Genomic DNA, 57,671 nt, shown 5'->3' on the forward strand with positions numbered 1-57,671 from the left:
TGTCCTCCTTCGTCGGAATAGCAAAAAGGGTAATTAAGATATGCAAGATTACGTAAGTTTGTCATTCCTGACGAAGGAGGAATCTCATCAAGTAGCTCGACAATCTTAATAAAACGATCCTTTAAAAAAACTATTAATTTTCAAGCTGTGAAATCGAAGATTCATCGAACACCAATGACAATAAAAGTCAAGTGAGCTAAAAAAGTAAAAATTAATTTAACCCCCTGCTGTTTCTTTGCAATACCCCCTTTACTTTCACAAATTAATTTGCGCTAATTTGCGCTAATTTGTGTAATTTGTGGTAAAAAAGCACAATAACTTTTTGCTTCACCATTTACACCAGATAATTTTAAGTAGTACTTGCTACACCCTGTTCTTTTTAACTGAAATCTTCGCAGTTGGCTATCGCTTGTGTCCTCCTTCGTCGGAATAGCAAAAAGGGTAATTAAGATATGCAACATTACGTAAGTTTGTCATTCCGACGAAGGAGGAATCTCATCAAGTAGCTCGACAATCTTAATAAAACAATCCTTTAAAAAAAACTATTAATTTTCAAGCTGTGAAATCAAAGATTTATCGAACACCACTAACAATAAAAGCCAAGTGAGCTAAAAAAGTAAAAATTAATTTAACCCCTCTGCTGTTTCTTTACAATACCACCTTTATTTTCACAAATTAATTTGCGCTAATTTGTGTAATTTGTGGTAAAAAAGCATAATAACTTTTTGCTTCACCATTTACACCAGATAATTTTAAGTAGTACTTGCTACGCCCTGTCCTTTTTAACTGAAATCTTCGCAGTTGGCTATCGCTTGTGTCCTCCTTCGTCGGAATAGCAAAAAGGGTAATTAAGATATGCAACATTACGTAAGTTTGTCATTCCGACGAAGGAGGAATCTCATCAAGTAGCTCGACAATCTTAATAAAACAATCCTTTAAAAAAAACTATTAATTTTCAAGCTGTGAAATCGAAGATTCATCGAACACCAATAACAATAAAAGTATAAGTGAGATAAAATTTGTACGATGATTTTTTGATTAAAAATCGTGAGGTAGTGAAATCAAAGATTCATGAATACCAAAAAAACAATATAAACCCATGAATATTTTTTTGTTACTTTTTTTATCAAGACAAATCGAAGATTCAGCGAACACCAATTAAAATAAAAGTCAGTGAGCTAAAAAAGTAAAAGGTCAAATATAAACCCAGAAATGAATTTTGTTACTTTTTTTATCAAGGAAAATCGAAGATTCAGCTAACATCAATTAAAATTAAAGTCAAGTGAGCTAAAAAACTAAAAGCAGATTCAATTATTTCAGGACGGGACATGGTGTATATCAAAGCCTACTCAAAGGCATGGATAGTGCATGAAGAGTGCATGAAAAGCATATGGATGAATTATATAAAAAAAGACCCCAAAAAAGGTATATTAAACGAGTTACTAAGTAGAATACTTTTGTTGGTAATTCATTTTTATTTTGAAACGGAAAATAGCGGCATAAAAAAAACTCCTTAATTTCTTAAGGAGTTTTTTTGTGGAATCGCCGGGAATCGAACCCGGGTCCAAACAAGCAATTAAAGAGCTTTCTACACGTTTATTTTCTGAATAGATTTTCGACTTGGAGTTAGGTCAGAAACAACCGCTCTTTGCTTAGCTTCTTTAGTTTCGAAATCCACCCGAAGCTTGTGGAAATCTAGGTTTAAATTTACGATTTACCTTAATCGACCGCTATAAACCAAAGCTTTCGAGGTAAATCCTGCTTTCCTACCTGGTAGGACGAGGCTAATCTTACTATAATTCAGATTATGCAGCAAGAGCGTAGTTTCCTTCGCCGTGTAAATGTTTTGAAACCTTTTATTTACGAGAATTGTCCCAGTTCTCGACGTGCTTACTTTCCAATTCGACTTGCTGTCAAAACCAGTCGACCCCATTTTTATTCTTGATTTAAGATTGCAGAATTTAGATTTTACAAATCAAATATTCATTTGTCTTAAAAGTAAATATTTTGCAAAGATACGATATCAAGTATCAATTTCAATGGCAAATTTCAAAAATCAATTTTAAATACTACCCATTCAATCTAAATTCTAAAATCTGCAATCTAAAATTGTTATTCATCCGCCACTTTAAAAGGATAATCACCAAATATAACAGACAGTTTTCGAACCGCATAAGTATTTCTACTGAACTTATTTGATAAAGCAATTATAGTGACATTTTCATCTTTCAACGGAATGTAGGAAGAAGTAAAACCATGCCACCAGCCATTATGGAAATAAAAGTTTTTACCATTATCCCAATTAATCATTCGGATACCTAGTCCATAATTTTTTGTTCCTTTTCTTTCGTTGCTGTAACCAGTATAGACTTGAGCTAACAAGGCTGGTTCCAAAAAGGCAGGAGAATTTCTAGCTCTGTCAAATTTCAGTAAATCTCTAGGAGTAGAATAAATGTTCTTATCCCCATATATTTTATCAAGGTAGTCAATACCTATTTCTACTCTGTTGGCTTTATAGGATGGTGCTACATTGTGTTTATCTTTATCAAAATCCAGGACAAAAGTATGAGTCATTCCTAGTGGTTTGAAGATAATTTGTGCCATTGCATCTCTATAGGATAGCTTGGTTACTTTTTCAATAACCAGAGCCAACATGGCATAATTGGTATTGCAATAAGCAAATCGAGTACCTGTTTTTTGCTCTAACGCAATGTTTTTGGTCCCCATGATAGTCAAAATATCTTGATTTGTCAAGGTATTGTGTCGATCCCAAACACTTTTATCTCGGTCTGTAAAATAGGCATAACTGCGCATACCGCTTCTATGGGAAAGTAACATTCTAATCGTAACTTCAGGATAAGGGAATTCAGGTAAAAAGTCAGTTACTTTTTGGTCTAAGTCAATTCTTTTGGCATTAACCAATTTTAAAACAGCCGTTGCAGTAAGGACTTTACTAACCGATGCAATATGTATAGAAGTAGTGTCTGTTATTGGAGTTTTATCTCTTAAATTCGCATAGCCTTCGTATTTTTCATAAATAATCTGACCGTTTTTTGCCACTAGAAAACCACCGTTCATACAGTTGTTTGGCCAGTTTTTTTTATAAAAAGTTTCTATTTGACGTTTTTTTTCTGCAACATAATCAGCAGTAAGAGGTGTTTCTTTACCCATTGGTTTCATTTTTGGTAAAACGTTTTTGGGTAAATCTGCATCTTTTATTTCTATTTCATCTTTTTCCTTAGTAGTAGATTCATTTTTGCATGAAGTCAATCCTGCTATTGCAAGCAGTAAATAGAGTATATTTGCCTTTTTTATAAAATTCATTTTCGTGGTACTAGAAAAGCAAATATATATAATCCTCTGGTTTTGTTATTGTTTTTTTTTATTTATGAAGATTAATTAATTTAGAATTCTTTATGATGGTTTTTTATATTTAATTAATCATCATGGGATTAAGTTTTTCTAGATGAGAAAATGTTTTATAAAAAAATTGTAAATTAAATAATGTTGTTATATTTGTAACAAATAACACTTGTAAAGTTATATTTTTGCAAGATAAAAAAATCAAGCATGAAGTTCGGAATTATTAAAGAAAGAAAAAATCCACCAGATCGTAGAGTTGTTTTTTCTCCCAATGAATTAACCAAAATAAAGCAATTGTATCCAAGTTGTACTGTAAAAGTAGAAAGCTCAGATATTCGAATTTTTACTGATTTGGACTACCAAAGCATGGGGATTGAAGTAAATAATGATATCAGTGATTGTGACGTTCTTTTTGGAGTAAAAGAAGTTCCTGTTGATCATTTGATTCCTAATAAATCCTATTTCTTTTTTTCGCATACCATCAAAAAACAGCCTTATAACAGAAAGTTGTTACAGGCTATTTTAGAAAAAAATATTGATTTGTACGATCATGAAACCATCGTAGACGCCCACAATCGTAGATTAATTGGTTTTGGACGTTACGCAGGAATGGTTGGAGTTTACAATGCTTTTCGTGCATTTGGAATAAAATTTGAATTATTTAAATTGCCTAAAGCCGAAACACTTTCAGGTAGAGAAGCCTTAATAACACATTTGAAAAGACAGATTTTACCTCCTTTAAAAATTGTTGTAACAGGAACTGGAAAAGTAGGGAATGGCGCCAAAGAGATTTTGGACGCGATGAAAATAAAAGAGGTTACTGTCGAGAATTATTTGACTAAAAAATTCACTCAAGCTGTTTATACTCAGATTGATGTTTTAGATTATAACAAAAGAAAAGACGGTCAAGTACTTGATTTTACAGATTTCCATAATAATCCATCTGAATATATTTCAGATTTCGAAAAATTCACAAAGGTTTCTGATATCTATGTCTCAGGTCATTTTTACGCCAATGAAGCTCCTTTTATTTTATCTCGTGAGATGTTGCAAGCCAACGATTGTAATATAAAAATCGTTGCCGATGTTTCTTGTGATGTCAATGGTCCTATCGCTTGTACTTTGCGTTCCTCGACTATTGCCGAACCTTTGTATGGTTATTTACCTAGCGAGAATAAAGAAGTAGATGTTTTTCATCCAGCTGCTATTGTGGTTATGGCAGTAGATAATTTACCATGCGAATTACCAAAAGATGCCAGTGAAGGTTTTGGTGAAATGTTCTCAGAACATGTTATTCCTGCTTTTTTCAACGGAGACAAAGACGGAATTCTTAAAAGAGCAAAAATGACCGAAAACGGAAAACTCACCGAGCGTTTCAGTTATTTACAAGATTACGTTGACGGAAAATAAACAGTCCTAAAAACATATTAAAACCGATTCATAAAAGAGTCGGTTTTTTTATTACAGCTATTTTAAAGAGTATATGGGCGTGCCACCATAAAGAAAAGGAGCCAACTCAGCATTGCGGTGAGTCGGCTCCTTTTCTTTATGCTGTCGGGCTATCCGCACTACTTCGGTAGTTTGCTTCTATCCCTCACGCGGGCGGGAAGAACTTTAAAAACAATTTAGATTATCATGGGATCTCTTGTCGAAATTATAGGTTAGCCTACCAATACCAAAGGAGATACTTTTAAATTCTTAGCCTCAAGTATCAAAATCATAAGCATCACCTTCAAGATGAATAGGTTCGCCTACCAAAACTATAGGCATGCCTATCAAAAGCAAAGTATTCTTAAAAAAAAGTAATCCTGTTTTTTAACATGGTTTCAATTATTTGAAGAAAATCTTGAATACCGAAATCTACTATCTCGTAATTCATAATTCATAATTCATAATTCGTAATTCATAACTCATAATTCATAACTCATAATTCATAACTCATAATTCATAACTCATAATTCATAATTCATAATTCGTAATTCATAATTCATTAATTGTTTAAACCATATCTTCGGGTTTTACCCACTCATCAAATTCTTCGGGAGTTACATATCCCAAACGAACAGCTTCCTCTTTGAGAGTAGTTCCGTTTTTATGAGCAGTTTGTGCTATCTCTGCCGATTTATAATAACCAATTTTGGTGTTTAAAGCTGTAACCAGCATCAGAGAGTTGTTAACCAACTCTTCAATTCGTTTGTAATTAGGTTCAATTCCTTGGGCGCAATGAATATCGAAAGAGTGACAAGCATCACCAAGCAATTCCGCTGATTGGAGAAAATTAGCAGCCATCATAGGTTTAAAAACATTTAACTCATATTGACCTTGCATACCACCAACAGTAATTGCCATATCATTTCCTATAACTTGAGCGCAAACCATCGTTAATGCTTCGCATTGTGTAGGGTTTACTTTTCCTGGCATGATTGAAGAACCAGGCTCATTTTCGGGAATCAAAATCTCACCAATACCAGATCTTGGTCCCGACGCAAGCATTCGAATATCATTGGCAATTTTATTCAAAGAAACTGCTAATTGCTTTAAAGCACCATGTGTTTCAACAATTGCATCATGAGCTGCAAGGGCTTCAAATTTATTAGAGGCAGTCACAAAAGGGTGTCCAGTAAATTGCGAAATATATTCAGCTACTTTTTCATCATATCCTTTTGGCGTATTTAAACCTGTTCCTACCGCAGTTCCACCCAAAGCGATTTGTGATAAGTGTGGTAATGTATTTTTCACAGCTTTCAAACCAAAATCCAATTGCGCTGCATAGCCTGAAATTTCCTGACCTAAGGTTAGAGGAGTGGCATCCATCAAGTGAGTACGGCCAATTTTGACGACCGATTTAAATTCGGAAGCCTTTTTTCGAAGTGTATCTCTTAATTTTTCAACATTCGGAATTGTGTTCTCTACGACCATTTTATAGGCAGCAATGTGCATAGCAGTTGGAAAAGTATCATTAGAAGATTGTGATTTGTTCACATCATCATTGGCCTTGATGAAAGGTTCATCTTCAGTGATACTTAGTTTTTTTAAAACTTGAGCACGATTGGCAACTACTTCATTGACATTCATATTGCTTTGCGTACCCGAACCAGTTTGCCAAATCACCAATGGAAATTCATCAGAGAGTTTTCCATCCAAAATTTCATCGCATACCAAAGCGATGTAATCTCTTTTTTCAGCGGATAAAACACCCAATTCGCAATTAGTATAAGCTGCAGCTTTTTTTAGATAAGCAAAACCTTCAATAATAGTTTTTGGCATAGAAGCTGATGGACCAATTTTAAAATTGTTTAAAGAACGTTCCGTCTGTGCTCCCCAATATCTATTGTAAGGAACTTGAACTTCTCCCATAGTATCTTTTTCGATTCTATATTTCATGGTATTAATTTTGAATGTTTGCGGTTTAATTTATCTAATAAAATTACTCCTTTTTTTAGTTTTAAATTATTTGATTCGAATAAAAAAAAGTATTGATCGCTCAATACTTTTAATGGTGGAATTTTAGTTGGATTTACTTTTTGATGTAATCTCCGGCATTTACAATTATGAATTTTTTAGGATCAAAATATTTAACTAATGTTGTATTAATTTTTTGTACATCTAAGCTTTTAACTTTGTTTTCAAACTCTTCATAATCTTTAAAAGTTTTTCCTGAATCCATATTTTCTCTTAGTCTGTAAACTAAAAATTCATCAACTCCTAGCATCGTTTGTCTGTTTTGTAGCCAAGATTTCAATGAGCTGTCAAACTCTTCTTTGGTGAAACCTTTGCTAATTGCTTTTTGAATTTCTTCATTCAAAGCAGTCGTTAATTTGTCCTTCATCGTAGGGTTATAAAAAGCATATATTCCCCAACTGGTAGTTGGATCTACAGCATTTGCTTGCAAATAAGAGCCAGCTCCATAACTTAAACCTTCTGTTTCGCGCAAGCGTTGTGGTATTCTGGAAGATAAGAAAGATCCGCCTCCAAGTAACTCATTGGCCATTTCTAATGCAGGATAATCTGGACTTTTTTCTCCAATATTCAAATTGATTTTCCCAAACAAAGCTGCATTTGTTTTATCATTGATCTGAATAGTTTTATCATTTGATTTTACATCAAAATATTGAGTTGGAATTCTTTTGTATGCGACCTTTGGATTCCAATTATCAAGAGTAGTGCTCAGGAAATTTTTTATAATCGGTTTATCTATTCCTCCAACAAAGGATGATATACTATTCGCTCCTCCATAAAAAGTAGCATAAAAGTTTTTAATATCCTCAATTGTAATTTTGTTTAATGTTGCCAGGCTTTCATCTGTTGTTTCAGAGTAAAACGGATGTGTTTTTGAATATAATGCCGTTAGTTTTGTTAGCTCTTCACTTGCAACAGCTTGTGGTTCATTACGGTTAGCTTCTAATCCGTTTTTGGTTTCCAGTTTTAGTTTTTCAAATTCGGTAACATCAAACGAAGGATTTTTTAAAATGTCCTGTACCAAGTTTAAAGCATTACTTAAGTTGGTTTTGTCAGTACTAATCCTTACATATAAACCATCTATAGCACCTGATAAGCTCAGGTTGATTTTGTATTGATCGATTTGGTCGTTGATTTCTTTTTTAGTTCTGTTTTTAGTTCCAAGTTTTAACATACTTGCAGTTAAACCAGCAATCATCGATTTTTGACTTAATGATTTTTCATCTCCCATTCTTAATAAAATGCGACCTTCAATTTTATTTCCTTTGGCTGGTTTTTCTAATAAAGCATATTTTCCTCCAGAGGCTAATTTTCCTTCCTCAGTAGATTTTATAATATTTGCTATTGATGTTTCAAAGGTAGCGGTGTTAGCTTCCATTGCTTTTCCTTTGTAATCTTTAACCACGGCTGCAATATCTGTGATTTCGTTTACTTTTGTTCTTTGGCTAGTCACTTCTGGAATGAAGCGTCCCCAAGTTCTGTTGCTTTGTAAATAGTATTTTTTAGCTGCATTTTGGATATCAGCAACAGTCAAGGCTTCAATATTGTCTCTGTCTATAAAAAACAAACGCCAATCACCAGCTCCAATATATTCAGTCATTGCTACTGATAAATTGATGGTTTTGTTATAAGTGTTTTCAAATTGCTTTAACAATTCATTTTTAGCACGTTTAAGGTCGTCTTCTGTAAAAGCCATTGTAGGAACTGAATTCATAGTTTCTAAAAAAGCTTTTTGAACTGCATTAATATCCTTATCTTTTGCAATCTCACAAGCAAAATAGCTAAAAGCTGGATCTTTTAATGTCAAAGTATAACCATATACATTAGTTGATAATTTTGTTTCTACCAATGCTTTGTATAAAGCTCCAGAAGGATTGTTGGTAAGTATTGAAATTAAAGCATTATTGGCTGCAAATTCTTTGTCTGCATAACTTGGACTATGATAGGCCATTCCAATATACTGAAGATCACCATTTCTTTTGAGTTCAACAAAACGTTCTCCGTCCTGAGCAGGCTCTAAAGTATAGGTTTTCTCAATTTCATTTTTTGATTTTGGAATAGGAGAAAAGTAGTCTTTAATCCAAGAAAGAGTTTTTTTCTCATCAAATTTTCCTCCAATAATAAGTGTGGTATTATTTGGTTGGTAATATTTTTGATAAAATACTTTTAATCTGCTTGCTTTTACTCGCTCAATATCTTCTTTACTTCCAATGGTTGATTTTCCATAATTATGCCATAAATAAGCTGTGGAAAGAATACGTTCGTTTAAAACACTTGATGGATCATTTTCGCCTATTTCGAATTCATTTCGAACCACACTAAATTCACTATCTAAATCCGATTGGAGTATAGCCGACGTGACCATTCTATCCGATTCCATATCTAGAGCCCATTTTAAATTTTCATCTGTAGCTGGCAATATTTCATAATAATTAGTACGATCATAATAAGTGGTACCATTGGCTTGAGCACCTTTATCGGCAATCGTTTTTTTGATATCAGTAAATTTAGAAGAACGTTTGAATAACATGTGTTCTAATAAATGCGCCATACCCGATTCTCCATAGCCCTCATGACGAGAACCTACACCATATACAATATTGACAATCACATTTGATTGTGCGGCATCTGGAATTAATAAAATTTTCATTCCGTTAGGTAAGCTATATTCTTTAATACCTTCTACTGAAGTGACAAGAGTTGGTTCTTGTGAATAGGCTTTTGTGATTAATAAGGACACAAAAGAGAGAACAAGGAGTAGTTTTTTCATGCTTTTATGATTGATTGTAAGTTTATATTGTAAAAATATTATTTTTTTTGAAAGAATAATCAATTAAATTCGAAAAATTATGATGGTTTTAACACGATTAATTCGTTTGCTTTATTTTTTTTTTAAATTTATAAAATGTTTCTCATTAAAATAAATATTTTGTTTTAATAATTTGATTTTCAGTATTGTTTTAAAACTATGGATGATAAAAAAGAGCTAATTACATGGGCCAAAAATTATTTGAGAGGTGAAGATATTTCTAATGACATTTCTTTCGAAGATTTATATCAAAACCTAATTCAATATGAGCAATATGGCTATGCTACTGAAATATTGTTAAAAAAGATTGCTGACAATGAAGATCAAGGCACTGAAATAAAACTTTTTAAATATCAGGATTTAGCTGATAATGTATACAAAGACAGTACGTTGTCTTCTTATTTTAAATTTGATAAAGCAATTAATATACTCAAGTCCTATTGTGACTTAGAACATACAAAAAACTCAAGAACAGTAGGCATTGCAGGTGCAATTTATAAAAACAAGTGGAAGTTTAATCATCAATTTCATAATTTATTGCAATCGCGATCCTATTATAAAAAAGGATATTTGATTTGGCAAAACAAAATGCATAAATCGATTCAAACCGAAACCGAGTGTGTTAATACAGCTGTGAATTATGCTAATATTAATGAGTTAATTGTAATTGAAAATTTAGAACAACTCTCTGAAACTTGTGAAATTACTAGCGAAACAATTGCAAGATTTGAAATAGCACAAAATATAAGAAAAGAAATTATCGATGCTTATTTGGTAGATGTCGATGAAGTCGTTTTTAAAGATGGAATTGAATCCAAGGAGAAATTATATACAGCTTTGGCTGAAGCTTTTTTTGGTTTACGAATGTATAAAAAATCATTGTATTTTATTGAATTATATACCCAGGACAAAACAGAGAATTGGCAAATTAAATCATTTAGTAAACAAATCTATAATTTGACTAATTATCAAAATAAGGAGAAAGGTCAAAAATCTATAAATAAAGATCCTTTTCATAAAAATGAAATTATAAAGGAAGAACAAAATAAATGTTTAATTGCTTTAAATCTCAAGGCTAATGAAAGTGAGAATGAAAGTAATGTAAAACAAAAACAGCAAAACAAGCTGGGAATCGGGCTTTCTGGAGGTGGTTTTAGAGCATCTTTGTTTCATATTGGAGTTTTGGCGGCTTTGGCCGAGAAAGATAAATTAAAAGACATTGAGGTTATTTCATGCGTTTCTGGAGGTTCTATCATTGGTGCTTTTTATTATTTAAAAATCAAGCAGTTATTTGAAAGTAAAACTGATGAAAGCATTGTGCAAGAAGATTATATTCAAATTGTAAAAGAAATTGAAACAGAATTTTTAAGTGCTGTTCAAAAGAATATTAGAATGAGACTCTTAACCAGTTTTTCTAAGAATTTGAAGATGTGGAATGGAGATTCATATTCTCGTTCTAATAGATTAGGTGAATTGTATGAAGAATATTTTTATAAATCATTACTCCCCAAAAATGATTCATCACCAATTTTTATGAGCGATTTATTTATTGTTCCTTTTGGTCATGAATCATTCAAATTGAATAATGATAATTGGAAAAGAAGTAATAAGGTGCCACAATTAATTCTAAATGCTACAGCAGTAAATACGGGACACAATTGGCAATTTACAGCTTCTTGGATGGGTGAACCACCAACATATATTTCAGATGAATTCGATGTAAAACCACGTTTGAGAAGAATGTATTATGAAAATGCACCAGAGCAGTACCAAAAATTTAGATTGGGTTATGCTGTTGCGGCTTCATCATGTGTTCCAGTTTTGTTTCAGCCTCTAGTATTGAAAGATTTGTATAAAAATTTCAATTTAGAATTGATTGATGGAGGTGTGCATGATAATCAAGGGATAGCATCAATATTAGAGCAGGAGTGTGATGAAATTATTATAAGCGATGCCAGTGCACAAATGCCAAATCATGCAGTGCATACTGAAAATGCATTGTCCTTGTTTTTTAGAGTTGATACTATTTTGCAGGAACGTTTGCGTGAGATTCAATTATTGGATTTAAAATCTCGAAAATATTCGTCAATTGTTAGTAAACTTTCAATTGTCCATCTAAAAAATGGATTGACACAACTTCCTGTGAGTTGGATTGATTGTACCGATGTAAATAGGAGTATTTTGTATGATAAAGAAATAGAAGATGAAAATGCACTTTTGAAATATGGTTTGATGAAGAAAATTCAGAAAGGACTTAGTGAAGTACGAACCGATTTGGATTCCTTTAATGATCTTGAAGCGTATGCTTTAATGTATAGTGGATACAAACAAATGATGCATGAAAATAGTTCTGAAGCTGTGAAAAAATGGAATTGGAATTTTCTGAAAGTAGCAGAGAATTGCACTCTTCCTGCTAAAGAAAAACAATTGGTAAAACAATTGAAAATTAGCAGTACTATTCCTTTTAAGATTATTAAGATGTCAAAAAGTCTAAGTTTTGCAGTTTTAGGAATTGGTAGTATTGTGTTGATTGTAATGCTATTTGGTTTAATTTGTAATTGGAGTAATCCAAAACCTTTTTATCAAATTGATATCTCTTATGATTTTATAGGAATTACAGTAATTGTTTTTTTAGTTGGTTTTCTATCCAAATTTTTAGCCAAAGCAATTAATATAGAAAATACAATAAAAAAGAAAGCCATATTATTTTTGCTAATAACATTCGGCTGGGTCTTTTCTATAATTTATATTCGTATTTTTAACCCTTGGTATAATAGATTAGGAAAAGTAAAATAAATGAAAAAATTAGGATTGATAGGTGGGATTAGTTGGGTATCAACTGCCGATTATTATAGATTTATAAATGAAGGAATTAATGAAAAATTAGGAGGTGTTAATTTTGCTGAATGCATGATTTATTCTTTTAATTATAATGATATCAAAAATAATAATGATAATAACGATTGGGAATCAACATTTAATATGTTGTCTAAAGCATCTCAAAGTCTTAAAAACAGTGGCGCTGAAGCAATTATTCTTTGTGCCAATACAATGCATGTAATTGCGGATCGTATTCAGGAAAGTATCGGTTTACCTTTGATACATATTGCCACCGAAACCGCAAAAGAAATTCAAAAAACGAATATTAAACGGGTAGGGCTCTTAGGAACAAAATTCACAATGGAATTGGATTTCTTTAAAGACAAATTATCTGCTCTTGATATTGAAACAATAATACCAGAGACAGATGACAGGGAATTTATTCATGAAACTATCTTTAATGAATTAGGAAAAGGACTAATACTGGAAAGTACCAAGAAAAGATATCTTTCAATCATAGAAAAATTAATCGATAATGGAGCAGAAGGGATAATTCTCGGATGTACAGAAATTCCTTTACTGGTAAAACAAGATGAGGTAAAAGTTCCGGTTTTCGATACTGCTTTAATACATTCAAATGCTGCAGTAGCATTTGCTTTAAGTTAAATTTTTAATTAGATGTTACATTCAGTATTTGCTTAACAATTTTTAAGACCTTCTATCAATATATCAATATCTTCGGTAGTATTAAAATGGCTAAATGAAATACGAATGTTTGGCTTTTTTAAATCATTTGGTGAAAGCATTTCCGCTAATACATGCGAAGGTCTGATGCTACCTGATTGACAGGCGCTACCTCGAGAAACAGCTATTCCTTTCATGTCCAAATGGAACAAAATCATGGCTGTTTTACTTTCGTCTAGTGGTAAAGTTATATTGAGTAAATTATAAAAGGTATTTTCTCCATTGATTTTAAAATCTGGAAAATTTACTTTTAGTTTTTCAATAGTATATTCTTTCAATGAGGCAATATATTGACTTTCGGTTTCAAGATTTTGATAGGAAAGTTCGAGTGCTTTTGCCATTCCTGCAATTTGATGTATCGCTTCAGTTCCTGGGCGAAGTCCTTTTTCCTGTTCTCCTCCAAAAAACAAAGGTTGTAAACCTGCATTTTTTCGAACAAAAGCAAATCCCGCTCCTTTTGGACCATGAAACTTATGTGCACTGGCTACTACGAAATCAATTGGAGTGTGTTGTAAATCAATTTTAGTTTTTCCGATAGATTGTACGGTATCTGAATGAAATAAAGCATTATGTTCTTGACAAATTTGGCTAACTCTGTCAAGATCCAAAATGGTGCCAGTTTCATTATTAATATGCATTAATGAAACTAAGGTTTTTTTTTCGTTTGATAATAATTCGACTAAATGTGTCAAATCAATTTCGCCATTAGATTTCACATTTACAAAATCCAACTGAATTTTATATTCATTTTGAAGCGCCATTGCTGTATGAAGTACAGCATGATGTTCTATTTTGCTAGTGATAATACGTTCTACTTTTAAATCTTTTACAGCCGAACGCATAATCCAATTGTTGGCTTCGGTGCCACAAGAAGTAAAAATGATTTCAGATGCAGAAGCATTTATTTGTTTCGCTATCGATTTTCGAGAAAGCTCAAGTATACTTTTGGCATTACGTCCTAAACTATGAGTAGACGAAGGATTGCCATAATCTTCGGTTAGTATTTTGGTCATTTCCAGGATCACTTCGGGATGCAGTGCAGTAGTAGAGGCGTTATCGAGATATACTTTTTTCATGCTTATATAGATTTTGAATCTTGAGCAATTGCTTTGGATTTATTTTTTTTGCCAAATAATATTTTCTTATTAAAAATAATAATGGAGAACAAAATAAGAGAATAGGATACCATTTGAAGCAAACTAACTTCCTCTTTAAAGTAAAAAACAGCCAGAGTAAAATTGATTATCGGATTGATATACATTAGGATTCCAACAGTAGATGAGTCCAGACCTTTTAATGCGTACAGGTTTAAAAAAAGCGGAATAATTGTAAAGAATACAACGATGCAAAATAAACACGTATAAAATAAAGGATCAACAGGAATTGCTCCACTGTAATTTGGATAAAAAGGTAAAATAAGTAAAGCAATAAAAAGTAACTGAATGTTCAAAATTACAAATTTATCAATTTCACTATTCTTGCGCTGACTAACCAAATACAAGGCATAGGTTGAGGCAACAACAAGGCTGTAAAAAATATCTTGAAAATGATTAAGGGATAATAAAATACAACTTATTGTACTGATGCACACTGCTATCCATTTCCATTTGTTTAATTTTTCTTTTAACAAAAAGAAAGCAAAAACAGTGGTTAAAATTGGGCAAATTAAATAAGCGAGTGAACCTGCTTTGACATTTATATGATTAATTACATATATAAAAATCAACCAATTGGAAGCTAAAATCAAACTTCCTACCAAGGTTAATATGATGATTTTTCGTTTTGTTTGTTTTGACATTATACTAAAATCATCCCAGTTTTTTTTAAGCTTTTTTCTTCTGAAAATTAGATTTATGGAAGTCAATGTAAATACACTAAAAAACACGCGATAGAATAGTATATCGAGAGAGGGATAACTGGAAATTGGTTTTAAAGCCAGACTGAAAAATCCCCAGAGAAAAAAAGCTGAAAAAGCTGCAAAGTAATAGTTGTATTTTTTCATTGAAAAGTAAAATTCTGCACAAAGGTAAGAATTTCTAAAACCAATAAAATGAATTTGGTTTAGATGTTAAGGAATGAATTGGTATAATTGAGATTTCATAAAATTGAGTTCTTTGTTGTTTTGCTTGTTATAGTATTAATAATATAAAAATAGGGTAGCGTAAAAGATTAAATTGACTGTAATGGATATGTTTTTGATCTCTAAAGTTTACGGAACAAATTAAATATTATATTTTTGTTCAAAATAAAAGAAGAATGAAACGATTTTTGGGAATTTTATGTTGTGTATTTGCTTTTTCAGGTTGTGATGATGGAGATTTAGTAGTAGATACTATTGATTTTACTGAAGTAGCTACAAGTACTTGTGGAGAAGCTAATAATTTGATATTTAAATTAAAAGATGGTGAATCTTTGATAATAAATGTTCCTGATGGTACTTTTAAGATGCAGCCAACGGTTGAGCCTATTAAGTTACCTATCAATCCATTGAACCAAGTTGTGTATAATTTTTATGACGGAAAAGTATCTTCAAATAATATTTGTGCTTTGATTCCTCCCGCGACTCCCAATATAAAAACACAATGGAATGCTGCTTCTGGTGTTATTGAAATTACAACAGAAACTGTTAAAAAGTTTACTGAGGCCGATAATAGTACAAGAATAACAGGATATAAGCATAATATTATTTTCACAAATATCACTTTTACTAAGGGAGATGGAACCACTCAGTTTTATGAAGAGTTCATTTTTGGGGATTATTTACAAAATGTAACTACTTCATTACCATTTGCTTTTGATGAAAAATTAAATATTTGTGATGATAATGGGGTTGTATTCGAAATTAGTGCTAGTGAAACGTTTACACTTAATATTGACCCAGAATTAATTCTCAATGAAGATACACCTCCAGGTCAACCTAGAACTGGGGTTATAGGGGTAGTTAATAATAAACTGACTTACTGCTTGTTTAATAGTGTGGTGACTGATCAAACTTACTTCTGTCAATCTACACAGCCTGCATTGCCTACTGTTAAGGAAGAATGGACAGGAGTTCCAGGAGGCACTATTGAGGTTACTACAGTAACATCTGGACCTAATGTTTTTAAACATACAATAGTACTAAAAAGTGTAAGTCTTGCATCTGGTCTTAGCAATTTTCAATTGGGAGATAATTATTTATACGGAAACTTACAAACCGTTAAACCGTAAAGAGAAGTTATTCAATAATAAAAAAACGTCAATGCTAATACCATTGACGTTTTTTTATGGAATACAATTAGAGCTATTTATTTGTTTTGTTTAAAATATACTTCGGTAGCACCCTGACCATATTTTTGATAATTGGCTTCCTGAAAAACAATATTGTCATAGCGTCCTAAAAGAAAATCCAGTTCGGCTTTTAGTATACCTTCGCCTACGCCGTGAATAAAAACAATTTTCGGAATTCGGTTGCGGATGGCAAATTCAATGTGGCGTTGAGCAGTTTCCGCTTGCAGTGTCAAAATATCATAATTGGACATTCCGCGTTTATTGGGAACCAATTTTTCGATGTGTAAATCAAATTCGGGAACCGGTAATTCGTTTTTGTCTTTTTTCTCTTTGACAAAACTTCGTGGTTTTGGAATTTCCTTTTCCTTTTTTATTTCATTGATATTAATACCCTTGATTCCATCCATTAGGTTGGTTGATTCACCAATTTTAATGAGTTCGTTGGCTGCAAAATTCATCACAAAACCATCTTCAGTTTCGATAGTGACTACTTTATCTTTTACAGATAAAACCACACCATCAACCGCTTCATCCAGCACTGATACTTTATCTCCTTTATTGAACATCGTCTTCGTTATTATCTTCGTTTTTACTTGGAGTTTTGCTGCTTAAACGCATCATTCCCATCATGAAAATGACAATGGCAATCACCATTACATATACATTTTTATCGGCGCTTGTTTGTTCGTAGAACGCAACACCTATGGCCAAAGCCATTATCAGGATTACAATTTTTTTCATTATTTCATTTTCAGGCTTCAAAAATACTAAACTTTAGGAGAGTTTTGTTTAAAGCTGTTGGGATTTTCAAAATTCGTTTCTATGATTTACTATTTTCTTTGCTTTTGTCAATGTGGTTGTTTTGTTTTTCGAGAAAGATAAGTTTGTAGTATAACTGTCTGTAATAGAAATGTGATAATAATTTTGTAAAAAAAAAACATAAGCTCGCCTACCAAAACTAGAGGAGGACATACTGTAAAGGATAGGGAGGTATACAAAAAGTATAGTAGAGTATATAAAAACTATAGTTAACTATATAAATTGTATATCTAGTTATATAAAAAGCATGGTTGAGCCTACCAAAATGATAGCTATGCCATACTAAAACTATGGCTCGCCTTAATAATTTGTATGTACCACTTATTAAAACAGAAGGAGAGCCTATAAAAATGATAAGCGCGCTTATCAAAATCGAAGGTTAACCTATCAAAATGATATGCATCGCCTTCGATTTTGGTAGGCGCGCTTGTCTAATAAATAGGCTGTGCCTACAAAATTGATATGCGAGCCTTACTATTAGTATGGCCAAATACTTTGCATAAGTATTTGAGAGGAATGTTGATTAATCGCATTTGTTTTTGATTGCTATTGTTTGTGAGTTTGTTTCGCTCCTTGCAATGATTCTGTAAATGTTCTTAATAAACGTGATGCCCTAGCCCTGATAGTAGTGAAAATCCTTGTGGGCCGGCGTTCGGCCCACAAGATTGTAGCGGATAGCAGGAAATAGCTCCTAATTATTCTACTTTATTTATTCCAATCAATTTTTCGGGAAAAGTACATTACTGCTGCTAATATGCAGAATAAACCGATGCTTCCTACTAATAAAGCGTAGTTTTCTAATTGGATAATTACGTAGATAAAGGTGTATAATCCTGTGAGTGAGGCGGCGATAAATAGTGGGAATTTGCGCTCCTTAAGGATGGAAATCGAGTACAGGGATATCAATGTAATGACTGCAAATGCTGCGATTAGGTAGGCTTTCATGAAACTACTGTGCTCGGTGATGGAAATAAGTAGGGTGTAGAATAAAATGAGTGCTAAACCAATCATCGAATATTGAAAAATATGAATTTTGATTTTGCTAATTGATTGGATTAGAAAAAAGATTAAAAACGTTAATCCAATTACGAGAAAGCCATATTTTGAAGCTCTTTCGTTTTGTTGGTATTGGTTTACTGGAATTACAAAATCGACTCCAAATGCGTAGGTTTTTAAATCAGGAAGATTTTCAAAGAATTGTTGCGAAAAAGCTCTGTTGATGTGAAGGATTTTCCAATTGGCTGTAAAACCATTGGCATCGATTTTTTTGGTTTTATCATCAGGAAGAAAATTGCCTGTAAAACTCGGTGAACTCCAGTTGGATTGCATACTTAGTTGTGTGGTTTTGCCAATTGGGACCATTTTTATTTGTTTACTTCCGTTGTAAGTGATCTCAAAACCGAAGTTCGTTTTATCTGTTTTTAAAATAGTTTTTAAGTCTATAAAACCAGTTTCTAAGGCTTGTGTGGAATCGTTTGGATTATTGCTGTAAACGGGTTCGAAAGTAAATTTGGTTCCGCCAAGATTGATTTTTACTTCATTTTTGATGCTTTTTAGATTGGTAGTTTTGATTAGAATGGTGGCTTTGTTCCATTGAATAACTTCGGAAGGAATATTTACACTGCTAAAATCGGGTTGAATGTAATGTCCATCGAAATTCATTTTGGAACTATATACGACCGATTCGTAATTGTTACGGTTGAGTACTTTGGTGGTTACATTGGATTTGGCCTTTAAATCTTCGGGGAAGAAATAAGCGTATTTGGTAATCGCTTTTTGTTGTTTGACAGTTTCGTTGGTTTTCTGGTTGATTGATAATGTTTCTTCAAATGAAGTGTAAGGTACTTTCAATATAGGTCCATAGAAATAGACGCTTTCGCCCCATTTGTCATTGATTTCGGTGATGACTTCTTCTTGACGAGTTGAACGTTCAGTTATTAAGTTTTTGACAAATTCCAGAGGAATAAGCAATACGAAAGTTAATATTCCAACCATAATCATTTTGGCGGTATTGGATTGGAAGAATGGAGTCGGGGTTGGGTTTTGATTTTCTGTTGTTTCCATGTTTTTGTTATTAAAGGTTTTTGATTAAAAAATAGTGAAGAGATATACTATTGTAATTGGGATATTACATAATAGAAGAATGATTTTTAAGGCTAAATCTTTACGATCATCAGGTAAAATGATGCAAAGGAAAATGAGATACAATAGCATTATAGAATTGATGACGATTGCAAAAAGAACATAGCATAAACCAATGTATAATACCATACTTTCGTAAGGCATGGCTTTGAGTGTAAGCAGTAATAAAGTACCAATGATAAATGAGCCAATGGCTAATTCGTTTGAAAAAGCCCATTTTTGATATAATTTTGTTCGGTTTTGTGTTTCCATATTTTTGGTTTTTATAGTTAAAAGTTATAGTAGTTGAAGTGTTTTTAGAATGTTGAAATACAGGAATAGGGCAGGAATGTTGCTCAATAGAATTATAATTTTTTGCCCAATGTATTTTCGTTGTTGTGGTAAAATGTAAAAATGATGCAATAGATGAATAAGCATTATAGCATTGAGAGGTAATGCCATAATAATAAAGATGCATCCAATGATAAATACAAAAGAGGTATCCTGTAGCGTTAGAAAAAGAATAAAAAATAGTGTGCCAATTGTAAAACAGCCAAGGGCAAGTTCGGTAGAAGTTCTGCCTTCAAAAGGTTCTTCGTGGATAAAAGTAGTTTGCATAATTTGTTATTGGTTTATAGTTGAATAGATTTTTTTTAAGGAGTAAAACAAATAGATATAGACACCAAAATAAAAGGAGAATAGCAATGCATGAGTTGATGATATAGAGGTTAGTATTGCTTGGATTAGTTCGAGTGGATCGCTTATAATATCCCAACTGTTGTACCTGAGAATTCTACCTAAATAAATTCCTATACCACATAAAAAACAAATTGCAGGCATTATTAAATTGGCAATTAGGGAGGAAGCATAGATTTTTATTATGGTTTCAAATTCAATCAATGAAACGATGCCAAGTGTAAATCCAATGAGAGCATAGGAGCTTATGACAACCAAATCAAACCAAACTAAATGGTTGCTTGATTGTGATAAATGAATCAAATCAGTAAGAATGTAAAACGAATTTGGTAGAAAAAGAAGCCAAAGAAATAGTAGTGAAAGTGTTTTAATTTTACTTTTATGAATAGAAATTTTAGCTCTCAAATAGCTAATAAAAAAGTAAGGAATAAAGGCAAGAAACAGATTCCAGATTAAAAAGAAGAGATAAATAGTATTGGTTAATTTAGCTCGAATAACAAGTAAAATTAGACAGTACATTGTAAATAGAACCAAAACACTATTGATCTTTCGGTTGGTATTGAATAATTTGATTATGAGTTGCATAGTTTTAAGATTTTAAAATTTTGATTATTTAAAAGTACTTTGAATTTCAAAGTAAGTAGATAAAAAAATAGTTTATCGTTTCAGAATTAATTTTTCCAGAGCATTGATGTGTTCTTGGAATGCTTTACGTCCTTCTTTGGTTGTTTTGTAACTTGTATTTGGCTTTTTACCTATGAATTGTTTTTCGATAACAATGTAGCTTTCTAGTTCCAAGGCTTTGGTATGACTGGCTAGGTTACCATCAGTAACTCCTAATAATTCTTTCAAAGTACTAAAATCGGCCGATTCATTGACCATTAGAACCGACATGATTCCCAGTCGGATGCGATGGTCAAAAGCTTTATTGATATTTTGAATAATATTTTTCAAATCTTAGTAAGTATCTATTATGGTGGTAACTATTTTGGATTGTTCCAGGTTTGATGGTGCTACAACATTTTCTTCGAGCGGAATTTTAGCTCCATATCTTTCGGCTAGTATAGCTTGAACTCTAAGGTCTTTTAGATTAAAGTCTTTCAATTTTCGAAGCGGACACAATTCAATTCCAGCTCCATTTTTGTATATTTTCCAAATTAATTCGGAGCAATATTGTTTATCATCAGACCATTCAAAGTATAAATCATAGTCTTTGTTATTTAGTGTTTTTCCATATGCTTTCATTTTTTGCAATGTTTGCGTATTGAGTATTGTTGAAGCATTTTTTAATCGGGTAACTACAAAACGGTTTTCTTTTCCATGGGTTATCCACTCTTCGAGAGGGGTTAATTTCACGGGTTGTACCGCCTCAAAAACATATTTCTTGCCTTTTTCTATAAAAATGATTCCACAATGTGAAAACTTCGAGTTGGTCGCTATTCGAACTGCTTCACATTGCTTGGATTGAGAAGTTTGAAAAATCATATCCCCTTCTTGAATTTTAGTTAATAGATTTTCAGGTCGTTTACCAAACAGAATATTTCCAAACATGGAATTGGCAATGACCAAAGCACAGCCAAAACTCATTAGAAAGGTAATTATGGCAAAAAGATACTTTGTTTTTTTTAATGTCATTTTGTATTGGATTTTAATGGATTATCTATAAATCTCAATTTCTTTAGTTTCGATCATATTTAAAATACATCATGCTTCCATAAATAATATGACAAACTCCAAAACCTAATGCCCAAAATTCAAGTGCGTATCCAGAAAATTCGGTAGCCAAAAGCCCTAAAATGATGACAGTGATACCCAAATAACGTACATCTCTTAAGGTATATTTACTAGCATTTACACATGATAATCCATAGAAAATAAGTGTTACAGGAGCTATTAAACCGTAGCTTCCGTTTCGTAGTAATAACAAACCGAATATTCCTCCAGTAACTAATGGGATCATGAAATTGGTTAACAGTCTTTTGGAGGCTGAATTCCAAACTGTTTCGCCTTCTCTTTTCGCTTTACTAATAGTTAGCAAAAAAGCAGTTCCTAAAGATAAAACTAATACAATTAAAGCAGTTAACACAATCAATTTAAATGTAGTGCTTTCTAAAGTTATAATATGGTTACTGTCGTAGTTGTTATGAATTAATTCATGACCAATATAGGCCCCAATCAAAGCGTATACTCCAGCCATTATTCCAGCCAAACCACTCAAAGAGATAAACTGTGAGGATTTGTTCATCATGTTTTTGATGTCGCTAATATCTTGTAAATATTTATCTTCCATATATAAAGTACTTTGAATTACAAAGTAAATAATAAAATTCCTGATATGCAATACTATTTTTGATTATTTTTATGAGATGAGACTAACAGACGAATACATCTATCGCCAACCCGAAAAATATCAAGCAATTTTAATGCATTTGATTAGTGTTTTTAAAGGAGAAATTCCAGATTTGGAGATGTCTTTTAAATGGGGAATGCCTTATTTATATTATAAAAAAAGAATGTTTTGTTATCTTATTTCTAATTCTAAAAAAGGTTTTGTAGATGCAGGTTTTGCTAGAGGATTTCAATTAAAAAGAAATCAAGAATATTTGGTTGATGAAAAAAGAAATACTGTTAAGTCGCTTAGATATTATGATTTGGAAGAAATAGATAATGTTATTTTGATTGATGTCATAAAGGAAGCGGCAAAATTATATGTATAAAAAAAATCCCCCGAAGGAGATTTTAATTTTATACGATAAGAGTATTTTTATATTCTAAATATGCCACCAAAAGAAATGATGGTTTCGCCATACCAAAAATGATGTTGAGCATGATCGTCAGTATAAGTAGTTCTTACATCGGTCATGTTGATATAACCACCTTTTATTTCAGTTTGCATGTAAAAATGCTTGAAAAAAGTAAAGTTTAAACCTGCATCCGTTGAAAATCCGTAACCAGAAATATGAAATTCATCATGCCTTTCTTTTCCTAAAACAGTTGCATCTGTTCTTGGAACTAATATTCCCATACCAACTCCTTGAGTAAAATTTAGTTGAAAAATATCTGTATTTCTAATACCAAAAATAGAAGAAATGTCAACATAATGAGCAACTTCGGTAAAAACATAGTTTAATCCATTCGTGTGTTCAAACTTTAAAAATTTACCATCTGATAAATCTACGGGTTGGTTAATGTAAGTTCCGTTAAACTCAGAACCCACCTCGCTCGCGGGTAAATTAATATTTCCATTAATCATGGCTGTTTGATTTTGAGTCATCACATATTTCATATGATCGATCCCAATAGAAACATTAAATTTGTCATGAAAAAAATACCCAACTTTCCAGTTGGTTTGAGATGTAGTTAAACTTCCGGGTTTGATATAATCAATATTCCAACCTTTTGGGACATCATGTGATTGAGCGTTTTCTACAGTAAAATTGTATCCAGTCCCTTCAAAATGAATATCAGAAGTAGTGTAATAACTTCTATTTCCTCCCCAATGTGCAAAGAATTTACCTTTGTTGTGAGCAGTATATAATTCATTTGATGGAGTACTGTCTTGAGCCAAGGCATTAACAGTAATAAAAAGAGCTAAAAACGCAGTATATAAATAATTTGTTTTCAATGTGTTTAAATTTGATTAATAATTTTTTATTAAAGCAATAATTTCTCTTATACAAAAAATCTCCCGAAGGAGATTTTGATATTATGTAAGAGTATTTTATAATCTAAAAATACCTCCAAAAGCAATAATTCTTTGAAAAAAGAAGAAATCTTGTGAGGCTCTATCATCATTACTTTGTGTAGTTCTGATATCTTGCATGTTTATGTAGCCACCTTTTAGCTCTCCCTGAACATAGAAATATTTGAAAAATGTAAAATTAATTCCCGCTTTTGCAGATAAACCATATCCAGAAATGTGAAAATCATCATGACGAGGCATTCCTAACACAGTAGCATTTGTTTTTGGATATAAAAGTCCGGCTCCTAAACCTTCAGTTAAGTTAATCTGAACTTTATCAGTATTTGGTAATCTAAACAATTTCGAAATATCGTCATGTCTGGAAACCTCAGTATTGACGTAGTTTAAACCATCTGTATGTTCGTACATTAAAAAAGCAGTACCGTTTGGTTGAGGAATACCTTGATCATAACCACCTTCTTGAGCATTACTTTGAGACATATCTACAGGAGTGTTATTATAATCTCCGTTATATTTAGATCCAGATTGATCAGCAGGTAAATTAATATAACCAGTAACATTGGCCGTTTGAGTTTGGGTCATAACATACTTCATGTGATCCCAACCAATAGCAATACTATAATGGTCATTAATGAAATATCCCATTCTAAAGTTAGTTTGCGGAATTGTCATGTTAGCAGGATTAATATAATCAATATGCCAACCTTTTGGTTTGTCGTGAGCTTCCATATTATCAACGGTAAAGTTGTAATCTTTTCCTCTGAAGTTTACATCAGATTCAGTATAACTCTCTCTATTACCACCCCATGAAATGAAGAATTTACCTTTATTGTGTGCAGTAAATCTTTCTTTAATTGGCATGCTATCTTGTGCAAAAGTATTAACAGTAAGAAAAAGAACTAAAAGAGTAGTGTATAAAAATTTTGTTTTCAATGTATTAATTTTAATATTTTAGAATTGGTTGATGGTTTTTCTAATGGCAACCAATTTATTCATCAAAGGTTCAAAGTAATCAAGGTGCAACATATTAGCACCATCACTTTTAGCATTTGCAGGATCAAAATGAGTTTCAATGAAAATTCCATCTACACCAACAGCAATTCCAGCTTTGGCAACAGTTTCAATCATATCAGGTCTTCCTCCTGTAACTCCTGCAGTTTGATTTGGTTGTTGCAAAGAATGCGTAACATCCAAAACTGTAGTAGCGTATTGTTGCATCGTTGGAATACCTCGGTAATCTACTATCATATCTTGGTAGCCAAACATTGTACCACGATCCGTAACCATTACGCTTTGATTGTTGCAATCCAATACTTTTTGTACAGCATGTTTCATGCTTTCAGGACTCATGAATTGTCCCTTTTTCAAGTTTACTATTTTTCCGGTTTCAGCAGCAGCTACAACTAAATCAGTTTGACGAACAAGAAATGCTGGAATTTGCAAAACATCCACATATTGAGCAGCCATAGCAGCATCTTCATTGGTGTGGATATCAGTTACAGTTGGTACTCCAAAAGTTTTAGATACTTTTTCAAGTATTTTAAGTGCTTTTTCGTCACCAATTCCAGAGAAACTGTCAATTCTAGAACGATTCGCTTTTTTGAAAGATCCTTTAAAAACATAAGGGATTTGCAATTTATCAGTAATTTCAACCAATCGCTCAGCGATACGCATTGCCATTTCTTCGCCTTCAATGGCACATGGACCAGCTAGTAAAAAGAAGTTACCGCTCTCAGTATGTTTAATTTGAGGTATATTATGTATGTTCATATTTTGTTTTTTTTGAAAGTGCAAAGGTAACTTGAATTTGCGATTTCCGAATTAGATTTTGCAATTATTTTTATAAGTATCGAGCTTATAATTCGGAGCTATTCCGGTTATTCGTTACAACCTTTTTTGCAATACGCTTTTTTTCTAAGAATGTATAGGAGCTTCCGTTGGTCGCTCTATTCATTCAAGAAAAAAATAGCGTCTATAAAAAAAGGATTTTCACTGCTACCCGGGCTAGGACTGTTGGGTATATAATTATAATTTTTTCAAACTAAGACCAACAGGAACCATTAATTGACCTCTTTCATAAATGTTTAAATATAATATAACAGGTGCTTTTTGTCCTTCCCATTTTAATTCATATACATCCAGAAAACCTGCTCCCATTTCGCTATTTTTAGTTGGAAAAGGACAACAGTTTTCTAATTTAGTATACGTAATTTTTTCGCCTTTTGGCCCTGCCAAAGCATTCAAGAAATATTTTTGATTAATCGTATCATTTTTAGTGCCTCTATAAAATATATTTATTGGGTAATCTTTATTATAGCCATATTTTTTGTCTTTACTGTAGGCTGTAATTATAAAAGCATTGTTTTTTACAACAGGTACTGGAGCGTTATTGTCTACATTTTTTATTGATGATTTAATACTTCCGCATGAAGTTATAATAAGGAGTAAAGCAATAAAAGGAATTATTTTTTTCATTTTTTTAGAGTTAATTAGTATTCTAATGTAAAGGTTGAATTACTGTTTCAAAATTAATCAAATTGTAATTATCATTTGGTCTGATATTGAACTTTTATGATTCTAAATATTTTTACAAATGTAACATTTCTCACATAAGGAATGCTTTATCCTTTTTATATTTGCAATCAAAAACAAATAAATATGAATGTGATTTTTCAAACTTGGCCTTGGTATATTTCGGGCTTTTTAATAGGAATGGTAATGCTTACCTTGATTTATTTCGGAAAGAATTTCGGGATGTCAACCAATCTCCAATCGTTATGTTCTATGACAGGATTAGGAAAAAGAATTTCCTATTTTGATTTCGATTGGAAATCGCTTCGTTGGAATTTTGTAGTAGTGTTGGGTGCTATGGTCGGAGGTTTTATTGCAGTGCATTTTATGAGTGACCCTTCCAATGTGAATATAAATCCAAAAACAATTGCACAACTTTCTCAAATGGGAATTGAGGCACCTAATGGTCAATTAATGCCGAAAGCTTTATTTGGAGACCAAATTTGGCAATCGCCCAAAAGTATTTTGATACTTCTTGGAGGTGGTATTTTAATTGGTTTTGGAACACGTTATGCTGGCGGATGTACCTCTGGACATGCTATTTCAGGATTAAGTAATTTACAGTTACCATCTTTAAAAGCAGTAATTGGTTTCTTTGTTGGTGGATTGATTATGGCACATTTTTTATTACCCCTTATTTTTTAGATTATGAAAGTATTAAAATATTTTCTAGTAGGATTCCTTTTTGGAATTGTACTCACCAAGTCAGAAGCGGTTTCTTGGTACCGTATTTATGAAATGTTTCAATTTCAATCTTTTCATATGTATGGAATCATTGGAGTAGCTGTTGCAACAGGAATTCTTGGAGTTCAAATAATTAAAAGAAATAATATCAAGGACATCAAAGGTTTGCCTATTGAAATTATGGACAAAGAGAATAGTAATGCCAGATATTATATTGGAGGGATTTCCTTTGGTTTAGGTTGGGCTTTGGTAGGTTCTTGTCCAGGACCCATTTTTATATTGATAGGCGCAGGTTTTTTACCAGTAATTATTGTGCTTATTGGCGCATTGATTGGAACTATTATTTATGGCGCTTTAAAAAGTAAATTGCCTCATTAATAAAACTAAGTATTCAAAAAAAAGCATTTTCTATTTAGAAAATGCTTTTTTTTTGATTTAAAATCTTTATTTATTATTCAGTTTTAAAATTCCAGTTGCTATAAAATATTGTGCCATGCAATAGGTAATCATAATGTAAAATGAGGCATGTGTTATTGGTTCATAAAACTTATTGAAAGCCAAAATACTATCTGAGCTAACAAACAAAATTGCACCGAGTAAGATATAATTATTTGCAGGAATTGCCCATTCTAAACTTCCTTTGAATGCAATAAAAAGCATTGTGGTAATTACAATAGCATAGACTACAACAGGGATTGTTAAAGGACCCAGTTTTGGAAATAAAACAGAAATCATACAACTAAAATAAAAGAGTATAGCCAGAAAACCTATGAAGAAGACCTTTTTGTTAGTAATAGTTCTGGTTCTTTCTTGTTTACTGAATAGGATAATATAAACAATATGAGAAATAAGGAAAGCTACTAATCCGAAGATAAAATATAATTCGCCTTTGTCTGCAAACAATAGAATTATATCACCAATCCAGGAAAAAGTTAACGCAATTAAAAGTATTTTTTTGGTTGGAAAATTTTCTAAAATTGCGACTGTTGCTAATAAAATTGGTAACAATAATGGTTTCATAAAAAAGTCAAAGCCTTCTATATTAAAGAAAAGAATTGCTAAGTATAGTATGGTAAAACCAAGATAGATTTTGAGAAGTAAAGATGATTTCATAGGTTGTTTTAAGAGATGGTTATGGCTGCTTTTTCTGATTCAAAATTAGTATTTACAAAATAAACGGTAACTGAGAGAGATAAAATAAGGTACCCAATAATGATATAAGAAGCAAAAGGGAAAAGACTGTCGATGCCAAACCAATCTCCAACATAGGTAATAATTGCAATTCCAACCAGAAACCGAATTCCTTCCCAAAGCAATGAAATTTTTCGGGCATCCATTAATTCTGTGTAGCTGTAAACAGTCAGGAATATGAAAGCACCATAAATAAATACGTTTGGCAAGCCAATAATTGCAATGGAATTGTACATATAGGTAATAAGCAATAAAGTAATTATGGCTTGAAATAATGACCAATACATTAGAGAATTAGAATGTTGTGTGCCATATTTTTCGAACGCATATACATCGGTAATTTTGTCCACTGGATATTTTTCTTCGAAATCTTTTGGTCTCCATCCCGTTGGTTTAAACCAAATGGTAACTTTGTCTTTCCAGTTATCCGAACGCCATGCATCGGTAATTAATAACCACAAGTGCTGAAAATTAATTCGGAAAGGATTCCAAGTATGTGCAGGCCTTGTAATACCAAAAACAGGAGGGACCGAATCTAATTCTTCTTGAAAAGTACCAAAAATTTTATCCCAAATTATAAATATTTGAGAATGATTTCTATCCATATAAATTGGATTGATGGCATGATGAACCCGATGGTGAGATGGAGTTACAAGTATTTGTTCAAGAAACCCTATTTTTTTAATGTGTTTGGTGTGGTACCAAAATTGTAAAAATAAATGGATAGGAAGTGTTATAGCAATTACTTTTGGAGGAACACCTAATAGTGCAGCAGGAATTAATAAAAAAGTAAATAGATTGACGAAACTCGAAATTGGTTGACGCAAAGCACATGCCAAATTAAATTCTTCACTACTGTGGTGAATGGCATGTTTGTTCCATAGAAAATTAATTTGGTGTGACAATCTGTGACTCCAGTAGCCATAAAAATCGATAGCTATAAAGCCAATAATATAAGTCCAAATAATAGGTTGTAAATGTAATATAGCAAATTTTGTTTCAAACCATTCATAGGATATTACAGTAATACTAAGTCCAAGAACATCTTTGACAGAATTAACCATTCCTGAGCTTATACTAGAAACCGAATCCATATTAGGAGTGGTATTTTCTCCTTTATAATGGGCATATATTTTTTCGATTATAATTAAGATCAAAAAAATTGGCATAACAAAAACTAATATTTTACCGTATTCTTCCATATTAGGGGTATTTTTATTCAAATATATAATATTACTTGAAAATTATGCGAATAGCTGTGTTTATTTCACATGTTTGAAAAGGAATTATTTTAGTTTTGAAAAAAAGAATGTTTAACTATAAAACATAAAAAAGCCTATTTAAGATTGTACTTCTCAAATAGGCTCCACAAAAACTAATTTTTGGAAACGGTATTGTAATTTAGATTATTTCGGCACTTAATCCAGCTTCTAATAATCCAGTGCATTGTATTTTTAATTTGTCATATTCCCCAGTTTTTACAGTGCATTTTCCATTGAAATGAACTATAAGTGAACATTGTTCAGCCTGAATAGGAGTGTGATCACAAACACGAACTAAAGTATCAATAACATGGTCAAAAGTATTTACATCATCATTGTATACTATGATTTCATTGTTCATAGCAGTAACTTCCTGCTCTCTTCTTTTTTCTTTTACTTTTTCTATTGTACTCATGCTTTTAGGTTTTTGTACATTTATGATTTATAAAGAATTGTACTAATTTACGTATTTTAATGATACCCAGTTGTTTCTTTGTAGCTTTTTTACAAAAGTTAATCCTTTTTCGGTGCAAGAAGCATCGATATATTGAATGTCTTCTTCGTAAAAACCACTAAATAAAATAGTTCCTTTTGGGTTTAAACAGTCTACATAGTTTTGCATGTCATTCAACAAAATATTTCTGTTGATATTGGCTATGATTAAATCGTATTTTTTGTCTTTTAATAATGCAGCATCTCCTTCGTAAACGGTAATATGTTTACAATTATTGCGTTCGGCATTTTCAATAGAGTTCAAATAGCACCAGTTGTCAATATCGATCGCATCAATTGGTTGAGCACCTTTCATTTCGGCAAGTATTGCTAAAATAGCTGTTCCGCAACCCATATCTAATGTTTTCATTCCTGTAACATCTATTTCAAGTAAATGTTGAATCATCATGTGCGTAGTTTCGTGATGTCCTGTTCCAAAACTCATTTTTGGTTCAATCACGATATCATATTCTGCATTTGTTTTAGGATGAAATGGAGCGCGGACGTGACAATTTCCTTCGACATCAATAGGTTCAAAGTTTTTTTCCCATTCTTCGTTCCAGTTGACTTGTTCTATTTCTTCGTAACTATAATCGATTTTAAATTCTTCCGAATGTAGTATCTGAATGCCTTCTAGAATCATTTCATCCCAAAGATCCTTTTGTACAAAAGCAGAAATTCCTGTTTCAGTTTCAGTAAAGCTTTCAAATGCTTTTTCTCCTAGTTCAGCTATTAATATTTCAGACCCTAATTCTTTTGGTTCGATAGTAAAATGATACCCTATATAAATGTTTGACATGCTTGAATTTTTTGCAAAGGTAACAATATAGTACTCATTCCTTTTTTGAAATTTAATATATTTTAACGTAATGCGTATTATAATATGGAATAAGTGAATTTATAATAATAAGTTGAAAATGAATTGTTAGTATATTTTTATGTTGATCAGAAACTAGAATTCTATCTTTTTTTGTCCTTTTTTGGAATAAATTATATCTTTTTTTAGTGATATAAAATATGATTTTTATCATGTTTTTAAAAATATAACTACTTGAATTACAGATAATTAATGTGTAAAATATATGATTTTTGTTTTATATTTTTTTATATTTGCACTACTGTTTTGAGTGGATTTTAAGCAGTACTATTTTAATAATCAAATTAATAAAATCTATTATGAAAAAAGTTTTTATTTATACCGTAGCAGCATTGTTTCTTAATTTTTTTGGACAGGCGCAGGATATAAAACAAGCGAAAGATGCTATCGACGCCGAGCAATATGAAAAAGCAAAGAATATGTTGGAAACCATTACTTCCTTAAAACCTACAGATGGGTATGCAAAATTCCTTTTAGGCAATGTCTGTTTGTTTTTAGGGGATTATGAAGCAGCTAAAAATAATTTTAATGTTGGAATTACCTGTTCCTCCAAAGGAAATTTTGGTTATATAGGATTAGGAAATATTGCATTAGATAAAGGTGATGTTGTGGAAGCTGAAAGATATTTTGCATTAGCTACACAAAATAGTAGTAAAAGAGATTTAGAAGAAAAAGTATATATTGGTAAAGCTTATACATTTTCGGAAAATTATGATTACAAAAAAGCAATTGAAATTCTAAGTAAGTCAAGGGAGATTGATCCAGCCAATACAGATGTTTTATTAGCTTTGGCAGATGCTTATAAATTCAATAAAAAACAAAATGATTCATACGAATGTTATCGTGAAGCTTTTCGATTGGACAGTACTTTATTGAGAGCCAAAATGGGGTTAGGTACTTTAATTAAGAACGCACACAATTTTCCATCTGCATTAACTTCATTTGATGAAGTAATTGCTTTGAATCCTAATTATGGACCAGTTTATCGTGAGCTGGCAGAAACACAATATCTATGGGCATTAAATGATGCTAGAAATTATGATAGTCATATCTCAAAAGGATTAACTTTTTATGAAAAATATATGTCTTTAACAGACTATTCTTTGGATTCTCGTATGCGTCATGCTGATTTTCTTATTCTTGCCAAAGATTATAAAGCTCTTGAAACTGAAGCAAATCAAATGAGTAAATTAGATAATGTTAATCCAAGGATTTATCGTTATTTAGGGTATTCGGCTTATTATAATAATAATTTTGATACAGCCATAAATTCACTGACCTCTTTTGTGTCAGATCCTTCAAATCGAGTTATAGGCAGAGATTATTTCTATATTGGTGCTGGAAGATTATGCAAAGGATTAAATTCAGCTCCTATTGATAATGTATTAATTGACACTGGGATTTCTGATTTAAAAAAATCATTTGATATGACTCCTGCAGTTGCTGTTGAGCTTCCTGAACTGGCTAAGAAATTATATGATAAAAAAGTATATATTAAAGCAGCTTCTGTTTACGAAATTGCGATTGCTAATACAGAGACAAAGTCTTATTTGATGGATAATTTCTATTTTGCATCATCAGTTTATTGGTCTTATTATAATGCTGAAAATTTAAATGAGCAACAAATTGAGCTATTGAAAAAGGCGGATGCTTCTTTGGATATCGTTATTAAGGCTTCTCCATCCACACAAGATGCTTATCTATTTAAAGCTAGAATACAAGTCTTGCTTAAGAATGATACGCTTGTGGCTAAAAATTATGAAGATTTTATTACAGCAGCTAAAACGAAAAGTCCAGATGAATTTACTACCAAAGGAATGAAATCTAAATTAGTAGAAGCTTATAATAATTTGGGAATTATTTATGCGGCTAATGATAAACTGAAAGCAAAAGATAATTTTAATAAAACATTAGGCATTGATCCTGCCAATCAATATGCAGTAGATCAATTAAAAACATTGAAGTAGAGTTTGATTTATATTTGATTATTGATAAGCCAACGATTTGTGTCGTTGGCTTTTTTTTTGTGTTCTGAAAGAGTTTTTTTTTTAGAATAAAAGTTTGTTATTACCGCAAGAGGGATAGAAGCTAGCTATCAAAGCAGCGAGGATAGCCCGACTGTATATCAATTAAAGGGCGTATATGCGCAGTGAATTTTGCCCTTTTATTGAGTTGGGGTCTTGCCTAAATTAATTAATGAAGTGGTATATAGAAAAAGAGGTTATTTCAAATTTATTTTGAAATAACCTCTTTTAGTATTTTATTATTCAACTTAGAAGTTGAAAAATTAATTGTTTTAGATTGACGTTACAATTGTAATAAAATCTTTTGCATTAAGAGCAGCTCCACCAATAAGACCACCGTCTACGTCTGGTTTAGAGAAGATTTCTTTTGCATTGTCTGGTTTTACGCTTCCTCCATAAAGAATAGAAACATCTTCGGCTATATCGCTTCCAAATGCTTTGCGAACTGTCTCTCTAATGAATTCGTGCATGTCTTGTGCTTGTTCTGGCGAAGCAGTTTCACCAGTTCCAATAGCCCAAACTGGCTCATAAGCCAAAACGATTTTTTCCCAATCTTTAGCTTCAATGTGGAATAAACCATCTTTCAATTGGTTTTCAACGATATTAAAATGATTTCCAGATTGACGGTCTTTTAATTCTTCACCAAAACAGAAAATTACAGTCAAATCGTGTTTCAAAGCTGTATTTACTTTGCTTGCGATGATGGCATCGGTTTCATTGAAAATAGCTCTACGCTCAGAGTGACCTAAAATTACGTTGTTAACACCAATACTTTTAATCATATCTGCAGATATTTCGCCTGTAAAAGCACCACTTTCTGCTTGGTGTAAATTTTGTGCAGCAACTGCTATATTGGAGTGTGTTAAGTTTTCTACTGCCGAAACTAAATTTATAAATGTAGGTGCAACAATTACTTGTGCAGCAGTTTCAGCTGGAATTTGAGTTAATAATTCGTTTAATAGCTCTTTTGTTTGTGCAGCATTTTTATGCATTTTCCAGTTTCCTGCAACAATCTTCTTTCTCATTTTTGTAGTATTTATAGTTTTTGTGTAATTAATTTGTTTGTAATTTTTTTAGTGTTCCATTGATTTGCTCAAAGTCGGTTTCGATAGCACGATACACAACAATTTTTCCTGTTTTGTCTATAATGATATATCTAGGAATCCAATCTAAGTCGATTGCTTGTCCAAAAACACCTTTCATACCGTCATTTGCCATGAATTGCTGTCCACCTAATTCGTGTTTTTTAATACCAAGTTTCCATTTGTCAGCCGTTTTATCCATAGAGATAAATACATAAGAAACATCTGGATTGTTGGCTTGAAGTTCTTTTAGTTTTGGCATTGCTTTTACACAATCACCACACCAGGAGGCCCAAACTTCTATAACGGTAATTTTTCCTTTTTGTTTTTTTAGAATATCTTGAAACTTAACTTGTTTTCCGTTTGTGGCTAATAAAGTTTCAGAAAGCGCTGTTTTAGAGAATTCAGTTTTCTGAGCTTGAGTACAAGAAAATGATGCAAAAGCAATAATTAAAAGGGCAATTTTTTTCATTTAAATTAAGTTTTCACAAAGTTAACTAAAGAATTACAAATTAGGTAGGCAGTTTTTGGAATTTTAAGTTAAAAAACATCAAAAATTAGTACAATATCGTTATAGTTGATATTTTTTTTCTTGTATTTAATTTTAATTTAGAATTGTTAGTCAAAAAAAAACCTTGCAGTAAAATAATATTTCTGCAAGGCTAATTGTTATGCTTAAAAATGAAAACTAGAAAATTAAATCCTCTGTGTCATTATAATGCACTTTTTGTTTTACCGTTCCTTTTTCAAGAATTACAAAACTTGGATTTGCTCTTTCAATGGTTTTTAACGGAATAGCATCGCAGAAATAAAAGTCAAAAGTGATTCCATATTGTTTTTTGATTGTTGCAATTTCTTCAGGAGCTGAAGCTGTCATTCCGATCACTTTATATCCTTTTGCAGCAGCTTTTTTACTAACTAACTCCATTTTTGCAAGCCCATCCGCATTAGCCAGAGCCAAATCATAGGCAACAATCATAAGTAATTTAGGTTCTTGGAGTAACTCTTCTTTATAATCAGATCCGTCTTTTTCCATGACAAAATCATGAATAGGAGGAACGTAACCTTCGGTAATTACTTTGTCTTTTCTATCTACAAAAGTGGCACCGGCTGGAATATTAGCCAGATCTTTTTCTGAAAATTCTTTATCGACACCATTTACTTTGTAGATAAAAATCATTTCAACTACAGATTTTGGAGCACCTTCTGGGATCTCCATTCCTTTTTGTATGTTATTACCAACTTTGTATGCTCTAAAATCTTTTAACGGCAAATGGTTGATAACCCAATACCCCATAAAACCACACAATAAAACGGTTATTACCGCAAGACTATTTTGTGTTCTATTAGAAAAAAGCGGTTTTACCAGTTTCATATTAATAAACAAAATCAATATGAAGAATAATAAAACAACGTCTTTTGTAAAGGATTGCCAAGGAGTAAGATGTAAGGCATCTCCAAAACAACCACAATCTTTTACCACATCAAAATAAGCAGAATAAAAGGTTAGGAAAGTGAATTTGATAATCAAAAGCAATAAAAGCCAAATTGTCAATTTTGATTTGAAACCAATAAGTAACATTACACCCAAAACCACTTCTAAGATGACTATAAATAAGGCTATAGCCAAAGAAAATGGAACAAAGAAAGGCATGTTAAAAACTGGTTCGCTAAAGTATTCAGCTAGTTTATAAGAGAAACCAACAGGATCATTTAGTTTTATTAGGCCTGAGATTATGAACAAGACTCCAACAAAAATTCTGGAGAATTGGGTGATAACATTTTTCATTTTGGGGTTTGTTTTATAGTTTTAAATACTTCAAAGAAGTGTTTTGAATTTATTTTTTGTCCATCAAAATCAAAGCAAAAATGGAATAGTTAATCATGTCCTGATAATTGGCATCAATTCCTTCGGATACTATCGTTTTTCCTTTATTGTCTTCGATTTGTTTAACACGAAGTAATTTTTGTAAAATCAAATCCGTTAATGAGCTAATACGCATTTCACGCCATGCTTCTCCATAATCATGGTTTTTGTTTTCCATTAATTCTTTGGTCAAAGCGACTTTGGCATCATATAATTGAGTTGCTTTTTGAGTATCTAAATCGGGTTGTTCTACTACGCCTAATTCCAATTGAATTAGTGCCATAATCGAATAATTAATTATTCCAATGAATTCTCCACTTTCACCTTCGTCTACTTTTCGGATTTCATTTTCTTGTAAACTTCTTATTCTTTGTGCTTTTATGAAGATTTGATCAGTAAGAGAAGGAAGTCTCAAAATACGCCAGGCACTGCCGTAGTCTTTCATTTTATTGATAAATAGAGTGCGGCAAACAGTAATTACGCCGTCATATTCTTGTGAAGTTTTCTTCATTATTGATGTATATTTGTATAAAATTGCTTCAAAAATAAGAATAAAATTTAAAAGGTTTAAGGTTTAAAGTCTAAAGTTGTTCGAATTGTCGGATGACGATTTTAAAGAACTTTAAACTTTAAATAAAGCAAACTTTAAACAAAAATATGAACTGTAAAGGACAACTGATCGATTTATCTACTCCAAAAGTAATGGGGATTTTGAATATTACTCCGAATTCTTTTTTTGATGGCGGAAAATATAAAAATGAAAATGAACTATTAGAACGAGTTGATAAAATGCTTGGTGAAGGTGCTACTTTTATTGATGTAGGAGCATATTCAAGTAAACCCAATGCTGAGTTTGTTTCTGAGGAAGAAGAGATTTCGAGAATAATTCCCGTGGTGAATTTGCTGCAAAAGCATTTTCCAGATATTATATTGTCTATTGATACTTTTCGTGCAGGAGTGGCAAAGACTTGTATCGAAAATGGAGCAGCAATTATCAATGATATTTCGGCGGGAAAACTAGATGATAAAATGTTGGAGATCATTGCTAAATTTCAGGTGCCTTACATTATGATGCACATGAAAGGAACGCCACAAACCATGCAGACTTTTACTCAATATGATGATATTATAAAAGAGATGTTGTTTTATTTTTCGGAACGAGTTGCAGCTGCGAGAGCTCTTGGAATAAATGATATACTTGTTGATCCTGGTTTTGGTTTTGCTAAAACTTTGGAACAAAATTTTGAAGTCATGCAAAAATTAGAATTGTTTCAAATGCTTAAATTGCCTTTGCTGATTGGAATTTCTAGAAAATCTATGATTTATAAAACGCTTGATATAAATGCTGAAATGGCATTAAATGGAACCACTGTTTTGAATACAATTGCTTTGACCAAAGGAGCAAAAATTCTGAGAGTTCATGATGTAAAAGAGGCCGTAGAATGTATTCAGTTGTTTAATGAAATAAATTGAAAAGTATGAAATATTTATTTGGAATTATATTGTTGTTGTGTATTTCTTGTGGTAATAAAGAAGAAGTTTTGTTGCCAAAAGCAGATCGAACTATTGTGAAAGAAGTGGTAGATCTTTCGCCAATTTATATTTTTTTTAGAGTAAAAGGAAAAGATACATTGGCAGAAGTAAATAGAAAAAACAGTATTATTACGACCAATTGGATATTGAATATTGACAAACGTTTGCCGTTGCGGTTGGTAATTCCAGAAGTAATGAAACTGCAACAAAGAAAACGCGAGGAAAAGGAGCATAAAAACGAAAATGCACTTAATTATTACTCATATGCAGATTCGATTGGAAAGAATCTTGCTTTTCTACCTTTCACGAAAGTGTATTATAAATTGGAGAAACCTAAGAAAGGATTAAATCTTCTTTTTGATAAACATGGAAAAATATTTTTAGATGGAGTTTTGATTGAAAGTAATCAAATTCAAAAATATATTAATAACACGAACGAAACAAGTCTAGATGTTTCATATTGTTTTGATAAAAATATGTCTTTTGATAATTATATTAAAGCTAAAATTATTTTAGAAAGTATTGAGTTAAAATTTGTGACTCCAAATGAGTTTATTTATTAAATTACAGTAAACTGATTACTTTATTGATGATGATAGGGTTCATTTCTTAAAATAGTGAACCCACGATATAATTGTTCTATAAAAAACAAACGTACCATTTGATGTGAAAAAGTCATTAGCGAAAGCGAGATTTTGCCATTTGCTTTAGCATATACAGTATTCGAAAAACCATAAGGCCCACCAATTACAAAAACTAATGTTTTTACACCTGAGTTCATTTTCTTTTGTAATTCGGATGAAAATGCGACGCTTGAAAATGTTTTTCCATTTTCATCCAATAAAATAAGTTGGTCCGTAGGAGTTATTTTAGATAAAATAAGCTCTCCTTCTTTTTCTTTTTGTTGACTTTCGGATAAGTTTTTTACATTTTTGATATCGGGAATAATTTCCAAATCAAATTTGATATAAAAAGACAATCGCTTAGTATAATCGTCAATTAAGGTTTGTAATGATTTATTGTCGGTTTTTCCGATTGCGATAAGTTTGATATTCATCTGAATTGTTTTCAAAATGCGAAGTTACAAAAAAGCATTTTGTGTTTTAAGTCTCTAATTATTCCTTACTCATAATAATAAAGGATGATTTTCTAAATTCTTTCTTTATAAAAATGAGATTTCTCTTATTTTCCACTCACATTTTTATTATTATTTGATTCTAATTTTTAAGATTAAAGTTTATTTGTGTAAGAAAATATTTTCTTATTGTTTTTTTAACACATTTGATTTAAATTTTTTAATCAATTCTATATAATCTATTAAGTCCATAGGGTAATTAATGAATTGATAAAAATACTTGTATAAATGATGTAATTTCTATGGTTTTAGTAGAATTTGAAATGATTTTGTTAGCAGATTGCTTTTATGAACTGTAATGCCTAATCTAAAATAATGTTTTTTTATAGTTTAAAGTAATGAATTTGAATAACTGAAGGTCATGTCATGAGCAGCACAATGCCTGAAATAAAGTTGTTTTTTCTATTTTTGCAAAAAAAAAACATAGTCTCATTTATGGATTTACAAGCGGGTTTAATTGTTGCAGGATTATTAGTTGGATTTATTGTTGGTATGACAGGAGTAGGAGGAGGGTCTTTAATGACGCCTATTTTATTGTGGTTTGGTATTCCGCCATCGACGGCAGTTGGAACTGACTTATTATATGCTGCGATTACCAAATCTGGGGGTATTTTAGTTCATAATAAAAAAAAGAATATTAATTGGACTATAACAGGATGGCTTTCGCTTGGAAGTGTTCCTGCTGCTTTGATAACATTGTGGATTCTACATACTTTAAATGCCGATACAACTGCATTAAATAATACAATTAAGTATAGTTTGGGCTGGGCTTTAGTCTTTACTTCGGTAGCTATTTTGTTCAAAAAGAAACTGATGGTTTTATCTCAAAAACATTCAGGAGATAAATTTCATAGCGAAAGTAGAACTCAAAATTTATTGACCGTTGCAATTGGTGTAATGTTGGGAGCAACAGTAACACTTACTTCAATTGGTGCAGGAGCATTAGGAACGGTTACTTTATTTTTCTTGTATCCGCTTTTGCCAACACCTCGTTTGGTTGGTACCGAAATTGCTCATGCTGTACCATTAACACTAGTTGCAGGATTAGGACATGCCTCCATGGGTAATATCGATTTGACTATTTTGGGTCAATTATTATTGGGATCACTTCCAGGTATTTATATTGGAAGTATGTTAAGCGGTAAGCTTCCTGATTTATTGCTTAGAAATGCTATCGCAATAATGCTCTTTTTTGTTGGATTTAAATTAATTAGTTAGCAAATAGTAATGATTTGAATTATTAAATAAAAAAAGCATTAAAAAAAGAGACTCATAAAAACGAATGTTTTATGAGTCTCTTTTTTTAATTAGATACTTTTTTTAAACAAACACTAGTTTCAATATTTTCGTATTGATCATAATTTGGAATTATTTTGTAACCTGATTTTTTATATAAGGCTATAGCAACGGGATTGTTTTTTCCAGTTTCAAGGATAAAACTATTATAATTGAATTCTTTTGCCCAAGTTTCTAATGCTCCAAGAACCGTACTCGCAATTCCTTTTCCTCTATAATCTGGATCTATAAACATTCTTTTGATTTCTACAGTTTTCGAATCATATTCTTTGAAAGCACCACAGCCAATTGCGACATCATCCTGATAACAAACAATAACGTGGTTGATTTTTTCTAATTTATCAAATTGAGCATAAAAAGCATGATCTTCACCATCTCTTATTGCTAAATCCTGATCAAGTAAAACGACAAGTTTTTGAAAGTCTTTGCTATCGGTGGTTGTTCTTTTTATGGTTTGCATGTTTTATGTATTGAATTCAATTTGGCTATTGTAAGTGATTCTGTTTTACTTATGCGTTTTCAAGTGAATGCTCTGATTTTGATGTGTCTATGCCTTTTATTAGTAACCACAGACAAAGTGAAAATTCTCCAATAAAAATAGGTATAGCAAGATAAATAAACAATGGATTTGCAAAACCTTTTGATAGAAACATTGCAAAACTATTTATGAGGTAACACAAACCAGAAATAGCATAAAATATTCCAAGAAATTTAGGTAACATTTTTGAATTGTAAAGCACATAAGCAACTATCAAACAATAAAAGCCAAAAAATACCAATCCAACTGCGTATCCTTGCGCTTGTATATTTAGTGACAATAGTGAAAGTGTCGCAAGTTGGTTAGGTTGAAATGAATTAAGATACGTTTCGTTACTTAAATATAGTAAAGGGTTTATTTGATTTAAAAGATTGACAGCAATGATAGCAGTTTGAATAATTACGAGTGCTAATGAAATTTGAAGTAAAAGTTTATTTACTCTCTTGAATAAAAAATATAGTATCAATACACAAGGTATTCCTATTACAAAATTAAAAAGATCTGCTACAAATCCCCAACGATAGAGCATTTCGTGCGCTTGAATGTTCTGAGCAGTCGCGATTGCATCATTTGATACTCTTAATGCTTGCCTCACAAATATTTCTGAAAATGCGCCTGTAATTATTACTATTAAATAACAAAAACCGGCAATGCGAGCTAAATTTTTATCTGAAATCATTTCTTGTAGAGTAAAATATAGTTTAGAGTAAAATATTTTCAATTTATCAATTAGGCGTGAACTTTCAGATTTGTTACATTCAATTTGTTAAGTTTTTTTATCTGATTGGAAACTTATTTTTTGCTGGTTAATAGTAAAGTTTATGTTTGCTTTTGATTTTATTTTTTTTGCTGAAGTAGAATTAATAATTGTTCATTGAATGATGTTGTTTTCGCACCAAGGGTTGAAAAAAATGTCTTATCGAAAGTTTCGACTGTTTTGATGGCTTCTTTAATAATATTTGTTCCATTGATAGTGAGTTCAACGGTTTTGGCTCTGGTGTCGGTGGAGTGTTCTTGCCGTTGCAGAAACGCTTTTGTTTGTAATGTTCTTAAAACAGTCGAAGTGGTCATTGGGTCTATCTTTGTGTGGGAAGACAATACTATTTGAGTTACTTGTTGTTTATGTAAGGTTAGCCAATGGATGCTAGCCATTAGAACGAATTGTGAATGTGTTAAGCCGTATGGTTTCAAAGCCTTTTTTATTTCTCTTTGCCAAAGATTGGTTACTTGCCACAATAAAAAGCCGGAACTGTCTTCGGCTTTTTCTACAGTAAATGTATTATCGTTTGAGGTCATAAATTTTTAGCTGATTTAATTTGTTGTTGCATATCTTTTGGTAAATTATCTACTATATTTTGAGCTACTAATTTACGCCATAAGAATCCTAAAATACCTGTTACTGTTATAGTATTAGTAATTTTCAATCCTTCCGATGTTTCTTCAAAAGTATGTTCGTCATACATTTTGGCCAGCGGAAATTTTGTGACGTCAAGAAACATTTTATTTTCGACTGTTTCAAGTAACTCTACTTTTACGTTTGGTCCGCCTTTTGGTCTTAAAATAAAGAAGTTTCCTTTTTCAAATTTACCTTCCAGTTTGGCGAACTCTATTCCATCGTCCCAAATATGCCAATTGTTTACGTCTGAAAAGAGTTTCCATATTTGTTCTCTTGTTATCTCTTTGGTTACGATCGAATGCGATTTTGTCCACATATTTTTTTGAATTAAATTAATTATTATAAGTGTAAATATAATAAGTGTACTTATTATATGCAAATTTATTTTAATTCAAATTAATTTGTCTTGTGAATGTTTAGAAAATTATAATTAAGGTTCAGTCTCCCTGCAAGTATATTTTTGAAGGGTTTTAATAAAATAAAAGTAAATGGGATTGTAATCTCTACTGTTAAGATTTATTTTTGGGGCTATTCTTTGTACGCATTTTGCTTCTGGTTTGGTCTTTTTTTTCGTGTTGCTGATGCGCTTCTGCGATTGAATGTGATGATCTTATGCTTTCGTCTTTTTTGGCTAATTCACTAAGTCTGTGATAATATTTTTGGACAATAATCATTTCTTCCTCAGTCATACTTTCAATATCAACCAGACTATTACTGGAATATTCATTGGAAGCAACCAATTCATTTAATTTCAATTGAATAGCAAGTGAATCTTTATTTTGAGCTTTCTGAATTAAAAAAACCATCAAAAAAGTTATGATCGTCGTTCCTGTGTTAATAACTAATTGCCAGGTTTCCGAATAATCAAAAAAAGGTCCTGATATGGCCCAAACGAGAACAATTAAAAATGCTGTTATAAATGCTGTTGTACTCCCTGTTGCTTTTGAGACCTTTGAAGCAAATTTTTCGAATACGCTATTTTGATTTTGTTTTTTACTTTTCATTTTGATTAACTTTTTTGTTTACTGAATTTTTATTTCAATAACTAAAGTTAATTCCGTAAATAAGATAACCTATTATACAACTTTAAAGGATATTTATATAATTTAAATTAAGTTTAGCAAAGTAACCAAAATAGATTTTTGTAAATCGATTTTAAATAAAAAATCCCTTTGATTGAAGGGATTTTTTTTCAATAAATTGGATTTGGATATGACCTTTAACCTGACTTAACAGATTAAGAAATCTTTTACTTTTTCTTTTCGTCTTCGATAATTAGTTTCAAAGAATTGATATAATCTGTATCAAACTCTATAGCCCTTATTTTATTAAGTTTGAAACTCATTTCGCCATCAAATTTTCCTTCCGTTCCTAAAAAATCAATGATTAATTCATCTTCATTTAGTTCGATGAGTTTACCTAGATAAACAGCTTTGTCAGATTTTTTTGCAATCTGAAAAACCTCATGTTTTTTATCAAGAAAATTAATAATTGTGTATACATCTTTAAGCGGAATAATTTCTTCTGCACTTGTTTTTAAACCTTTAAGTTTAATAACTTTTTCTGTAAATTCATGATCTTCTTCTTGAATAATTGATTTTAAATTTTTATTTTTTAAAATAGTGTATCCATCAATTATAAAATCAAAAGGATTATTTTTTAATAATATCCAGTCTTCGGTCCAGTCAATAAGAAATCCAGTGAAAATTTCCTTTTTATCTTCAAATTCTATTGAAATTAATTGGCGCAAATATTTTTCCATAATGTTTTTTCAAGTTGAAGTTGCAGCTAACTAGTATTTATGCTTAATAAACGTCAGACTGATTTTTAAGCTAAAATATAAAAAAGGTACTTAAAATTTATTTAAGTACCATTTTTAGTTTTATATAAAGATGTAAATTATCGAATTGCTTTTACAAACTCGCTAATTTTACCTGTTCCTTCTTCTGATAAATGCTTGATAAATGCACTTCCTATAATAGCTCCTTTCGCATATTGTGTGGCTTGGTTGAAAGTTTCGGCATTGTTGATTCCGAAGCCAATTACTTGAGGGTTTTTTAGATTCATTTTGGCAATGCGTTCAAAGTAAGTTGACTGAGTACTTCCAAAACCAGATTGCGAACCAGTAACACTTGCAGAACTTACCATATAAATAAATCCGCTGGAAACGCTGTCGATAAAACGAATACGCTCATCTGAAGTTTGTGGTGTAATCAGGAACACATTGATTAACCCATATCTATCGAAAGTAGCTTTATATTCGTCGGCATAAACATCTACGGGAAGATCAGGAATTATTAAACCATCAATACCAATTTCTGCGCATTTTTTGCAGAAATTTTCCACACCATATTGCAGCATTGGGTTGAAATATCCCATAATAACAAGTGGAATCTTTACGCTTTTGCGAATGTCTTTTAGCTGATCAAATAAAATTTGAGTGGTCATTCCGTTATGTAAAGCCGTTGTTGAACTGGCTTGAATAGTTGGTCCATCTGCCAATGGATCGCTAAATGGTAATCCTATTTCGATCATGTCGATACCATTTTTTTCTAAGTCTTGGATGATTTGTACGGTATCATTCAAGTTGGGATATCCAGCTGAAAAGTATATGGAAAGTATCTTTTTGTCTTCTTGTAATTTTTGACTTATTCTGTTCATTTTAATTTCTGATTTTAGATATTGGATGTGCGATATTTCGATATCAGTACCTAATATTTTATTTTTATTTTCTAATTTAGATTGCAGCACTATACGCCCACGCATTTTGATTAGATTGCAAATGTACTTCTACACGTTTGTAATGTAATCCTTCATAGAGATCCGTTTGACGAAGTTCACTTTGCGTTACTTCGTACAAGGTTCCATTAATGGTGTCATTTGAGTTTTCGGTTTCTTTAATAATAGGGTAATGCACGATTCCAAATTCTTCTTCAATCTGAATTTCGTTTAGTTCATAACCTACTAATGTTTCTGGGGTTCCTTCAAGAATACGACCAAAAAGATCTTGTTGTACATCCTCATGTTGTAAGGTACCGTAAGCGAATAATTTTTGCATAGAATTCAATTTTTGAAAATGTTTTACACTAAATTTTATATATCTCGAATGTGCGTTAGGGATGGCAGTGGAGCTCTTTTTTGAGGCGATTTTTTTTCGTCTCAAAAAAAGCGGGAACGTACAGCCCGACCCTTGGGGAACGCCCAAATTATTATATTACAATTTGAAATAATCGATATAATTGTCTAAATCTTTGTCACCACGCCCTGAAAGGCTGATCACCACAATATCAGTTGGTTTGAATTTTTTCTGATCTAAAACTGCAAAAGCATGCGCACTTTCAATCGCAGGAATTATACCTTCTAATTTTGTAAGCTGCAGACCAGCATTCATCGCTTCGTCATCGGTTACTGAAAAGAATTCGCCACGGCCTGTTTGTGCCAAATGGGCGTGCATAGGACCAACTCCAGGGTAATCAAGACCTGCTGAAATTGAGTAAGGCTCAGTGATTTGACCATCGGGAGTCTGCATCAATAGGGTTTTGCAACCATGAATAACGCCCACTTTTCCTAATTTACTTGTAGCTGCACTATGACCGCTGTTTACACCTTTTCCAGCAGCTTCGACAGCAATGATTCCAACTTCTGGCTCGTGCAAAAAATGATAATATGTTCCTGCAGCGTTACTACCTCCACCAATACAAGCTACTACATAATCTGGGTTTTCGCGTCCTTCTTTCTCTTTTAACTGCCATTTGATTTCTTCGGAAATAATGCTTTGAAAACGGGTTACCATATCTGGATAAGGATGTGGTCCGATGGCAGATCCGATAATATAATGTGTGTCTACAGGGTTGTTGATCCAATCGCGGATGGCCTCATTTGTTGCATCTTTTAGCGTTCGTGAACCGGAAAGTGCCGGACGGACTTCTGCTCCAAGCATTTTCATGCGGGCAACGTTTGGTGCTTGGCGTGCAATGTCGATTTCGCCCATGTACACGATGCAATCCATGCCCATTAAGGCACAAACCGTTGCTGTTGCTACTCCGTGCTGACCTGCGCCAGTTTCGGCAATAATTCGTTTTTTGCCTAAACGTTTTGCAACTAATATTTGTCCAATGGTGTTGTTGACTTTGTGTGCACCTGTATGATTTAAGTCTTCTCTTTTGAGATAGATTTTGGTATTGTATTTTTCTGAAAGTCTTTTAGCAAAGTATAGTGGGCTAGGACGTCCTACGTAATCTTTCAGCAGTTGGTCAAACTCTGCTTTAAAGCTTGGCTCAGCTGTGATTTCTAAATATTTCTGGCGTAATTCTTCTACATTTGGATATAACATTTCGGGAATGTAGGCTCCACCAAATTCACCATAATAGCCTTTTTCGTTAACGTTGTATTGCATTTTTTTATTTTTTATTTATTTATAGTAGTGATGCGATTAATCGCGTCCGTACATAATTCTATATTTTTTAATCCTGGTTCAATTTCAAATTTACTATTTATATCAATTGCATAAATGGGTAAATTGGTTTTCAAAATTTCGGTTACAGCATCCAATTCCTCGATTCCAATTCCGCCACTAAGGAAGAAAGGTTTTGTGGATGAATAATTTTTCAATATTTGCCAATCAAATGTTGTTCCGTTTCCTCCGGGTAATTTTCCTTTGGTGTCAAAAAGAAAATAATCGCAAACGGCTTCGAACGGTTTTAAAACGCTAAAGTCAAAATTCTCGTCAGCCGAAAAAACTTTGATGATTTCAATTGAAGCTACTAATTTAGTTTTTAATTCTGAACAAAATTCAGGCGATTCATGACCGTGTAATTGTATGGCTTGTAAATTATATTTCTCTGTTTTTTTCAAAATTACAGGAATACTTTCGTTAACAAAAACACCAGTTTTTTTAATTGATTTAGGTAATTCTGGCATTGTTCCATCAAAATAACGAGCCGATTTTTCCCAGAATATAAAGCCCATATAATCGGGCAGGAGCGAACCTACTTCGAGTATATTGTCGGGATATTTCATTCCGCAGATTTTGAGTTTCATTTTTATTTGCTTTGAGCTTTGAGCTTTGAGCTTCGGGCTGATTGCCCATTGCTCAAGGCTTATAGCTGATTAATAAAATCAGTAGCGGCTTTACCTGCATTATCAGTTTTCATGAAATTTTCTCCAATCAAGAAACCTTTGTATCCGTATGGTTTTAGTTCGTTAATTGCTTCAATTGTACTGATACCGCTTTCGGAAACTTTTACAAAATCATTTGGAATTTGGTCAGCCAATTGTTTACTGAAGTCCAAACTAACTTCAAATGTTTTTAGGTTTCTGTTATTTACGCCAATCATATCTAATGTCGGCATGATTGATTTTTCTAATTCTTCTTGATTATGAACTTCTAATAAAACTTCTAATCCTAAACCTTTGGCAAACTCCGATAAGGATTTGATTTCCTCACGGGTTAAAACCGCTGCAATTAATAAAATTAAATCAGCCCCGTGTGCTTTGGCTTCTAGGATTTGATATTCATCTACAATAAATTCTTTACGTAAAAGGGGAATGTTTACTGAAGCTCTTGCTAATAATAAATCATCCAAAGAACCTCCAAAATACTTTCCATCCGTTAGAACAGAAATTCCGCAAGCACCTGCGTCTTCATATCCTTTTACTACTTCTTCTACGGTAAAACCATGATTGATTACTGCTTTTGATGGCGAACGACGTTTGTGCTCGGCAATGATTCCAGAATTACTGTTTCTTAAATTTTGACTTAATGAAATTGTCTTTTTACCAAAGAAAACAGAAGCTTCTAATTGTGAAACTGGAATGATGGATTTCTTGAGAATGACTTCTCTTTTTTTGTCAACGATTATTTTATCTAATATGTTCATTTTGTATTTGTTTAAAGTTTTCTTTGTTTAAAGTTTAAAGTTGTTCATTATTCTGAATCGTCTTATACAACAACTTTAAGCCTTAAACTTTAAACTATTTTTTTATTTCTTTTAATTACCAGCATTTTGTTTCCACCTTTTTGAAACTCATAGTCAGAAGATTCAATATTCACAATGAAATCAGTATTAAAATGAGTAATGATGTCATCTAAAACTTCCGATTTTAGTGCGTTTAAATTCAATATCGGAAATATTCTAATTTCTTTGCATATCCGAAGCATTTCGGTAATTGCCTTTATGTGAAAATCTAATCCAAGTTGTGAATATAGAATCAAGAAATGAGAGCTTAAACCCAAGTCAAATTCTAAATTATTATATGTTGTTCTATTAGGTAACTCATGATAAATATATCTTTCTTGATTTTTCCCTAAGTCAAAATCTTGAATAAAGTTACTCATTGCCCGCATCCGAATTAGTTCTAATTCTTCAACATTTTTAATATTTTTCCAAATGAAATTTTCTTGATTGGCTTTCATTTGTTCAATAACAGTTTCTTTAGTTTCATTAATCCTTTGTTTTAATTCACTTTTTGTAAATTGATAAATAGGATCTAATGAAATTACCGTTTTATCAAGTTTTGTCATTTCTGAATTGAAACTTGCCGGACCATCTCCGAAACTGATAATTTTTAGTTTTAAATCAGAATCTGTCAATTTGAAAATTTGGATATATTCTTCTAAAGTTCGTCCCCAAGGAACTACATTTTCTAATTCAAAAGCCATGACTTATATTTTACTAAATTCTTGTAATTTATTCAATGCTTTTAATCCTTTTCCAGAAAATAAACTCTCTTTGGCTAATTCAAAACTTTCTGAAATTGAACTTCCGTTAACGGTTGCAATTGCCATTGCTGCATTGGCACAAACCACATTATTTTGAGCTTCATTTCCTTTTCCAGAAATGATATTTAAAAACATCTCTGCCGATTCATCAATGGTTTTCCCTCCTTCAATTTCACTTTGTAACAATTGTCGAACACCAAAATCAGAAGGATTTAGCATTCCTTCTTTGGTGCTTGTAATAATTTTAGTAGGACAAGTCAAAGATACTTCATCATAACCATCAAGAGAATGCAAAATTGTAAAATTGACAGGGGTGTTTTGATATAAATAGCCATACATTCTAGCCAACTCAAGATTGAAAACCCCTACCAATTGGTTTTGTGGAAACGATGGATTAACCATAGGTCCCAACATATTGAAAAAGGTTTTTACTCCTAATTCTTTTCGAATTGGTCCCACATTTTTCATAGCAGGGTGAAACAATGGCGCATGTAAAATTGCAATTCCAGCCTGATCAATACATTTCTCTATGAAATTATTATCATTACTGAATTTAATGCCTAGTTTTTCCATCACGTTGCTAGAACCCGAAATCGATGAAACTCCGTAATTACCGTGTTTAGCTACTTTTATTCCTGCTCCTGCTGCAACAAAAGACGCTAAAGTCGAAATATTAAAAGTGTCTTTTCCGTCACCACCTGTACCGCACAAATCGATAGTATTGTAATTTGATAAATCCATTCGAATACATAATTCTAAAAGGGCCTCTCTAAATCCCGCCAATTCTTCAATACTAATGCTTCGCATCATATATACGGTTAAAAATGCCGAAATCTGGCTCGGATTATAGTTCCCGCTAGAGATATTTACCAATACATTTTTGGCTTCTTCCTTAGAAAGTATTTCGTGATTGATTAATCTGTTTAATATATTTTTCATTTTTTTAAAAGTTGCTAAGACTCTAAGTGTCTAAGATTCTAAGTTTTTTTTATCTACAAATTTTGACTGCTAACTAAATACTGAAAACTGCCTGCTTATTTAATGTTCATTTCCTTGATAAATCCACATTGGTTCTGTGTTTCCTGCTCGCTCAAAACCATTTTTTTTATAAAAATCAACTGATTTTCCATCAGCTGTTAGCATTTGCATGTGAAAGTCACGATATTTCTCTTGCATTTTATCTAAAATCATTTTCCCAATTCCTTTTCCTTGATATTCTGGTAGTACTAATAAATGAGGATAATAAACAGTTAAATGACCATCTGAAATTGCATTTCCAAGTCCAATCAGTTTTTTATTTTTCCAAGCCGTAATTAGTGTTTCAGAATTTAGTAAACCATTGTATAATTGAGTTGGTTTTTCTGCGGAACTCCAATTATTAGCTTTGTAAAGGATTAATATATCATCAATATTGATGTCTTTAGTTTCGGAAATAATAATATTCATCTCGAGTTATATTTTCTTTTTATGTTCTGACATGTATTTCAAATAATCAACAATTTCTTGTGATTGTTGTTTTGTAATTCCTAATGTTGGCATTTTTACTTTATGTCTAAAAGATGCTGGATTTACAATATAATCGACCAATTCAGTTTCTTTCCAATACTCAGTAACGTTTTTGGGATAATTTAATTCAGGTCCCATTTCTCCTCCAATTCCGTTTATGGCATGACAGGTAATGCAATATTTTTGATATAATACAAAACCTTTTGTTGCTTTTTCATCGTTTTTTGGCTCCAAAGCATTGTTAATATTTTTTGATACCAATTGAAACTTAATCACATTATACGGCCATTTGTATTCTTGATTAGTTGTTGCAATCGATGATGTGTAAACCAAATAAAAAGGATCAGCATTCATCTCGTTTCCATTTTTGATAATCCTTTCCCAATTAGAATCTTTTGGCGCATCGGCATCTTTAAACGCCAGATATGGTTTGGCTTGTAAAAATAATTCAAGAGGCATTTCAGGTTTGTATCCATCAATACATTCGAAAATAATTACTGTATTTTTGACATCTATTTTAGATAAATCAATTTCCCTTTTTATAATGTTCACTGCGTTTACAGCTTGATATTTTTTTGTTTTATGATAAACAGGATCATTGTTAACAGTTACCAAAGTGTCTTTTCCTAATTTGTTTTTCTTTTGTAAATCCAATAAATCCAAAATAATTTTGGGTTGGACAATAATTACTGATTCTATTTTTTGCTCTTTCTTTTGGTCACAGGAAATTAAACCTAAAATAGATACACAAATAAAGACAAGATAGATTTTGGTTGCTTTCATTGTTTTTAATACAATGTACAGACGTTGCATTGCAACGTCTCTACGAATTTACCCAATTTTCTAACATCTTTTTTCCATTAGGTGTCAAAACACTTTCCGGATGAAATTGAACACCTCTTACATCGTATGTTTTATGTCTCAAAGACATAACCTGACCGTTTTCGTCAAAAGAAGTGGCTTCCAAAACATCTGGTAAGTTAGTATCAACTACCCAGGAATGGTAACGGCCAACTTCAAATTCGTTTCCTAATCCTTCGAATAACAACTCGTCATCTACTACGGTTTTTACCATTGTAGCTACACCATGATATACTTTATCCAAATTTGAAAGCGTCCCTCCAAAAACTTCTCCAATAGCCTGTTGACCAAGACACACTCCGAAAATACTTTTGGTTGGTGCGTATTTTGAAATTACTGCTTTCAATAATCCAGCCTCATCTGGTATTCCAGGTCCAGGCGAAAGTAAAATTTTATCGAAAACTGAGATTTCGTCAATATCAAATTCGTCGTTTCTATAAACGGTTACTTCGCAATTTAAATCTTCCAGATAGTGTACCAAATTATAAGTGAAACTATCGTAATTGTCTATAACTAATATTTTTTTCATGATGCTTTTTTAATTTTTTTCTCGAACGTATTTTTCGATAATAATTCTGTCTACTCCTAATTTTTCTACTTTTTCAACTCCTTTTTGAATAAGTGTATCGTTTTTGATTTTCACTACAAACTCAAATGTATTGTTTTCCCAAGCACGATTATTAAAATATTCTAAGCTTTCTGTGTAAACGCTATCTTTTAGAGTATACTTTCCGCCTCCTCCAAAAAATACTGCTGAACTGTCTTTTCCGTTATTTAAATCATGATTAAAAAAAGCAAAATGCGAATCATTTAGAATTTTAATCATTTTGGTTTTTGGATTAAAAGTTGAAAAAGTAGAATCTTTTTGAGTTGCTGTTGCCGAAACCAATCGCCAAGTTCCTTCTATAGCATTTTGTTCTTTATTTGAATTACAAGCTGAAATTGCAATTATTAAAATTAAAACGGATATTATTTTTTTTAGATTCATTTTTTTTAAATATTTACTTTATAATTTAAAGATAGTTCATCTCCGCTTTTTCCTCTGATTCCCCAATTGTGTTTTGGAGTTTCAAAAATGGTTATTTCAAGATCCATAGGAGTTATTTGTAACTGATTTTCAAATTTTTCAAATAAAAATTGATATAGTTTCTTTTTAGCTTCAATACTTCTGCCTTCAAAAGCGTTGATTTCAATGATTGTATGTTTTGTTGTTCTCCCTTCAAAATAATAAAAGCTATCTTCTTCTATATAAATAAATCGATGTGCTTTTTTTTCTTTTGGATACTCAAAAGCTTCAAACATGCATTCTTGAATTATCGTCGAAACGGTTTCTCTAATTTGGTGCAATTCATTTTTTATTCCAAAAATCTTAATTTGTCCCATTTTCTTTAGTGTTAAATTGTTTCAGCTAAATCTAAAGCAGTATTTAATGCTCTTAGTTTATTATATACTTCCTGCATTTCGTTTTCTTCATCAGAACTTGCAACTATTCCAGCTCCAGCCTGTGAATGTAATTGGTGATTTTTACTCAGGAAAGTTCGAATCATAATAGCGTGATTAAAATTACCTTCAAAATCCATAAAACCAATAGCACCACCATAAAAATTACGATTTGTTTTTTCGTAATCTTCTATCAATTGCATCGCTCTGTGTTTTGGAGCTCCGCTCAAAGTTCCAGCTGGAAAAGTATCAGCAACTACTTGCATAGTTGTTGCTTTTTCGTGTAAATGACCAGTTACTTTCGAAACCAGATGGATAACATGGGAGAAAAACTGAACTTCTCTGTACTTTTCAACATTTACATCATGTCCGTTTCTGCTTAAATCATTTCGAGCCAAATCAACCAACATCACATGTTCGCTATTTTCTTTTTTGTCTTCAGATAATTTTTTGGCAAGAACAGCATCTTTTTCATCATCACCAGTTCTTTTAAAAGTTCCTGCAATTGGGTGAATTTCAGCTTTACGGTTTTTGACAATAATTTGAGCTTCTGGTGAAGAACCAAAAATTTTGAAATCACCATAATCAAAGAAGAATAGGTAAGGGGATGGGTTGATGCTTCTTAAAGCTCTATAAACATTGAATTCATCACCTTTAAATCCTTGAGTAAATCTTCTGGATAAAACCAATTGAAACACATCACCACGGAAACAATGCTTTTTAGCCAAAGCTACATTTTGCTTAAATTCTTCGTCTGTTAGATTTGAAAAACCTTCACCTTCTTTGCTAAATTTATACGAAGCGATATTTCTGGACTGTAAAAGTTGCTCAATCTCTGAAATGTTGTTTTTTCCATCAAGACTATGACAGAAAATATAAGCTTCATTTTTGAAATGATTGATAGCGATGATGTTTTGGTACACCGCATAATACACATCTGGAATCGAATTACTGTTTTCTTTTTTAGCAATAGTTACTTTTTCAAAATAACGAACGGCATCATAAGAAATGTAACCAAACAAACCATTATTGATAAACTTAAAATTGTTTTTATCTGATTGAAATTGTCTGGAGAAATCTTCAATGATTTTTGGAATATTGGTATTGGAATCAATAGCAATTGTTTCAGAAACTCCATCAGGATATGTTTTATAGATGGTTTCGTTTTCGATTTTTATAGAAGCAATCGGATTACAGCACACATAGGAAAAACTGTTATCGTTTCCATGATAATCGCTACTTTCCAGTAATAAACTATTAGGGAATTTATCTCTGATTTTGAAATAAATACTCACCGGTGTTATTGTGTCGGCTAGTATTTGTTTGTATTTGGTTTGTAGTTTATAGGTTTCCATACTTTATATTACTTTGATAGAATGATTTTTTGTTTATGTTTTATTGCATTTTTGAAATAAAAAAAAGGCTTGTCGTGATGACAAGCCTTTTATATTTATAGTTTCAAATTATACTATAGGAGCTTAGTTCACGACGACTGACGTAAATTATTCCACCACCAAGTATTGTTTGTTATTGTTATCATATTGTTTTTCTGTTGAATGCAAATATATAAATGATATTTGTTTTGACAAAGATATTGAATTAAAAAAAAAGATATTTTTTTTTAATTTTTGTTAAATTATGGCGTTTAATACACTAAAACTACATTTAGTTCAAAATCATCATAAATTGTTTTATCTCCCAAATCATCAAAATAACTACCAGAACCATACTTAATATCATATTTGGTTCTATTGATTGTTAAAGAAGCTGTAGCTTTGTTTTTTCCAACTACAACCAAATCAAACTGTATGGAATTTGAAATTCCTTTTATAGTCAAGTCTCCAGTGATGAGATAAGTGTTGTTTCCTTTACTAGCAATACTTTTAAATACTAAAGTAGAAGTTGTATAACTTGCAGTACTAAAAAAATCTTCTGATTTTAAATGGCCTTCTAGTTTTTGTTTGGAAGTGCCTGTTTGGTCATCATTAGATAAGGTAGTCATGTCTACAGTGAAACTTCCTCCTGCTACTTTTTTGTCTTTGAAAACAAGATTACCATCTTTAAATTTAATACTTCCTTCATGTTCGCCTGTTATCTTTTTTCCTATCCAGTGGATGCTACTCTTTGAAACATCAATTTTAGACGTTTGTGCATTCCCTTTGAAAAAGGAAAAAAGAACGAGTAAAACAATGCTAAGTGATTTTAAGTTTCTCATATTTCTCTAAATTAAGTTTATAAAAGGTAAATAAAATGTAGGTTTGTTTCATTTTGAGAAAAAACACGAAATCGATTGAATAACAGTTAGTAGATTTGAAATCACTATAAAGTTAAATTAAAATTTTGTAATTTGTTTATTTTCAGTCTATTATTTTGTAGCTGTATTTTTAATATTATAAAATGTTAGAATTTATCTTTAAAGTTTGATTTATGGATTTATTAGGAAGCCAAAAAAGCCCGATAGAATATCAGGCTTTTGAACTTTTGAAGGTTAAAATTTTATTATTTGCTCACTATTGAATTTGTATTTTTAGTTCTAAAATCGGGTGAATCTTTAACATCTGATTGAATAAATAACTCATTATTAGTTTGCTTTGTTAGTTCCAATGAGAAAGTGTCACTATTATACCAGTTGCTTAACTCTGCATTGTAGTTTGGACTTTCGCTTAAAACTACTCCGCCACATCGGTTAACTTGTATTCCTTGGATATTGATTTTTGCCAAATTAGAGGGGAAAGCTCCTATTTTATTTTCGAGTAAAACACAGCAGGTAAAACCATCAATTATGCTGTTGTTAATATTGAAATAGCTTTTTTCTTTAATATAAACTGCTTCTCTAACTAAACCTTGATTGTTATCTTCAGTATTGATCAGCGTCATATTGTTGGCTGTAATTTTGGTTAGTTTTTTAGTAACATCTGCATTTTCAATTTTATCAAATGAATCAATTTCAAAACAACGTGAACCAGATATGTCCGAAGAATAAGGATTACGAATAGCAATACTATTAGAGATCGTACATTGAACACCTTGAGTGAAATCAAAATCATCATCGGTTGCTCTATAGGATATTAAGTGATTAAAGTTGACATCGCCTCCATAGGATTCAAATGAATCATCATTTGAAAAACTAATCTGGATGAAATCAAACTTAGTTCCGTTTCCAACACCTCCCAGTGATAATCCGTTCAGTTCCTTAAGAGCATTGATTTTGTGTCCTGAATATTCAATACGTACATATTTTAAAATCCCTGAATTACTGTTTGAGTCTTGTCCTCCGTAATAACTAACAGTTGGATCAAGATTGAAATCTAAAAAACTAACACCTCCAACTTTATTGATAGGAGCTTCGCCAAGAATAATAATTCCTCCCCAATCACCTGGTTTTCTCATTAAATTAGAGCTGTTAGTCGTAAAAACAATAGGTTCTGTTACAGTACCTTCAGCTATGATTTTACAACCTTTTGTAATTACAAGTGTCCCGCATGACTCTTTATCTCCTCTAATTACTGTTCCTGGTTCTATTGTTAAAACAGCTTTGTTGGTCACATAAACAGTTCCAATTAGTTTGTAAGTACTGTTTTTTGTCAATTTTAGGTCTTTGTCTATAGTACCTGTTAAAATTTGGGTAGCTTCTTTGTAAATAGTAGTAGCTGGTGTAAAATTGGTCCAATTACCAAACCAATTGGTATCGCTAGTAATTCCTTTTATTTGTTGCGCATTTAAAGGGATAATCGAAAATAAAATGATAATGATTACGAGTAGTTTTGCTTTCATAGCACTAATGGTTGTGAGTTTTTTGATGTTTTAGTTTTGTTTTCAAAATTACCATTACAATGTTTTAGGGATATTTTCTTAGTGTTATCGATTAGTCATTTTTAAGTTAAGGAGGAGTAGATACTAACAAAGAAGTAATATGTTTTTTTAGTCCAATTACTCTTGTAATTCCCTTTGCTTTTCTTCTAAAATAAATAATGGGCTTGGGGTATTGTATATATATGTAGCCTATAATGTTGTATTTGAATTAGTTTTTGGGCATGCCTACAAGGGTCAGGCTGTAAATGGTATCTCGTTTAAAGACAGTTATCTGATGTTGGTTTTAGTGTAAAAAAAATACCCCCAGCAAAAATGCTGAGGGTACTCTCCAATATTAAATTCTAAAATTAAAATTGTAAATTCACTGTAAGTTCAAATTCGTCATAGATAGCTTTGTCTCCAATGCTGTCGAAGAATGATTTAGAGTTGTATTTAATATCATATTTAGTACGATCTACATTGAAAGTAGTAGTAGCAGTATTTCCTTTTACTGTGATATCGAAAGTAACTGGTTTAGTAATTCCTTTGATAGTCAAATCAGATGTAACAGTATAAACATCATTTCCTTTTGAAGCGATAGTTTTGAAAACTAAAGTTGAAGTTGGGAATTTTTCAGTTCCAAAGAAATCTTCTGATTTCAAGTGACCGTTTAATTTTCCTAAGTATTCACCTGTAAGATCTGTAGCTGTTAATGAAGTCATATCAACAGTAAAAGACCCTCCTGATAATGCTTTCTTTTTGAATACTAAAGTTCCGCTTTTAAGAGCTACAGTTCCTGAATGCTCTCCTGTTACTTTTTTAGCTAACCATTTGATACTGCTTTTTGTAACATCTACTTTTTTAGTTTGAGCAGTTACTGTTAATGTAGACAATGCTACTACGAATGCTAATGCAATTGTTTTTAAATTTTTCATGTTTGATTGTTTTAAGTGTATTTAATGCGAATTAGTAATTATTATTATAAAGTGATAAATAAGTCTTCTTGTGATTTTCTTACTTTTTTGTAAAACTGAGTTGTATCATCTTCATGACGGTATCCAACAGTTGCAATAAGAGAAGCATTAAGATTTAGTTTGTCTAAACCTAATATTTCGTTTACTTGAGCAGGCACAAAACCTTCCATCGGTGTTACGTCAATTTTTAATTCTGCTGCTGCATTTAGTAAGTTCCCTAAAGCTAAATACGTTTGTTTTGCTGTCCAAATGTTTTTAAGAGCTGGTTCTAATGTTGAGATTTTAGATTTCATAAAATCACCATATCCTGCCAATGATTCTAGCGGAGTCTCTCTTTCAACACTGATTGCATTCAAAAATTCATCGATAGCGTCGTCTCCAATATTTGTATCATTAGCAAAAATGAATAGATGTGAAGCTTCTACTATTTGTGATTGTCCCCAAGCTGCAGGCTGTAATTGTGCTCTTAATTCTGGGTTTTCAACGATGATTACTTTATAAGGCTGTAATCCGTATGAAGAAGAACTCAAACGAATAGCTTCTTTTAATGTATTTAAGTCTTCAGCTGAAACTTTTTTAGTGGCATCAAATTTCTTTGTTGCGTATCTCCAATTTTGATTGTTTA

61 protein-coding genes and 1 other RNA gene (1 of these 62 cut by a window edge) are annotated in these 57,671 nt (G+C 31.7%); 11 read left to right on the forward strand and 51 right to left on the reverse strand.

Annotated elements, in window-relative coordinates:
- Positions 1-1,534: 1,534 nt before the first annotated feature.
- Positions 1,535-1,931, reverse strand: a transfer-messenger RNA (tmRNA) gene (ssrA, locus tag CLU82_RS15880).
- 181 nt (positions 1,932-2,112) lie between these two features.
- Positions 2,113-3,324 (reverse strand): serine hydrolase, encoded by a 1,212-nt coding sequence (locus CLU82_RS15885; RefSeq protein ID WP_100844009.1) that lies wholly within the window; start codon positions 3,322-3,324, stop codon positions 2,113-2,115.
- A gap of 246 nt (positions 3,325-3,570) precedes the next feature.
- Between CLU82_RS15885 and CLU82_RS15890 the strand changes: the two genes are divergently transcribed.
- Positions 3,571-4,773 carry an NAD(P)-dependent oxidoreductase gene (locus CLU82_RS15890; protein WP_100844010.1) on the forward strand — a complete coding sequence of 401 codons (1,203 nt, stop codon included), beginning with the start codon at positions 3,571-3,573 and terminating at the stop codon, positions 4,771-4,773.
- Between the two features lie 588 nt (positions 4,774-5,361).
- Here CLU82_RS15890 and fumC read toward each other — a convergent pair.
- Together fumC and CLU82_RS15900 are read right to left on the reverse strand one after the other, a co-directional pair.
- Positions 5,362-6,747: a class II fumarate hydratase gene (gene fumC / locus CLU82_RS15895; RefSeq protein WP_100844011.1), complete on the reverse strand. Its 1,386-nt coding sequence runs from the start codon at positions 6,745-6,747 to the stop codon at positions 5,362-5,364.
- A 133-nt stretch (positions 6,748-6,880) separates the two neighbouring features.
- Entirely contained in the window at positions 6,881-9,592 is a 2,712-nt protein-coding gene (locus CLU82_RS15900; protein ID WP_100844012.1) for a pitrilysin family protein, read from the reverse strand.
- A gap of 198 nt (positions 9,593-9,790) precedes the next feature.
- Between CLU82_RS15900 and CLU82_RS15905 the strand changes: the two genes are divergently transcribed.
- Positions 9,791-12,427, forward strand: a complete 2,637-nt coding sequence (locus CLU82_RS15905; protein WP_100844013.1) for a patatin-like phospholipase family protein — start codon at positions 9,791-9,793, stop codon at positions 12,425-12,427.
- A complete protein-coding gene (locus tag CLU82_RS15910; protein ID WP_100844014.1) occupies positions 12,428-13,117 on the forward strand; it encodes an aspartate/glutamate racemase family protein in 690 nt (229 codons plus the stop codon). It abuts the gene before it with no gap.
- A gap of 32 nt (positions 13,118-13,149) precedes the next feature.
- Here CLU82_RS15910 and CLU82_RS15915 read toward each other — a convergent pair whose 3' ends face one another.
- Both CLU82_RS15915 and CLU82_RS15920 read right to left on the reverse strand, forming a co-directional pair.
- Complete coding sequence (locus CLU82_RS15915; RefSeq protein ID WP_100844015.1) at positions 13,150-14,271, reverse strand: cysteine desulfurase family protein; 1,122 nt, start codon at positions 14,269-14,271, stop codon at positions 13,150-13,152.
- Between the two features lie 2 nt (positions 14,272-14,273).
- The gene (locus CLU82_RS15920) at positions 14,274-15,197 is read right to left on the reverse strand and encodes an EamA family transporter (RefSeq protein ID WP_100844016.1); all 924 of its coding nucleotides are present in this window, start codon (positions 15,195-15,197) and stop codon (positions 14,274-14,276) included.
- 254 nt (positions 15,198-15,451) lie between these two features.
- Here CLU82_RS15920 and CLU82_RS15925 point away from each other — a divergent pair, with 254 nt between their 5' ends.
- Positions 15,452-16,405: a hypothetical protein gene (locus tag CLU82_RS15925; RefSeq protein WP_100844017.1), complete on the forward strand. Its 954-nt coding sequence runs from the start codon at positions 15,452-15,454 to the stop codon at positions 16,403-16,405.
- 77 nt (positions 16,406-16,482) lie between these two features.
- Here CLU82_RS15925 and CLU82_RS15930 read toward each other — a convergent pair whose 3' ends face one another.
- From CLU82_RS15930 to CLU82_RS15970, 9 genes are all read right to left on the reverse strand, one after another.
- On the reverse strand, positions 16,483-17,031 hold the full coding sequence (locus CLU82_RS15930; RefSeq protein WP_100844018.1) for a Smr/MutS family protein: 549 nt from the start codon (positions 17,029-17,031) through the stop codon (positions 16,483-16,485).
- On the reverse strand, positions 17,021-17,227 hold the full coding sequence (locus CLU82_RS15935) for a hypothetical protein (RefSeq protein ID WP_232735257.1): 207 nt from the start codon (positions 17,225-17,227) through the stop codon (positions 17,021-17,023). Before CLU82_RS15935 ends, CLU82_RS15930 begins: the two co-directional genes overlap by 11 nt.
- 762 nt (positions 17,228-17,989) lie before the next feature.
- A complete protein-coding gene (creD, locus tag CLU82_RS15940; protein ID WP_100844020.1) occupies positions 17,990-19,348 on the reverse strand; it encodes a cell envelope integrity protein CreD in 1,359 nt (452 codons plus the stop codon).
- Between the two features lie 24 nt (positions 19,349-19,372).
- Positions 19,373-19,678 carry a hypothetical protein gene (locus CLU82_RS15945; protein WP_100844021.1) on the reverse strand — a complete coding sequence of 102 codons (306 nt, stop codon included), beginning with the start codon at positions 19,676-19,678 and terminating at the stop codon, positions 19,373-19,375.
- 24 nt (positions 19,679-19,702) lie between these two features.
- Complete coding sequence (locus CLU82_RS15950) at positions 19,703-20,023, reverse strand: hypothetical protein (protein WP_100844022.1); 321 nt, start codon at positions 20,021-20,023, stop codon at positions 19,703-19,705.
- Positions 20,024-20,029: 6 nt separating this feature from the next.
- Positions 20,030-20,686 (reverse strand): DUF1361 domain-containing protein, encoded by a 657-nt coding sequence (locus tag CLU82_RS21165; RefSeq protein ID WP_100844023.1) that lies wholly within the window; start codon positions 20,684-20,686, stop codon positions 20,030-20,032.
- A 72-nt stretch (positions 20,687-20,758) separates the two neighbouring features.
- Entirely contained in the window at positions 20,759-21,055 is a 297-nt protein-coding gene (locus CLU82_RS15960; protein WP_100844024.1) for a transcriptional regulator, read from the reverse strand.
- Positions 21,056-21,058: 3 nt separating this feature from the next.
- On the reverse strand, positions 21,059-21,736 hold the full coding sequence (locus CLU82_RS15965) for a YiiX family permuted papain-like enzyme (RefSeq protein ID WP_100844025.1): 678 nt from the start codon (positions 21,734-21,736) through the stop codon (positions 21,059-21,061).
- A 43-nt stretch (positions 21,737-21,779) separates the two neighbouring features.
- Positions 21,780-22,391 carry a hypothetical protein gene (locus CLU82_RS15970; protein WP_100844026.1) on the reverse strand — a complete coding sequence of 204 codons (612 nt, stop codon included), beginning with the start codon at positions 22,389-22,391 and terminating at the stop codon, positions 21,780-21,782.
- Between the two features lie 76 nt (positions 22,392-22,467).
- On the opposite strand from CLU82_RS15970, the gene CLU82_RS15975 reads away from it, so the two are divergent.
- The gene (locus CLU82_RS15975) at positions 22,468-22,818 is read left to right on the forward strand and encodes a DUF1801 domain-containing protein (protein WP_100844027.1); all 351 of its coding nucleotides are present in this window, start codon (positions 22,468-22,470) and stop codon (positions 22,816-22,818) included.
- A gap of 47 nt (positions 22,819-22,865) precedes the next feature.
- Here the strand turns inward: CLU82_RS15975 and CLU82_RS15980 are convergent, their stop codons facing one another.
- The 4 genes from CLU82_RS15980 to CLU82_RS15995 form a co-directional block, all read right to left on the reverse strand.
- The gene (locus CLU82_RS15980; protein WP_100844028.1) at positions 22,866-23,726 is read right to left on the reverse strand and encodes a hypothetical protein; all 861 of its coding nucleotides are present in this window, start codon (positions 23,724-23,726) and stop codon (positions 22,866-22,868) included.
- Between the two features lie 96 nt (positions 23,727-23,822).
- Positions 23,823-24,737, reverse strand: a complete 915-nt coding sequence (locus CLU82_RS15985) for a hypothetical protein (RefSeq protein WP_100844029.1) — start codon at positions 24,735-24,737, stop codon at positions 23,823-23,825.
- Positions 24,738-24,755: 18 nt separating this feature from the next.
- The gene (kdsA, locus tag CLU82_RS15990) at positions 24,756-25,574 is read right to left on the reverse strand and encodes a 3-deoxy-8-phosphooctulonate synthase (protein ID WP_100844030.1); all 819 of its coding nucleotides are present in this window, start codon (positions 25,572-25,574) and stop codon (positions 24,756-24,758) included.
- Positions 25,575-25,829: 255 nt separating this feature from the next.
- Positions 25,830-26,279 (reverse strand): 2-dehydro-3-deoxyphosphooctonate aldolase, encoded by a 450-nt coding sequence (locus tag CLU82_RS15995; protein ID WP_100844031.1) that lies wholly within the window; start codon positions 26,277-26,279, stop codon positions 25,830-25,832.
- Between the two features lie 183 nt (positions 26,280-26,462).
- Between CLU82_RS15995 and CLU82_RS16000 the strand changes: the two genes are divergently transcribed.
- Both CLU82_RS16000 and CLU82_RS16005 read left to right on the forward strand, forming a co-directional pair.
- Positions 26,463-27,020, forward strand: a complete 558-nt coding sequence (locus CLU82_RS16000) for a YeeE/YedE family protein (protein ID WP_100844032.1) — start codon at positions 26,463-26,465, stop codon at positions 27,018-27,020.
- Between the two features lie 3 nt (positions 27,021-27,023).
- A complete protein-coding gene (locus CLU82_RS16005) occupies positions 27,024-27,437 on the forward strand; it encodes a DUF6691 family protein (RefSeq protein ID WP_100844033.1) in 414 nt (137 codons plus the stop codon).
- A 66-nt stretch (positions 27,438-27,503) separates the two neighbouring features.
- Here the strand turns inward: CLU82_RS16005 and CLU82_RS16010 are convergent, their stop codons facing one another.
- From CLU82_RS16010 to prmA, 4 genes are all read right to left on the reverse strand, one after another.
- Entirely contained in the window at positions 27,504-28,172 is a 669-nt protein-coding gene (locus CLU82_RS16010; RefSeq protein ID WP_100844034.1) for a lysoplasmalogenase, read from the reverse strand.
- Positions 28,173-28,180: 8 nt separating this feature from the next.
- Entirely contained in the window at positions 28,181-29,452 is a 1,272-nt protein-coding gene (locus tag CLU82_RS16015; protein WP_100844035.1) for a sterol desaturase family protein, read from the reverse strand.
- 199 nt (positions 29,453-29,651) lie between these two features.
- Positions 29,652-29,927 (reverse strand): ATP-dependent Clp protease adaptor ClpS, encoded by a 276-nt coding sequence (locus CLU82_RS16020; RefSeq protein ID WP_100844036.1) that lies wholly within the window; start codon positions 29,925-29,927, stop codon positions 29,652-29,654.
- Between the two features lie 42 nt (positions 29,928-29,969).
- Positions 29,970-30,803 (reverse strand): 50S ribosomal protein L11 methyltransferase, encoded by an 834-nt coding sequence (prmA, locus tag CLU82_RS16025; RefSeq protein ID WP_100844037.1) that lies wholly within the window; start codon positions 30,801-30,803, stop codon positions 29,970-29,972.
- Between the two features lie 377 nt (positions 30,804-31,180).
- Here prmA and CLU82_RS16030 point away from each other — a divergent pair, with 377 nt between their 5' ends.
- Positions 31,181-32,848: a lipopolysaccharide assembly protein LapB gene (locus CLU82_RS16030; protein WP_100844038.1), complete on the forward strand. Its 1,668-nt coding sequence runs from the start codon at positions 31,181-31,183 to the stop codon at positions 32,846-32,848.
- 329 nt (positions 32,849-33,177) lie between these two features.
- Here CLU82_RS16030 and tpiA read toward each other — a convergent pair whose 3' ends face one another.
- From tpiA to CLU82_RS16050, 4 genes are all read right to left on the reverse strand, one after another.
- Complete coding sequence (gene tpiA, locus CLU82_RS16035) at positions 33,178-33,930, reverse strand: triose-phosphate isomerase (RefSeq protein ID WP_100844039.1); 753 nt, start codon at positions 33,928-33,930, stop codon at positions 33,178-33,180.
- Between the two features lie 28 nt (positions 33,931-33,958).
- Complete coding sequence (locus CLU82_RS16040; RefSeq protein WP_100844040.1) at positions 33,959-34,459, reverse strand: TlpA disulfide reductase family protein; 501 nt, start codon at positions 34,457-34,459, stop codon at positions 33,959-33,961.
- Positions 34,460-34,675: 216 nt separating this feature from the next.
- A complete protein-coding gene (locus CLU82_RS16045; protein ID WP_100844041.1) occupies positions 34,676-35,776 on the reverse strand; it encodes a BT_3928 family protein in 1,101 nt (366 codons plus the stop codon).
- A gap of 49 nt (positions 35,777-35,825) precedes the next feature.
- Positions 35,826-36,365 carry a DUF1599 domain-containing protein gene (locus CLU82_RS16050; RefSeq protein WP_100844042.1) on the reverse strand — a complete coding sequence of 180 codons (540 nt, stop codon included), beginning with the start codon at positions 36,363-36,365 and terminating at the stop codon, positions 35,826-35,828.
- Positions 36,366-36,511: 146 nt separating this feature from the next.
- Here CLU82_RS16050 and folP point away from each other — a divergent pair, with 146 nt between their 5' ends.
- Entirely contained in the window at positions 36,512-37,327 is an 816-nt protein-coding gene (gene folP / locus CLU82_RS16055) for a dihydropteroate synthase (RefSeq protein WP_232735258.1), read from the forward strand.
- Positions 37,328-37,332: 5 nt separating this feature from the next.
- Positions 37,333-37,950, forward strand: coding sequence for a hypothetical protein (locus CLU82_RS16060; RefSeq protein WP_100844043.1), 618 nt, complete (start codon positions 37,333-37,335; stop codon positions 37,948-37,950).
- Between the two features lie 20 nt (positions 37,951-37,970).
- Here the strand turns inward: CLU82_RS16060 and rlmH are convergent, their stop codons facing one another.
- Complete coding sequence (rlmH, locus tag CLU82_RS16065) at positions 37,971-38,444, reverse strand: 23S rRNA (pseudouridine(1915)-N(3))-methyltransferase RlmH (RefSeq protein ID WP_100844044.1); 474 nt, start codon at positions 38,442-38,444, stop codon at positions 37,971-37,973.
- A 513-nt stretch (positions 38,445-38,957) separates the two neighbouring features.
- Between rlmH and CLU82_RS16070 the strand changes: the two genes are divergently transcribed.
- The gene (locus CLU82_RS16070) at positions 38,958-39,740 is read left to right on the forward strand and encodes a sulfite exporter TauE/SafE family protein (RefSeq protein ID WP_100844045.1); all 783 of its coding nucleotides are present in this window, start codon (positions 38,958-38,960) and stop codon (positions 39,738-39,740) included.
- Positions 39,741-39,825: 85 nt separating this feature from the next.
- Here the strand turns inward: CLU82_RS16070 and CLU82_RS16075 are convergent, their stop codons facing one another.
- The 23 genes from CLU82_RS16075 to CLU82_RS16185 form a co-directional block, all read right to left on the reverse strand.
- Positions 39,826-40,278 carry a GNAT family N-acetyltransferase gene (locus CLU82_RS16075; RefSeq protein ID WP_100844046.1) on the reverse strand — a complete coding sequence of 151 codons (453 nt, stop codon included), beginning with the start codon at positions 40,276-40,278 and terminating at the stop codon, positions 39,826-39,828.
- A 49-nt stretch (positions 40,279-40,327) separates the two neighbouring features.
- On the reverse strand, positions 40,328-41,035 hold the full coding sequence (locus CLU82_RS16080) for a DUF4386 domain-containing protein (RefSeq protein WP_100844047.1): 708 nt from the start codon (positions 41,033-41,035) through the stop codon (positions 40,328-40,330).
- Positions 41,036-41,193: 158 nt separating this feature from the next.
- Positions 41,194-41,652, reverse strand: a complete 459-nt coding sequence (locus CLU82_RS16085; RefSeq protein ID WP_100844048.1) for a MarR family winged helix-turn-helix transcriptional regulator — start codon at positions 41,650-41,652, stop codon at positions 41,194-41,196.
- Positions 41,649-42,068 (reverse strand): SRPBCC family protein, encoded by a 420-nt coding sequence (locus CLU82_RS16090; protein ID WP_100844049.1) that lies wholly within the window; start codon positions 42,066-42,068, stop codon positions 41,649-41,651. Before CLU82_RS16090 ends, CLU82_RS16085 begins: the two co-directional genes overlap by 4 nt.
- Positions 42,069-42,261: 193 nt before the next feature.
- Positions 42,262-42,756: a low affinity iron permease family protein gene (locus CLU82_RS16095; protein ID WP_100844050.1), complete on the reverse strand. Its 495-nt coding sequence runs from the start codon at positions 42,754-42,756 to the stop codon at positions 42,262-42,264.
- A 245-nt stretch (positions 42,757-43,001) separates the two neighbouring features.
- Positions 43,002-43,514, reverse strand: coding sequence for a hypothetical protein (locus CLU82_RS16100; RefSeq protein ID WP_100844051.1), 513 nt, complete (start codon positions 43,512-43,514; stop codon positions 43,002-43,004).
- Between the two features lie 137 nt (positions 43,515-43,651).
- Positions 43,652-44,413 (reverse strand): tryptophan synthase subunit alpha, encoded by a 762-nt coding sequence (gene trpA, locus CLU82_RS16105; protein ID WP_100845057.1) that lies wholly within the window; start codon positions 44,411-44,413, stop codon positions 43,652-43,654.
- A 76-nt stretch (positions 44,414-44,489) separates the two neighbouring features.
- A complete protein-coding gene (locus tag CLU82_RS16110; protein WP_100844052.1) occupies positions 44,490-44,810 on the reverse strand; it encodes a gamma-glutamylcyclotransferase family protein in 321 nt (106 codons plus the stop codon).
- 156 nt (positions 44,811-44,966) lie between these two features.
- Positions 44,967-46,148: a tryptophan synthase subunit beta gene (gene trpB, locus CLU82_RS16115; RefSeq protein ID WP_100844053.1), complete on the reverse strand. Its 1,182-nt coding sequence runs from the start codon at positions 46,146-46,148 to the stop codon at positions 44,967-44,969.
- 11 nt (positions 46,149-46,159) lie between these two features.
- A complete protein-coding gene (locus tag CLU82_RS16120) occupies positions 46,160-46,792 on the reverse strand; it encodes a phosphoribosylanthranilate isomerase (protein ID WP_100844054.1) in 633 nt (210 codons plus the stop codon).
- Positions 46,793-46,851: 59 nt separating this feature from the next.
- Positions 46,852-47,631, reverse strand: a complete 780-nt coding sequence (trpC, locus tag CLU82_RS16125; RefSeq protein ID WP_100844055.1) for an indole-3-glycerol phosphate synthase TrpC — start codon at positions 47,629-47,631, stop codon at positions 46,852-46,854.
- 89 nt (positions 47,632-47,720) lie between these two features.
- Complete coding sequence (locus tag CLU82_RS16130) at positions 47,721-48,413, reverse strand: SAM-dependent methyltransferase (protein ID WP_100844056.1); 693 nt, start codon at positions 48,411-48,413, stop codon at positions 47,721-47,723.
- A gap of 3 nt (positions 48,414-48,416) precedes the next feature.
- A complete protein-coding gene (trpD, locus tag CLU82_RS16135) occupies positions 48,417-49,412 on the reverse strand; it encodes an anthranilate phosphoribosyltransferase (protein ID WP_100844057.1) in 996 nt (331 codons plus the stop codon).
- 99 nt (positions 49,413-49,511) lie between these two features.
- Positions 49,512-49,919, reverse strand: a complete 408-nt coding sequence (locus CLU82_RS16140; protein WP_100844058.1) for a GNAT family N-acetyltransferase — start codon at positions 49,917-49,919, stop codon at positions 49,512-49,514.
- A gap of 6 nt (positions 49,920-49,925) precedes the next feature.
- Positions 49,926-50,762 (reverse strand): cytochrome c family protein, encoded by an 837-nt coding sequence (locus CLU82_RS16145; RefSeq protein ID WP_157813374.1) that lies wholly within the window; start codon positions 50,760-50,762, stop codon positions 49,926-49,928.
- A 40-nt stretch (positions 50,763-50,802) separates the two neighbouring features.
- Positions 50,803-51,369: an aminodeoxychorismate/anthranilate synthase component II gene (locus CLU82_RS16150; RefSeq protein ID WP_100844060.1), complete on the reverse strand. Its 567-nt coding sequence runs from the start codon at positions 51,367-51,369 to the stop codon at positions 50,803-50,805.
- Between the two features lie 9 nt (positions 51,370-51,378).
- Positions 51,379-51,828: a hypothetical protein gene (locus CLU82_RS16155; RefSeq protein ID WP_100844061.1), complete on the reverse strand. Its 450-nt coding sequence runs from the start codon at positions 51,826-51,828 to the stop codon at positions 51,379-51,381.
- A 5-nt stretch (positions 51,829-51,833) separates the two neighbouring features.
- On the reverse strand, positions 51,834-52,223 hold the full coding sequence (locus CLU82_RS16160; RefSeq protein ID WP_100844062.1) for a tautomerase family protein: 390 nt from the start codon (positions 52,221-52,223) through the stop codon (positions 51,834-51,836).
- An 11-nt stretch (positions 52,224-52,234) separates the two neighbouring features.
- On the reverse strand, positions 52,235-53,635 hold the full coding sequence (locus CLU82_RS16165) for an anthranilate synthase component I family protein (RefSeq protein ID WP_100844063.1): 1,401 nt from the start codon (positions 53,633-53,635) through the stop codon (positions 52,235-52,237).
- Between the two features lie 290 nt (positions 53,636-53,925).
- A complete protein-coding gene (locus tag CLU82_RS16170; protein ID WP_100844064.1) occupies positions 53,926-54,495 on the reverse strand; it encodes a YceI family protein in 570 nt (189 codons plus the stop codon).
- A 284-nt stretch (positions 54,496-54,779) separates the two neighbouring features.
- Positions 54,780-56,054: a hypothetical protein gene (locus CLU82_RS16175; RefSeq protein WP_100844065.1), complete on the reverse strand. Its 1,275-nt coding sequence runs from the start codon at positions 56,052-56,054 to the stop codon at positions 54,780-54,782.
- Between the two features lie 386 nt (positions 56,055-56,440).
- Positions 56,441-57,007 carry a YceI family protein gene (locus CLU82_RS16180; RefSeq protein WP_100844066.1) on the reverse strand — a complete coding sequence of 189 codons (567 nt, stop codon included), beginning with the start codon at positions 57,005-57,007 and terminating at the stop codon, positions 56,441-56,443.
- A gap of 44 nt (positions 57,008-57,051) precedes the next feature.
- Positions 57,052-57,671, reverse strand: partial view of an NAD(P)H-dependent oxidoreductase gene (locus tag CLU82_RS16185; protein WP_100844067.1) — the 3' portion only. It continues 13 nt past the right edge of the window; 620 of the gene's 633 nt are visible here — the last part of the coding sequence; its start codon lies beyond the right edge, outside the window; the stop codon is at positions 57,052-57,054.

It is taken from the genome of Flavobacterium sp. 5 (assembly GCF_002813295.1).
Classification (GTDB): domain Bacteria; phylum Bacteroidota; class Bacteroidia; order Flavobacteriales; family Flavobacteriaceae; genus Flavobacterium.

What these genes read in the sequence shown, in the direction of transcription:
- CLU82_RS15885 (WP_100844009.1), bottom strand. Translation starts at nt 3,324, where the DNA reads ATGAATTTTATAAAAAAGGCAAATATACTCTATTTACTGCTTGCAATA.
- CLU82_RS15890 (WP_100844010.1), top strand. Translation starts at nt 3,571, where the DNA reads ATGAAGTTCGGAATTATTAAAGAAAGAAAAAATCCACCAGATCGTAGA.
- fumC (WP_100844011.1), bottom strand. Translation starts at nt 6,747, where the DNA reads ATGAAATATAGAATCGAAAAAGATACTATGGGAGAAGTTCAAGTTCCT.
- CLU82_RS15900 (WP_100844012.1), bottom strand. Translation starts at nt 9,592, where the DNA reads ATGAAAAAACTACTCCTTGTTCTCTCTTTTGTGTCCTTATTAATCACA.
- CLU82_RS15905 (WP_100844013.1), top strand. Translation starts at nt 9,791, where the DNA reads ATGGATGATAAAAAAGAGCTAATTACATGGGCCAAAAATTATTTGAGA.
- CLU82_RS15910 (WP_100844014.1), top strand. Translation starts at nt 12,428, where the DNA reads ATGAAAAAATTAGGATTGATAGGTGGGATTAGTTGGGTATCAACTGCC.
- CLU82_RS15915 (WP_100844015.1), bottom strand. Translation starts at nt 14,271, where the DNA reads ATGAAAAAAGTATATCTCGATAACGCCTCTACTACTGCACTGCATCCC.
- CLU82_RS15920 (WP_100844016.1), bottom strand. Translation starts at nt 15,197, where the DNA reads ATGAAAAAATACAACTATTACTTTGCAGCTTTTTCAGCTTTTTTTCTC.
- CLU82_RS15925 (WP_100844017.1), top strand. Translation starts at nt 15,452, where the DNA reads ATGAAACGATTTTTGGGAATTTTATGTTGTGTATTTGCTTTTTCAGGT.
- CLU82_RS15930 (WP_100844018.1), bottom strand. Translation starts at nt 17,031, where the DNA reads ATGTTCAATAAAGGAGATAAAGTATCAGTGCTGGATGAAGCGGTTGAT.
- creD (WP_100844020.1), bottom strand. Translation starts at nt 19,348, where the DNA reads ATGGAAACAACAGAAAATCAAAACCCAACCCCGACTCCATTCTTCCAA.
- CLU82_RS15945 (WP_100844021.1), bottom strand. Translation starts at nt 19,678, where the DNA reads ATGGAAACACAAAACCGAACAAAATTATATCAAAAATGGGCTTTTTCA.
- CLU82_RS15950 (WP_100844022.1), bottom strand. Translation starts at nt 20,023, where the DNA reads ATGCAAACTACTTTTATCCACGAAGAACCTTTTGAAGGCAGAACTTCT.
- CLU82_RS21165 (WP_100844023.1), bottom strand. Translation starts at nt 20,686, where the DNA reads ATGCAACTCATAATCAAATTATTCAATACCAACCGAAAGATCAATAGT.
- CLU82_RS15965 (WP_100844025.1), bottom strand. Translation starts at nt 21,736, where the DNA reads ATGACATTAAAAAAAACAAAGTATCTTTTTGCCATAATTACCTTTCTA.
- CLU82_RS15970 (WP_100844026.1), bottom strand. Translation starts at nt 22,391, where the DNA reads ATGGAAGATAAATATTTACAAGATATTAGCGACATCAAAAACATGATG.
- CLU82_RS15975 (WP_100844027.1), top strand. Translation starts at nt 22,468, where the DNA reads ATGAGACTAACAGACGAATACATCTATCGCCAACCCGAAAAATATCAA.
- kdsA (WP_100844030.1), bottom strand. Translation starts at nt 25,574, where the DNA reads ATGAACATACATAATATACCTCAAATTAAACATACTGAGAGCGGTAAC.
- CLU82_RS15995 (WP_100844031.1), bottom strand. Translation starts at nt 26,279, where the DNA reads ATGAAAAAAATAATTCCTTTTATTGCTTTACTCCTTATTATAACTTCA.
- CLU82_RS16000 (WP_100844032.1), top strand. Translation starts at nt 26,463, where the DNA reads ATGAATGTGATTTTTCAAACTTGGCCTTGGTATATTTCGGGCTTTTTA.
- CLU82_RS16005 (WP_100844033.1), top strand. Translation starts at nt 27,024, where the DNA reads ATGAAAGTATTAAAATATTTTCTAGTAGGATTCCTTTTTGGAATTGTA.
- CLU82_RS16010 (WP_100844034.1), bottom strand. Translation starts at nt 28,172, where the DNA reads ATGAAATCATCTTTACTTCTCAAAATCTATCTTGGTTTTACCATACTA.
- CLU82_RS16015 (WP_100844035.1), bottom strand. Translation starts at nt 29,452, where the DNA reads ATGGAAGAATACGGTAAAATATTAGTTTTTGTTATGCCAATTTTTTTG.
- CLU82_RS16020 (WP_100844036.1), bottom strand. Translation starts at nt 29,927, where the DNA reads ATGAGTACAATAGAAAAAGTAAAAGAAAAAAGAAGAGAGCAGGAAGTT.
- prmA (WP_100844037.1), bottom strand. Translation starts at nt 30,803, where the DNA reads ATGTCAAACATTTATATAGGGTATCATTTTACTATCGAACCAAAAGAA.
- CLU82_RS16030 (WP_100844038.1), top strand. Translation starts at nt 31,181, where the DNA reads ATGAAAAAAGTTTTTATTTATACCGTAGCAGCATTGTTTCTTAATTTT.
- tpiA (WP_100844039.1), bottom strand. Translation starts at nt 33,930, where the DNA reads ATGAGAAAGAAGATTGTTGCAGGAAACTGGAAAATGCATAAAAATGCT.
- CLU82_RS16040 (WP_100844040.1), bottom strand. Translation starts at nt 34,459, where the DNA reads ATGAAAAAAATTGCCCTTTTAATTATTGCTTTTGCATCATTTTCTTGT.
- CLU82_RS16045 (WP_100844041.1), bottom strand. Translation starts at nt 35,776, where the DNA reads ATGAAAAATGTTATCACCCAATTCTCCAGAATTTTTGTTGGAGTCTTG.
- CLU82_RS16050 (WP_100844042.1), bottom strand. Translation starts at nt 36,365, where the DNA reads ATGAAGAAAACTTCACAAGAATATGACGGCGTAATTACTGTTTGCCGC.
- folP (WP_232735258.1), top strand. Translation starts at nt 36,512, where the DNA reads ATGAACTGTAAAGGACAACTGATCGATTTATCTACTCCAAAAGTAATG.
- CLU82_RS16060 (WP_100844043.1), top strand. Translation starts at nt 37,333, where the DNA reads ATGAAATATTTATTTGGAATTATATTGTTGTTGTGTATTTCTTGTGGT.
- rlmH (WP_100844044.1), bottom strand. Translation starts at nt 38,444, where the DNA reads ATGAATATCAAACTTATCGCAATCGGAAAAACCGACAATAAATCATTA.
- CLU82_RS16070 (WP_100844045.1), top strand. Translation starts at nt 38,958, where the DNA reads ATGGATTTACAAGCGGGTTTAATTGTTGCAGGATTATTAGTTGGATTT.
- CLU82_RS16075 (WP_100844046.1), bottom strand. Translation starts at nt 40,278, where the DNA reads ATGCAAACCATAAAAAGAACAACCACCGATAGCAAAGACTTTCAAAAA.
- CLU82_RS16080 (WP_100844047.1), bottom strand. Translation starts at nt 41,035, where the DNA reads ATGATTTCAGATAAAAATTTAGCTCGCATTGCCGGTTTTTGTTATTTA.
- CLU82_RS16085 (WP_100844048.1), bottom strand. Translation starts at nt 41,652, where the DNA reads ATGACCTCAAACGATAATACATTTACTGTAGAAAAAGCCGAAGACAGT.
- CLU82_RS16090 (WP_100844049.1), bottom strand. Translation starts at nt 42,068, where the DNA reads ATGTGGACAAAATCGCATTCGATCGTAACCAAAGAGATAACAAGAGAA.
- CLU82_RS16095 (WP_100844050.1), bottom strand. Translation starts at nt 42,756, where the DNA reads ATGAAAAGTAAAAAACAAAATCAAAATAGCGTATTCGAAAAATTTGCT.
- CLU82_RS16100 (WP_100844051.1), bottom strand. Translation starts at nt 43,514, where the DNA reads ATGGAAAAATATTTGCGCCAATTAATTTCAATAGAATTTGAAGATAAA.
- trpA (WP_100845057.1), bottom strand. Translation starts at nt 44,413, where the DNA reads ATGAACAGAATAAGTCAAAAATTACAAGAAGACAAAAAGATACTTTCC.
- CLU82_RS16110 (WP_100844052.1), bottom strand. Translation starts at nt 44,810, where the DNA reads ATGCAAAAATTATTCGCTTACGGTACCTTACAACATGAGGATGTACAA.
- trpB (WP_100844053.1), bottom strand. Translation starts at nt 46,148, where the DNA reads ATGCAATACAACGTTAACGAAAAAGGCTATTATGGTGAATTTGGTGGA.
- CLU82_RS16120 (WP_100844054.1), bottom strand. Translation starts at nt 46,792, where the DNA reads ATGAAACTCAAAATCTGCGGAATGAAATATCCCGACAATATACTCGAA.
- trpC (WP_100844055.1), bottom strand. Translation starts at nt 47,631, where the DNA reads ATGAACATATTAGATAAAATAATCGTTGACAAAAAAAGAGAAGTCATT.
- CLU82_RS16130 (WP_100844056.1), bottom strand. Translation starts at nt 48,413, where the DNA reads ATGGCTTTTGAATTAGAAAATGTAGTTCCTTGGGGACGAACTTTAGAA.
- trpD (WP_100844057.1), bottom strand. Translation starts at nt 49,412, where the DNA reads ATGAAAAATATATTAAACAGATTAATCAATCACGAAATACTTTCTAAG.
- CLU82_RS16140 (WP_100844058.1), bottom strand. Translation starts at nt 49,919, where the DNA reads ATGAATATTATTATTTCCGAAACTAAAGACATCAATATTGATGATATA.
- CLU82_RS16145 (WP_157813374.1), bottom strand. Translation starts at nt 50,762, where the DNA reads ATGAAAGCAACCAAAATCTATCTTGTCTTTATTTGTGTATCTATTTTA.
- CLU82_RS16150 (WP_100844060.1), bottom strand. Translation starts at nt 51,369, where the DNA reads ATGAAAAAAATATTAGTTATAGACAATTACGATAGTTTCACTTATAAT.
- CLU82_RS16155 (WP_100844061.1), bottom strand. Translation starts at nt 51,828, where the DNA reads ATGAATCTAAAAAAAATAATATCCGTTTTAATTTTAATAATTGCAATT.
- CLU82_RS16160 (WP_100844062.1), bottom strand. Translation starts at nt 52,223, where the DNA reads ATGGGACAAATTAAGATTTTTGGAATAAAAAATGAATTGCACCAAATT.
- CLU82_RS16165 (WP_100844063.1), bottom strand. Translation starts at nt 53,635, where the DNA reads ATGGAAACCTATAAACTACAAACCAAATACAAACAAATACTAGCCGAC.
- CLU82_RS16170 (WP_100844064.1), bottom strand. Translation starts at nt 54,495, where the DNA reads ATGAGAAACTTAAAATCACTTAGCATTGTTTTACTCGTTCTTTTTTCC.
- CLU82_RS16175 (WP_100844065.1), bottom strand. Translation starts at nt 56,054, where the DNA reads ATGAAAGCAAAACTACTCGTAATCATTATCATTTTATTTTCGATTATC.
- CLU82_RS16180 (WP_100844066.1), bottom strand. Translation starts at nt 57,007, where the DNA reads ATGAAAAATTTAAAAACAATTGCATTAGCATTCGTAGTAGCATTGTCT.